The sequence below is a fragment of the Acinetobacter cumulans genome, assembly GCF_003024525.3.
Classification (GTDB): Bacteria; Pseudomonadota; Gammaproteobacteria; order Pseudomonadales; family Moraxellaceae; genus Acinetobacter; species Acinetobacter cumulans.
In genome coordinates this window covers 3,342,783-3,400,453 of record NZ_CP035934.2, presented here as the reverse complement: position 1 = coordinate 3,400,453, position 57,671 = coordinate 3,342,783, and the positions used below count along the sequence as shown (strand labels likewise).

General features: G+C 42.1%; 53 protein-coding genes, 1 tRNA gene and 2 rRNA genes (1 of these 56 only partly in view). 27 read left to right on the top strand and 29 right to left on the bottom strand.

Annotated elements, in window-relative coordinates; all coding sequences use genetic code 11:
• Positions 1-40 precede the first annotated feature (40 nt).
• The 7 genes from C9E88_RS15970 to C9E88_RS15940 all read left to right on the top strand — a co-directional run bounded on the left by C9E88_RS15970 (position 41) and on the right by C9E88_RS15940 (position 8,639).
• A tRNA-Ala gene (locus C9E88_RS15970) sits at positions 41-116 on the top strand.
• 449 nt (positions 117-565) lie between these two features.
• Positions 566-3,458, top strand: a 23S ribosomal RNA gene (locus C9E88_RS15965).
• Positions 3,459-3,654: 196 nt separating this feature from the next.
• Positions 3,655-3,769 (top strand): 5S ribosomal RNA (gene rrf / locus C9E88_RS15960).
• A gap of 389 nt (positions 3,770-4,158) precedes the next feature.
• Positions 4,159-5,523 carry an MFS transporter gene (locus C9E88_RS15955; RefSeq protein WP_106984108.1) on the top strand — a complete coding sequence of 455 codons (1,365 nt, stop codon included), beginning with the start codon at positions 4,159-4,161 and terminating at the stop codon, positions 5,521-5,523.
• Between the two features lie 314 nt (positions 5,524-5,837).
• Positions 5,838-7,178, top strand: coding sequence for an aromatic acid/H+ symport family MFS transporter (locus C9E88_RS15950; RefSeq protein WP_106984109.1), 1,341 nt, complete (start codon positions 5,838-5,840; stop codon positions 7,176-7,178).
• 88 nt (positions 7,179-7,266) lie between these two features.
• On the top strand, positions 7,267-8,253 hold the full coding sequence (locus tag C9E88_RS15945; protein WP_106984110.1) for a DUF3644 domain-containing protein: 987 nt from the start codon (positions 7,267-7,269) through the stop codon (positions 8,251-8,253).
• 74 nt (positions 8,254-8,327) lie between these two features.
• The gene (locus tag C9E88_RS15940) at positions 8,328-8,639 is read left to right on the top strand and encodes an ankyrin repeat domain-containing protein (RefSeq protein WP_106984111.1); all 312 of its coding nucleotides are present in this window, start codon (positions 8,328-8,330) and stop codon (positions 8,637-8,639) included.
• 264 nt (positions 8,640-8,903) lie between these two features.
• Here the strand turns inward: C9E88_RS15940 and C9E88_RS15935 are convergent, their stop codons facing one another.
• Positions 8,904-9,944 carry a TauD/TfdA family dioxygenase gene (locus C9E88_RS15935; RefSeq protein WP_106984112.1) on the bottom strand — a complete coding sequence of 347 codons (1,041 nt, stop codon included), beginning with the start codon at positions 9,942-9,944 and terminating at the stop codon, positions 8,904-8,906.
• A gap of 825 nt (positions 9,945-10,769) precedes the next feature.
• Between C9E88_RS15935 and C9E88_RS15930 the strand changes: the two genes are divergently transcribed.
• Entirely contained in the window at positions 10,770-11,165 is a 396-nt protein-coding gene (locus tag C9E88_RS15930) for a tautomerase family protein (RefSeq protein WP_106984113.1), read from the top strand.
• A gap of 256 nt (positions 11,166-11,421) precedes the next feature.
• On the opposite strand, the gene C9E88_RS15925 is transcribed toward C9E88_RS15930, so the two are convergent.
• The 5 genes from C9E88_RS15925 to ribF all read right to left on the bottom strand — a co-directional run bounded on the left by C9E88_RS15925 (position 11,422) and on the right by ribF (position 17,002).
• A complete protein-coding gene (locus tag C9E88_RS15925; protein WP_106984114.1) occupies positions 11,422-11,964 on the bottom strand; it encodes an NADPH-dependent FMN reductase in 543 nt (180 codons plus the stop codon).
• Between the two features lie 114 nt (positions 11,965-12,078).
• Complete coding sequence (locus tag C9E88_RS15920; RefSeq protein WP_106984115.1) at positions 12,079-12,561, bottom strand: FKBP-type peptidyl-prolyl cis-trans isomerase; 483 nt, start codon at positions 12,559-12,561, stop codon at positions 12,079-12,081.
• Positions 12,554-13,096, bottom strand: coding sequence for a signal peptidase II (lspA, locus tag C9E88_RS15915; protein ID WP_106984116.1), 543 nt, complete (start codon positions 13,094-13,096; stop codon positions 12,554-12,556). Before lspA ends, C9E88_RS15920 begins: the two co-directional genes overlap by 8 nt.
• Entirely contained in the window at positions 13,089-15,935 is a 2,847-nt protein-coding gene (gene ileS, locus C9E88_RS15910; protein WP_106984117.1) for an isoleucine--tRNA ligase, read from the bottom strand. The genes lspA and ileS overlap by 8 nt, the downstream gene beginning before the upstream one ends.
• A gap of 65 nt (positions 15,936-16,000) precedes the next feature.
• On the bottom strand, positions 16,001-17,002 hold the full coding sequence (ribF, locus tag C9E88_RS15905; RefSeq protein ID WP_106984118.1) for a riboflavin biosynthesis protein RibF: 1,002 nt from the start codon (positions 17,000-17,002) through the stop codon (positions 16,001-16,003).
• Positions 17,003-17,208: 206 nt separating this feature from the next.
• Here ribF and C9E88_RS15900 point away from each other — a divergent pair, with 206 nt between their 5' ends.
• The 3 genes from C9E88_RS15900 (at position 17,209) to C9E88_RS15890 (ending at position 20,429) form a co-directional block, all read left to right on the top strand.
• The gene (locus C9E88_RS15900; RefSeq protein ID WP_106984119.1) at positions 17,209-18,360 is read left to right on the top strand and encodes a TDT family transporter; all 1,152 of its coding nucleotides are present in this window, start codon (positions 17,209-17,211) and stop codon (positions 18,358-18,360) included.
• A gap of 307 nt (positions 18,361-18,667) precedes the next feature.
• Positions 18,668-19,744, top strand: coding sequence for an aromatic ring-hydroxylating oxygenase subunit alpha (locus C9E88_RS15895; RefSeq protein ID WP_106984120.1), 1,077 nt, complete (start codon positions 18,668-18,670; stop codon positions 19,742-19,744).
• Positions 19,745-19,859: 115 nt separating this feature from the next.
• On the top strand, positions 19,860-20,429 hold the full coding sequence (locus tag C9E88_RS15890; RefSeq protein ID WP_106984121.1) for a phosphorylase family protein: 570 nt from the start codon (positions 19,860-19,862) through the stop codon (positions 20,427-20,429).
• Positions 20,430-20,500: 71 nt separating this feature from the next.
• Here C9E88_RS15890 and C9E88_RS15885 read toward each other — a convergent pair whose 3' ends face one another.
• The 13 genes from C9E88_RS15885 to ubiG all read right to left on the bottom strand — a co-directional run bounded on the left by C9E88_RS15885 (position 20,501) and on the right by ubiG (position 31,676).
• Entirely contained in the window at positions 20,501-21,115 is a 615-nt protein-coding gene (locus C9E88_RS15885; protein WP_106984293.1) for a TetR/AcrR family transcriptional regulator, read from the bottom strand.
• A 345-nt stretch (positions 21,116-21,460) separates the two neighbouring features.
• The gene (locus C9E88_RS15880; protein ID WP_106984122.1) at positions 21,461-22,279 is read right to left on the bottom strand and encodes an ABC transporter ATP-binding protein; all 819 of its coding nucleotides are present in this window, start codon (positions 22,277-22,279) and stop codon (positions 21,461-21,463) included.
• Positions 22,280-22,294: 15 nt separating this feature from the next.
• Positions 22,295-23,110, bottom strand: a complete 816-nt coding sequence (gene ssuC, locus C9E88_RS15875; RefSeq protein WP_106984123.1) for an aliphatic sulfonate ABC transporter permease SsuC — start codon at positions 23,108-23,110, stop codon at positions 22,295-22,297.
• Between the two features lies 1 nt (position 23,111).
• The gene (gene ssuD / locus C9E88_RS15870; RefSeq protein ID WP_106984124.1) at positions 23,112-24,281 is read right to left on the bottom strand and encodes an FMNH2-dependent alkanesulfonate monooxygenase; all 1,170 of its coding nucleotides are present in this window, start codon (positions 24,279-24,281) and stop codon (positions 23,112-23,114) included.
• Positions 24,282-24,385: 104 nt separating this feature from the next.
• Positions 24,386-25,348, bottom strand: a complete 963-nt coding sequence (locus tag C9E88_RS15865; RefSeq protein ID WP_106984125.1) for a sulfonate ABC transporter substrate-binding protein — start codon at positions 25,346-25,348, stop codon at positions 24,386-24,388.
• A 331-nt stretch (positions 25,349-25,679) separates the two neighbouring features.
• Complete coding sequence (argA, locus tag C9E88_RS15860; protein WP_106984126.1) at positions 25,680-27,026, bottom strand: amino-acid N-acetyltransferase; 1,347 nt, start codon at positions 27,024-27,026, stop codon at positions 25,680-25,682.
• Between the two features lie 146 nt (positions 27,027-27,172).
• Complete coding sequence (locus C9E88_RS15855) at positions 27,173-27,565, bottom strand: RcnB family protein (RefSeq protein WP_106984127.1); 393 nt, start codon at positions 27,563-27,565, stop codon at positions 27,173-27,175.
• A 224-nt stretch (positions 27,566-27,789) separates the two neighbouring features.
• Positions 27,790-28,194, bottom strand: coding sequence for an RcnB family protein (locus C9E88_RS15850; RefSeq protein WP_106984128.1), 405 nt, complete (start codon positions 28,192-28,194; stop codon positions 27,790-27,792).
• A 264-nt stretch (positions 28,195-28,458) separates the two neighbouring features.
• Entirely contained in the window at positions 28,459-28,614 is a 156-nt protein-coding gene (locus tag C9E88_RS17640) for a hypothetical protein (protein WP_167514216.1), read from the bottom strand.
• A gap of 275 nt (positions 28,615-28,889) precedes the next feature.
• Complete coding sequence (locus C9E88_RS15845) at positions 28,890-29,309, bottom strand: hypothetical protein (protein ID WP_106984129.1); 420 nt, start codon at positions 29,307-29,309, stop codon at positions 28,890-28,892.
• 160 nt (positions 29,310-29,469) lie between these two features.
• On the bottom strand, positions 29,470-30,219 hold the full coding sequence (locus C9E88_RS15840) for a YciK family oxidoreductase (protein ID WP_106984130.1): 750 nt from the start codon (positions 30,217-30,219) through the stop codon (positions 29,470-29,472).
• 45 nt (positions 30,220-30,264) lie between these two features.
• Positions 30,265-30,963, bottom strand: coding sequence for an HAD family hydrolase (locus C9E88_RS15835; protein ID WP_106984131.1), 699 nt, complete (start codon positions 30,961-30,963; stop codon positions 30,265-30,267).
• Positions 30,960-31,676 carry a bifunctional 2-polyprenyl-6-hydroxyphenol methylase/3-demethylubiquinol 3-O-methyltransferase UbiG gene (gene ubiG / locus C9E88_RS15830; RefSeq protein WP_106984132.1) on the bottom strand — a complete coding sequence of 239 codons (717 nt, stop codon included), beginning with the start codon at positions 31,674-31,676 and terminating at the stop codon, positions 30,960-30,962. Before ubiG ends, C9E88_RS15835 begins: the two co-directional genes overlap by 4 nt.
• A 181-nt stretch (positions 31,677-31,857) precedes the next feature.
• Between ubiG and C9E88_RS15825 the strand changes: the two genes are divergently transcribed.
• Positions 31,858-32,475 carry a thiol:disulfide interchange protein DsbA/DsbL gene (locus tag C9E88_RS15825; protein ID WP_106984133.1) on the top strand — a complete coding sequence of 206 codons (618 nt, stop codon included), beginning with the start codon at positions 31,858-31,860 and terminating at the stop codon, positions 32,473-32,475.
• A 59-nt stretch (positions 32,476-32,534) separates the two neighbouring features.
• On the opposite strand, the gene C9E88_RS15820 is transcribed toward C9E88_RS15825, so the two are convergent.
• Positions 32,535-33,188, bottom strand: coding sequence for a TetR family transcriptional regulator (locus tag C9E88_RS15820; protein WP_106984134.1), 654 nt, complete (start codon positions 33,186-33,188; stop codon positions 32,535-32,537).
• A gap of 211 nt (positions 33,189-33,399) precedes the next feature.
• On the opposite strand from C9E88_RS15820, the gene rph reads away from it, so the two are divergent.
• The 3 genes from rph to C9E88_RS15810 all read left to right on the top strand — a co-directional run bounded on the left by rph (position 33,400) and on the right by C9E88_RS15810 (position 36,611).
• On the top strand, positions 33,400-34,116 hold the full coding sequence (gene rph / locus C9E88_RS15815; RefSeq protein ID WP_106984135.1) for a ribonuclease PH: 717 nt from the start codon (positions 33,400-33,402) through the stop codon (positions 34,114-34,116).
• A 128-nt stretch (positions 34,117-34,244) separates the two neighbouring features.
• Positions 34,245-34,376 carry a hypothetical protein gene (locus C9E88_RS17935; RefSeq protein ID WP_264766849.1) on the top strand — a complete coding sequence of 44 codons (132 nt, stop codon included), beginning with the start codon at positions 34,245-34,247 and terminating at the stop codon, positions 34,374-34,376.
• Between the two features lie 21 nt (positions 34,377-34,397).
• Positions 34,398-36,611 (top strand): phosphocholine-specific phospholipase C, encoded by a 2,214-nt coding sequence (locus tag C9E88_RS15810; RefSeq protein WP_106984136.1) that lies wholly within the window; start codon positions 34,398-34,400, stop codon positions 36,609-36,611.
• A 58-nt stretch (positions 36,612-36,669) separates the two neighbouring features.
• On the opposite strand, the gene nadC is transcribed toward C9E88_RS15810, so the two are convergent.
• The gene (nadC, locus tag C9E88_RS15805; RefSeq protein ID WP_106984137.1) at positions 36,670-37,515 is read right to left on the bottom strand and encodes a carboxylating nicotinate-nucleotide diphosphorylase; all 846 of its coding nucleotides are present in this window, start codon (positions 37,513-37,515) and stop codon (positions 36,670-36,672) included.
• 185 nt (positions 37,516-37,700) lie between these two features.
• Here nadC and ampD point away from each other — a divergent pair, with 185 nt between their 5' ends.
• Complete coding sequence (gene ampD / locus C9E88_RS15800; RefSeq protein ID WP_106984138.1) at positions 37,701-38,273, top strand: 1,6-anhydro-N-acetylmuramyl-L-alanine amidase AmpD; 573 nt, start codon at positions 37,701-37,703, stop codon at positions 38,271-38,273.
• Positions 38,274-38,350: 77 nt separating this feature from the next.
• Entirely contained in the window at positions 38,351-39,901 is a 1,551-nt protein-coding gene (gene murJ / locus C9E88_RS15795; RefSeq protein ID WP_171356294.1) for a murein biosynthesis integral membrane protein MurJ, read from the top strand.
• 108 nt (positions 39,902-40,009) lie between these two features.
• Here the strand turns inward: murJ and C9E88_RS15790 are convergent, their stop codons facing one another.
• A complete protein-coding gene (locus C9E88_RS15790) occupies positions 40,010-40,168 on the bottom strand; it encodes a DUF1328 domain-containing protein (RefSeq protein WP_005006601.1) in 159 nt (52 codons plus the stop codon).
• A 194-nt stretch (positions 40,169-40,362) separates the two neighbouring features.
• Between C9E88_RS15790 and C9E88_RS15785 the strand changes: the two genes are divergently transcribed.
• Positions 40,363-40,815 (top strand): YcgN family cysteine cluster protein, encoded by a 453-nt coding sequence (locus tag C9E88_RS15785; protein WP_106984294.1) that lies wholly within the window; start codon positions 40,363-40,365, stop codon positions 40,813-40,815.
• On the opposite strand, the gene C9E88_RS15780 is transcribed toward C9E88_RS15785, so the two are convergent.
• Together C9E88_RS15780 and C9E88_RS15775 are read right to left on the bottom strand one after the other, a co-directional pair.
• Positions 40,812-41,276 carry a 2-thiouracil desulfurase family protein gene (locus C9E88_RS15780; RefSeq protein WP_106984295.1) on the bottom strand — a complete coding sequence of 155 codons (465 nt, stop codon included), beginning with the start codon at positions 41,274-41,276 and terminating at the stop codon, positions 40,812-40,814. The two genes, C9E88_RS15785 and C9E88_RS15780, sit on opposite strands and share 4 nt — an antisense overlap.
• A gap of 69 nt (positions 41,277-41,345) precedes the next feature.
• Positions 41,346-43,478, bottom strand: coding sequence for a sensor domain-containing protein (locus C9E88_RS15775; protein WP_106984140.1), 2,133 nt, complete (start codon positions 43,476-43,478; stop codon positions 41,346-41,348).
• A 274-nt stretch (positions 43,479-43,752) separates the two neighbouring features.
• On the opposite strand from C9E88_RS15775, the gene C9E88_RS15770 reads away from it, so the two are divergent.
• Complete coding sequence (locus C9E88_RS15770) at positions 43,753-45,027, top strand: replication-associated recombination protein A (RefSeq protein ID WP_106984141.1); 1,275 nt, start codon at positions 43,753-43,755, stop codon at positions 45,025-45,027.
• A 415-nt stretch (positions 45,028-45,442) separates the two neighbouring features.
• On the opposite strand, the gene purC is transcribed toward C9E88_RS15770, so the two are convergent.
• From purC to dapA, 3 genes are read right to left on the bottom strand one after another with little or no spacing between them, the layout of a single operon-like run.
• Positions 45,443-46,162 (bottom strand): phosphoribosylaminoimidazolesuccinocarboxamide synthase, encoded by a 720-nt coding sequence (purC, locus tag C9E88_RS15765; RefSeq protein WP_106984142.1) that lies wholly within the window; start codon positions 46,160-46,162, stop codon positions 45,443-45,445.
• A 37-nt stretch (positions 46,163-46,199) separates the two neighbouring features.
• Positions 46,200-46,805: a lipoprotein-34 precursor (NlpB) gene (locus tag C9E88_RS15760; protein WP_106984143.1), complete on the bottom strand. Its 606-nt coding sequence runs from the start codon at positions 46,803-46,805 to the stop codon at positions 46,200-46,202.
• 14 nt (positions 46,806-46,819) lie between these two features.
• Positions 46,820-47,719, bottom strand: coding sequence for a 4-hydroxy-tetrahydrodipicolinate synthase (gene dapA, locus C9E88_RS15755; protein ID WP_106984144.1), 900 nt, complete (start codon positions 47,717-47,719; stop codon positions 46,820-46,822).
• Between the two features lie 728 nt (positions 47,720-48,447).
• Here dapA and mhpT point away from each other — a divergent pair.
• From mhpT to C9E88_RS15735, 4 genes are all read left to right on the top strand, one after another.
• The gene (gene mhpT / locus C9E88_RS15750; RefSeq protein ID WP_106984145.1) at positions 48,448-49,653 is read left to right on the top strand and encodes a 3-(3-hydroxy-phenyl)propionate transporter MhpT; all 1,206 of its coding nucleotides are present in this window, start codon (positions 48,448-48,450) and stop codon (positions 49,651-49,653) included.
• A 151-nt stretch (positions 49,654-49,804) separates the two neighbouring features.
• Positions 49,805-50,215 carry a hypothetical protein gene (locus C9E88_RS15745; RefSeq protein WP_106984146.1) on the top strand — a complete coding sequence of 137 codons (411 nt, stop codon included), beginning with the start codon at positions 49,805-49,807 and terminating at the stop codon, positions 50,213-50,215.
• 51 nt (positions 50,216-50,266) lie between these two features.
• Entirely contained in the window at positions 50,267-50,902 is a 636-nt protein-coding gene (gene pncA / locus C9E88_RS15740) for a bifunctional nicotinamidase/pyrazinamidase (protein ID WP_106984147.1), read from the top strand.
• Positions 50,903-51,022: 120 nt separating this feature from the next.
• A complete protein-coding gene (locus C9E88_RS15735) occupies positions 51,023-51,991 on the top strand; it encodes a bile acid:sodium symporter family protein (protein ID WP_106984148.1) in 969 nt (322 codons plus the stop codon).
• 67 nt (positions 51,992-52,058) lie between these two features.
• Here C9E88_RS15735 and C9E88_RS15730 read toward each other — a convergent pair whose 3' ends face one another.
• The gene (locus C9E88_RS15730; RefSeq protein WP_106984149.1) at positions 52,059-53,309 is read right to left on the bottom strand and encodes a hypothetical protein; all 1,251 of its coding nucleotides are present in this window, start codon (positions 53,307-53,309) and stop codon (positions 52,059-52,061) included.
• A 77-nt stretch (positions 53,310-53,386) separates the two neighbouring features.
• On the opposite strand from C9E88_RS15730, the gene serB reads away from it, so the two are divergent.
• The 3 genes from serB to C9E88_RS15715 all read left to right on the top strand — a co-directional run bounded on the left by serB (position 53,387) and on the right by C9E88_RS15715 (position 55,976).
• Positions 53,387-54,607, top strand: coding sequence for a phosphoserine phosphatase SerB (gene serB / locus C9E88_RS15725; RefSeq protein ID WP_106984150.1), 1,221 nt, complete (start codon positions 53,387-53,389; stop codon positions 54,605-54,607).
• A gap of 405 nt (positions 54,608-55,012) precedes the next feature.
• Positions 55,013-55,345, top strand: coding sequence for an AciT family ciprofloxacin tolerance protein (aciT, locus tag C9E88_RS15720; RefSeq protein ID WP_106984151.1), 333 nt, complete (start codon positions 55,013-55,015; stop codon positions 55,343-55,345).
• Between the two features lie 151 nt (positions 55,346-55,496).
• Positions 55,497-55,976 (top strand): SCP-2 sterol transfer family protein, encoded by a 480-nt coding sequence (locus tag C9E88_RS15715; RefSeq protein ID WP_106984152.1) that lies wholly within the window; start codon positions 55,497-55,499, stop codon positions 55,974-55,976.
• A gap of 91 nt (positions 55,977-56,067) precedes the next feature.
• Here C9E88_RS15715 and dtd read toward each other — a convergent pair whose 3' ends face one another.
• The gene (dtd, locus tag C9E88_RS15710) at positions 56,068-56,508 is read right to left on the bottom strand and encodes a D-aminoacyl-tRNA deacylase (protein ID WP_106984153.1); all 441 of its coding nucleotides are present in this window, start codon (positions 56,506-56,508) and stop codon (positions 56,068-56,070) included.
• Between the two features lie 230 nt (positions 56,509-56,738).
• Between dtd and C9E88_RS15705 the strand changes: the two genes are divergently transcribed.
• A protein-coding gene (locus tag C9E88_RS15705; protein WP_106984154.1) for a catalase crosses the window boundary here: on the top strand, positions 56,739-57,671 show its 5' portion. The gene runs 585 nt beyond the window's last position; 933 of the gene's 1,518 nt are visible here — the first part of the coding sequence; it begins with the start codon at positions 56,739-56,741; the stop codon falls past the right edge of the window.

The window sequence follows — 57,671 nt, the reverse complement described above, 5'->3', positions numbered from 1 at the left end:
AGCAAACAGAAAACAGAGACATTGACTTAATTGATAAGCTGGGGACTTAGCTTAGTTGGTAGAGCGCCTGCTTTGCACGCAGGAGGTCAGGAGTTCGACTCTCCTAGTCTCCACCATACATCGCAAAGCGATGTATAAAAGACAAGTTAATAAATGAACAGTCAGCTGACTGTTAGTTTAGTCTTTAAGCGATCAAGTGCTTAGGTTATAGAGCTTAGCAACAAACTAGCGTAGAATGCGCTTCATTGTTATTAAGCTCTGTGATTTATCACAGCAACATGACCTGACGAAGGCATGTTAAATCATTAACAGAATATATTTGAGTTGAAATAATTTGTTCATACTCATAACTGACATTAACACTAACAGTGATTTATTACTGTGATGTGAAGATAGAAGCTATGAGTTACTAGCGAAATTAACTGAATCAAGCGTTTTGGTATATGAATCTAATTGAAGCTGTACAGTGCTTAAATGCACAAGACGCCAACTGTATGAGTAAGTCGTAAGACAAACTCTGTTGCTTATCCTACTTGTAAGGATAAACGACTGTTTGGGGTTGTATAGTCAAGTAATTAAGTGCATGTGGTGGATGCCTTGGCAGTCAGAGGCGATGAAAGACGTAATAGCCTGCGATAAGCTTCGGGGAGGCGGCAAATATCCTATGATCCGGAGATTTCTGAATGGGGAAACCCACCTATCGTAAGGTAGGTATCGCAACATGAATACATAGTGTTGCGAGGCAAACGAGGGGAAGTGAAACATCTCAGTACCCTTAGGAAAAGAAATCAATTGAGATTCCCTCAGTAGCGGCGAGCGAACGGGGAACAGCCCATTAAGTCATATAAGTTCTAGTGGAATGCTCTGGGAAGTGCAACCATAGTGGGTGATAGTCCTGTACACGAAAGGGCTTATATGATGATGTCGAGTAGGGCGAGGCACGTGAAACCTTGTCTGAATATGGGGGGACCATCCTCCAAGGCTAAATACTCCTGACTGACCGATAGTGAACCAGTACCGTGAGGGAAAGGCGAAAAGAACCCCTGTGAGGGGAGTGAAATAGATCCTGAAACCGCATGCATACAAGCAGTGGGAGCCGACTTGTTCGGTGACTGCGTACCTTTTGTATAATGGGTCAGCGACTTACATTCAGTAGCAAGGTTAACCGTATAGGGGAGCCGTAGGGAAACCGAGTCTTAATAGGGCGTTTAGTTGCTGGGTGTAGACCCGAAACCAGGTGATCTATCCATGAGCAGGTTGAAGGTTGGGTAACACTAACTGGAGGACCGAACCCACTGTCGTTGAAAAGCCAGGGGATGACTTGTGGATAGGGGTGAAAGGCTAATCAAACTTGGTGATAGCTGGTTCTCCCCGAAAGCTATTTAGGTAGCGCCTCGGACGAATACCATTGGGGGTAGAGCACTGTTTCGGCTAGGGGGTCATCCCGACTTACCAAACCGATGCAAACTCCGAATACCAATGAGTACTATCCGGGAGACAGACTGCGGGTGCTAACGTCCGTAGTCAAGAGGAAAACAATCCAGACCGCCAGCTAAGGCCCCTAAATTATAGTTAAGTGGGAAACGATGTGGGAAGGCATAGACAGCTAGGAGGTTGGCTTAGAAGCAGCCACCCTTTAAAGAAAGCGTAATAGCTCACTAGTCGAGTCGGCCTGCGCGGAAGATGTAACGGGGCTAAAACTATATGCCGAAGCTGCGGATTTGCAATTTATTGCAAGTGGTAGGGGAGCGTTCTGTAAGCCGATGAAGGTGGATTGAGAAGTCTGCTGGAGGTATCAGAAGTGCGAATGCTGACGTGAGTAACGACAAAACGGGTGAAAAACCCGTTCGCTGAAAGACCAAGGGTTCCAGTCCAACGTTAATCGGGGCTGGGTGAGTCGACCCCTAAGGCGAGGCCGAGAGGCGTAGTCGATGGGAAATTGGTTAATATTCCAATACTTCTGTGTAATGCGATGAGAGGACGGAGTAAGTTAAGTCAGCCTGGCGTTGGTTGTCCAGGTGAAAGGATGTAGGCATGTATCTTAGGCAAATCCGGGGTACTCTATGCTGAGATCTGATAGCAAGCTGTACTTGTACAGTGAAGTGGCTGATACTATGCTTCCAGGAAAAGTCTCTAAGCTTCAGTTACACAGGAATCGTACCCGAAACCGACACAGGTGGTCAGGTCGAGTAGACCAAAGCGCTTGAGAGAACTCTGCTGAAGGAACTAGGCAAAATGGTACCGTAACTTCGGGAGAAGGTACGCTGCTGACGGTGATGGAACTTGCTTCCTGAGCTATCGGCAGCCACAGAAACCAGGCCCCTGCAACTGTTTATTAAAAACATAGCACTCTGCAAACACGAAAGTGGACGTATAGGGTGTGATGCCTGCCCGGTGCTGGAAGGTTAATTGATGGGGTTAGCGTAAGCGAAGCTCTTGATCGAAGCCCCAGTAAACGGCGGCCGTAACTATAACGGTCCTAAGGTAGCGAAATTCCTTGTCGGGTAAGTTCCGACCTGCACGAATGGCATAATGATGGGGGCGCTGTCTCCAGCAGAGGCTCAGTGAAATCGAAATCGCCGTGAAGATGCGGTGTACCCGCGGCTAGACGGAAAGACCCCGTGAACCTTTACTGCAGCTTGACATTGAACTTTGATCTTACTTGTGTAGGATAGGTGGGAGGCTTTGAAGCAGCGACGCTAGTTGCTGTGGAGCCAATCTTGAAATACCACCCTGGTAATATTGAGGTTCTAACTCTGCTCCATTATCTGGAGCGAGGACCATGTCTGGTGGGTAGTTTGACTGGGGCGGTCTCCTCCTAAAGAGTAACGGAGGAGTACGAAGGTGCGCTCAGCGTGGTCGGAAATCACGCGTAGAGTATAAAGGCAAAAGCGCGCTTAACTGCGAGACCCACAAGTCGAGCAGGTACGAAAGTAGGTCTTAGTGATCCGGTGGTTCTGTATGGAAGGGCCATCGCTCAACGGATAAAAGGTACTCTGGGGATAACAGGCTGATACCGCCCAAGAGTTCATATCGACGGCGGTGTTTGGCACCTCGATGTCGGCTCATCTCATCCTGGGGCTGAAGCAGGTCCCAAGGGTATGGCTGTTCGCCATTTAAAGAGGTACGCGAGCTGGGTTTAGAACGTCGTGAGACAGTTCGGTCCCTATCTACCGTGGGCGCTGGAAATTTGAGAGGATCTGCTCCTAGTACGAGAGGACCAGAGTGGACGAACCTCTGGTGTACCGGTTGTGACGCCAGTCGCATCGCCGGGTAGCTATGTTCGGAAGGGATAACCGCTGAAAGCATCTAAGCGGGAAGCCTACCTCAAGATAAGATTTCCCTAGGAATTTATTCCTCTAAAGAGCCGTTGAAGACTACGACGTTGATAGGTTGGATGTGGAAGTGCGGTGACGCATGAAGCTGACCAATACTAATTGCTCGTGAGGCTTGACTATACAACACCCAAACAGTTGTTGTACGAACTGCGCAAGCAGTGAGCAGAGATTGATTCATTAAAGACCAAACGGTCTTGAAATACTTGATTCAGCTAACGCTAGAACATACAATTCGACTCAGATATGATCTGTTAATAACTCATTTGACGAAAGTTCGGCATCCAAGTAAGACCAAACGAGTAAGCATCCAAGTTGTGCTGGCGACAATAGCAAGAGTGAACCACCTGATCCCTTCCCGAACTCAGAAGTGAAACCTCTTAGCGCTGATGGTAGTGTGGGGTTACCCATGTGAGAGTAAGTCATCGCCAGCTCATTATTCGAAACACCCCCTGACTAGTGCAGGGGGTGTTTTTTTATGTGTGAAAAATATTTTAAATAAGGCTAAAGCTTATTTAGAAACAGGTTTGAATTCGTGACTTTCAATAAAAAAGAATAAATAGGATAAAAAATAAGCGTATTTAGCATAAATCATTAAAAAATATAAGATCAAAATTGCTCAAATTTTCCATTCTAAGCATAAATAACTGTACCTATAGGTGCAGTTATTTGTCTATTTTTTAGACTTTTGTCGTGTGTCTCGTCAAATATCGCTGTGCTCAAATAATGCTCTTGTATTGGGCTGAGCTAAATCTGTAAAACAATAAAAGCTTCCCGATGTGATCACTACAACAATGATATGTAATCTCACAGGAGGTGAGCTATGGCAACGAATGCAATAAATGTGAATCAAGTGATTGATCAGGCTAAATTTACACCTTTTCATTTTAAGGTGGTGTTTTGGTGTCTATTGATTATTTTATTTGATGGCTATGACTTAGCCATTAATGGTGTGGCACTTCCTCTACTGATGCAACAATGGTCATTAACGGCTGTGCAGGCAGGGATGTTGGCCAGTACTGCTTTAGCGGGCATGATGTTTGGCGCCATGCTGTTTGGTACCTTGGCCGACAAAATAGGCCGTAAAAAAGTCATTATGATTTGTGTGGTACTGTTTAGTGGCTTTACCTTTGCTGGCGGTTTTGCATCAAATCCGACCGAATTTGGTCTACTACGTTTTTTAGCGGGCTTAGGAATTGGTGGTGTATTGCCTAATTTAGTAGCCTTAACTTCGGAATATGCGCCACAACGTTTACGTGCGACCTTAGTAACAACCATGTTTAGTGGTTATGCTGTGGGTGGTGTGATGGCTGCTTTATTTGGCGCATGGTTTACCCCAAGCTACGGCTGGCAAATCATGTTCTTTATTGCTGGTGTACCGCTGTTGTTTTTACCTTTTGTTTGGAAGTTCTTGCCTGAATCATTAACCTTTTTGGTGAAAGCACAAAAAGATCAGCAAGCATGCCAAATTTTACAGCGTTTAGATGCTGAGGTTGATTTACCAAAACAGGTGAAACTCGTTCTGAGCGAAGCAAAAGTGTCAGAGCCTGCTTTTGTTAGCAGCTTGTTTAAACAAGGGCGTTCAAGCAATACTTTGCTGTTCTGGTTAGCTTTTTTTATGTGTTTATTAACACTGTATGCTTTAGGCAGTTGGTTACCAAAGCTGATGATGGCTGCGGGCTATTCGATGAGCAGTAGCTTAATGTTCTTATTAGCCATGAATATAGGCGCAGTCATTGGTACTGTTGGCGGTGGTATTTTGGCTGATAAGTTTCATATGAAACCCGTGATTATTAGCTTATGTTTGGCAGGCGCAGTTGCATTATCTTTATTAGGATTTAAGTCTCCACAGCCCGTTATTTATTTATTGGTGGCTGTTGCTGGTGCATCTGCAATTGGTTCACAAATCTTGCTGTATAGCTATGTAGCACAGTTTTATCCAGTGACTGTACGCTCAACAGGTATTGGCTGGGCTTCTGCTGTGGGCCGTACAGGTGCGATTGTGGGCCCAATTTTAATTGGTATGCTGTTGGGTATGGAATTGCCTCACCAAATCAACTTTATGGCAGTAGGTTTACCCGTCATTATTGTTGCGATTGCTGTGGCATTCATTAGCACTAAAACGTCGAAGGAAGAAGTGGATGCAGAAGTCAAATTGCAGAAACGTTTGAGCAGTGTGAAAGCCTAGTTGAATTTTGGCTTAAAGTATCTCTAAAAAAGCCTTCATCTTTGATGAAGGCTTTTTCTTTGGCGATGTAAAAATAATCAAATTTGAATTAAAAGTATTTAAATGGTTTAAAAATCACTCAAGAAAATGAATTTAAGTCACTGAAAATGTGATTGATTAGACTAATGTTGAATTTTTATGGTGGTATAAATTATGTGAATATTAGGCAAAACTACTTTAGTAAATGGCTTCAGCTTTGTTCTAAAAAACAAAATTTTAAACTGAAGGGCGCTAGTTAAAGTGCAATGCAAATAAAGATTTACAGGAGGTGAGTAATGTCAAAAGCAGTGAATGTGAATGATATTATTGATCACGCAAAATTTTCCAAATTCCATTTTAAAGTTTTAGCTTGGTGTTTGCTTATTATCTTATTTGATGGCTATGATCTAGCGATTAATGGTGTTGTTTTACCCTTGCTTATGGAAGAGTGGGGCTTAAGTGCAATGCAGGCAGGTATGCTTGCGAGTACAGCACTTGCAGGGATGATGTTTGGTGCCATGCTATTTGGTTCCTTGGCCGATAAAATTGGCCGTAAAAAAGTCATTATGATCTGTATTGTTTTATTCAGTGGTTTAACCTTTGCTGGTGGCTTTGCTTCAAACCCGACAGAATTTGCTATTTTGCGTTTCTTGGCGGGTTTAGGCATTGGTGGTGTAATGCCTAACCTTGTGGCTTTAACCTCTGAATACGCCCCACAGAAGATGCGTAGCACCTTGGTTACAGGTATGTTTAGTGGCTATGCGGTCGGTGGTGTTATGGCTGCTTTATTGGGTGCATGGTTTACCCCAAGTTTTGGCTGGGAAATCATGTTCTTTATTGCTGGCATTCCGCTGTTTTTACTGCCTGTTATTTGGAAATTTTTACCAGAATCTTTAACGTTTATTGTGCAAAAGAACCGTCAAGCCGAAGCTCGTACTATTGTGCGTCAATTGGCTCCACAAGTATCTGTGCAAGAAACAACAACTTTTGAATTGCATCAAGTTGATACGCCTGAATCTGCAAGCGTGATGAGTTTGTTCCGTCGTGGCCGTGCAACAAATACAATTTTGTTCTGGATCGCGTTTTTCACTTGCTTACTCACCATGTATGCATTGAGCAGTTGGTTACCAAAATTGATGATGGCGGCAGGCTATTCGATGGATAACAGCCTCATGTTTATGATGGTTATGAACGTTGGTGCAGTTGTTGGAATCGTAGGCGGTGGTATTTTGGCGGACCGTTTCCATTTGAAACCAGTATTGATGTGCTTGGGTCTAATGGGTGCGATTGTGATGAGCTTAATGGGCTTCCAGTCTAACCAGTTCTTGCTTTACATTTTGGTGTTCTTGGCTGGTGCGGCGTCTATTGGTTCGCAAATGTTGCTATACAGCTATGTAGCGCAGTTCTATCCATTGGCAGTACGTTCGACGGGTATTGGCTGGGCATCTGCGATTGGCCGTATGGGTGCAATTATTGGTCCTATCCTCATTGGTGGCTTATTAGGGATGAGCCTTCCTGCACACTTTAACTTTATTGCAGTGGGTTTACCTGTATTGATCTGTGCGATTGCAGTTGCATTGATTATGCAAGATACAGATTCTGACAAGATTGAAGTGGCGCAGCCAGCAAAAGCTTAAGCAGATTTAAAATGAATAAGCCTCCGTATGGGGGCTTTTTTATATTTATTAAAATAAATATACTAAAAAAAAATTAAATTAGTAAATTATGAAATCACGCTCAAGATTGATGCTAGAAAAATCGATAGCAGCTATGCTGTCAGCTATCGAGATTTATAACAAACCAGATTTTAAATACAGAGAAGAAACTTTTTCTGTCTTGTGTATAAATTCTTGGGAGTTATTATTAAAAGCCCAAGTACTGCATCTTTCTAGCAATAAATTAAGTTCAATATATAAGACTGAATTAAAAACTTTGAAAAGTGGTAATAAATCAACATCTAAAAGCATTAAAAAAAATAGAAGTGGTAACGCGATGTCTATTAATTTGTTTGAAGCATACAATGTTATTACAAATGATTTTGGATTAAAAATAAATAAAGTAGTCTATGAAAATTTATTAGCTCTTACTGAAATTAGAGATAACTCTATTCACTTTATTAATGATGATTTTACTATTGCAATCAAAATACAAGAATTAGGTACAGCGGCATTACAAAACTATCTGCATTTAGTAAATGAGTGGTTTGGTAATGTTTTAGCAAAATATAATTTTTATCTTATGCCTATCTCATTTTTTAGAGATTTTCAGAATGCGTCAGGAACGATATTAAATAATAGTGAGAAAAATGTGCTCGACTATATAAAGAAAAGTGAACAAAAATATGATGATAATGATTTTAGTGATTACAATCTAACATTAAGAATTGATCTTAAATTTCAAAAAGTTAAAAGTACATCGGGCTTACCAGTTATCATTACAAATGATCCTGCTGCTACGGTAGTACAGTTATCCGAAGAAGATATTAGCGATAAATATCCTTGGAATTATGATGTTCTCAGCACAAGATGTATAAAGAGGTATGTAGAGTTTAAAGTTAATAAGAAATACCATGATTTAAGGAAACAATTTGAGTCTGATCAAAGATATGCGTATCAAAGACTTCTTGATCCTTCAAATCCTAATAGCAGTAAAAAAACTTTTTACAATGCAAATATATTTAAAGAATTTGATAAATACTATGAAAAGAAATGATCATAATTTACATAAATTGTGGTGCGAGAGTTATGTTAGTCTGTTCATAATCCTATAAAGTTGAAGGTCTAGGAATGCAATTTAATTCTATCTCCCCAATCCCTGAAGACGATGACGAACTGCACCTACCAGAATTAGTGTATTGGGCATCTTTAGGTGATGTAGCAGAAGTTGAAAAACGTTTAGCCAATGGTGTAGATGTAAACCAAGCAGATGAAGAAGGCTACAGCGCACTACAAGCAGCTGCAGAAAACGGCTATTTGGATGTGGTTCAGTTCTTGGTCAGCAAAGGTGCGGATGTACAGCATAAAGCGCCTTATACGGCTTTAGAGCTTGCAGAAATGGCAGAGCAGACAGAAATCGTAAACTACCTAAAAAGCCTATAAAAAATCACGATCGCGCAGATACGAAAAAGCCCCATCTTCCTGATAGGGCTTTTCGATATTTCGTAAGTTTAGATATGACTCCTGTCGTATCTCACGTCCTGGTGTACAAACCTTTTATTCTTGTTGTTAAGTTTGGAAACTTCCTGTTTCCTGATAACTATAGATTATGCTGAATGAGCACTATTGCCTAGAGGCAGAATTCTGCAAGCGATGTAAGCTGTAGCGTACACGAACGGATGAAGAATCATCACTGAGGCCATGTCGCTAAGCTGCATAATGGTCATCTGCATTAAACACATTGGCCTGAATTTGAATGAGCTTACGGTTACCTTGTTCGCCATTCATACGCCAGTGTGCAATTTTCACATTATCAACCAGTGCAACATCACCTTTATGCCATTCTAATAACAAAGCATCCTTATACATGGCATTGAAGAACTGTTGTTTTTCTTCATCCGTCCATTCAATTTTGTCGCCTTGTTGGTTGTAAATTTCCCATGTGAGTTGCATGCCATCTGCTGTGGAATCAATTTCAATCTCTCCACGGTTATCAAAGCAGTTTTGTGCGGCTTGATGTGCAAAAGGATTGGTATTGTTGGCAAATGCCCACGGTTGTAAGGCCAGTTTTTTGGTATCTGGATGGTGAATCACTAAAGGTGAGCGCTGTAGGGTCAGTTTGGCTTTTTTGTCCTTACGCATTTCAATGCTAAACGGACTCTTTTGTAATAACAGCCGATCCAATACACTCAGTTTGCGTGCAGAGACATAAGAAAAATGATTCCAAGCACCAAGGTATTTTTCTTGTAAGGTTTTTGGGAGTTTATTCCAAATCAGTTCTAAATTATTAAAGCCAGTTTCGGCCAAATAAGTCGAAGGCTCCTGACAAAAAAGAGCGATATAACGTGAACGCTCTGAACGTACACCCCCTTCAACATGCGGGCCTTGTACTGAATTTTCGACGGGGCCAAGTTGTACCGTATTACGGTCGATATAGCGACGATAATCGCCAGCACCTAAAATGCTTTCACTGTATTTACGCATCCATGACGCTGCCCAGCCTGGCATATTGGGATTAAATGCATTCCAAGGTTGAAGTTGAAAATATTGCTCAATCAGCATTTGAAACTGTTCAGGTTGCTCAATTTGATAGCCTCGAAAGACTAAAATGCCGTAATCATGCAGTTGTTGCATCAGTTCATTACGGTGTGAGCCAATATACTGTGCCAAGGCCATACTGGAGTTATTTTCAGTTGTTGCTGAAAATACTTTGGTGTATTCGTTTAAAAAGTGCTGCTGAGGCTGCATAGCTGATTCTCTCATTTCATTTTTTTTATAGTTGCTGCCTGATCCTTTGGCAGTTCTTATACGCGAGCAAATCATAGCGCAAGTTGCGTAAAGAATATGCAAATTATATGTAGAGTTTTACTGAAACGCTTTAACTTTTGTGAAGCAGTTTTATATTTACGACCAAATGCAAGGCGAGAGGATGGTGGTTGAAAATTTAGCTACCCGAAATGAAAAAAGCCTCAACATTGCTGTTGAGGCTTTTCTAATCTATTACTCGGGCTATTGCCTGATTCTTATTGCTGTGTCTATTTTTTCTTTTATGTTATGCGCTTAAGCATATTTTTTATGTTGAGCAGTCCTGCTGTATTGTTTTTGCTTTTATTCTTTTCCAAACTTCCTGTTTGGTATGAACTTAATATAATTGTGTTTCCTTAGGTAAAGAAGACGCTAAATTCTGCATCTCGTGTAAGTCATAGCGTACAAAGCCACAAAATCTTGAGACAAGTCAGTTAAATGGATACAGCATAAAATCAGAGCCAGGGCAAAATGCAAAATATGTATGCCTTGATGAGGAAGATAAAAAAAGCCCCAACATCCTGTCGGGGCTTTTTTTGATTCGTTGCAAAGGTATGTTTCCTTTCATACCATTCAGCATCCTGCTGTTGTGACATTTTTTTATTTTTCTTATCAGACATCCTGTCTGGCTATGAACTTAATATAGTTTGAAAGATGAAACTGAGATAGCTGTTAATTTCTGCAAATGGTGTAGGAAAATGCTTACAGCGATATCGCAAAGAAATGTTCATAATGTTTGGCTGATAACAAGAGCAAAGAATAAGTTTTATGCCGATCATTCAAATTGATATTCGTACCCAGTATAACGACGTGCAAGAACAAGCATTATTAAATACGGTTTTGGATGCCGTACAGCAAAGTTTTCAGCTTCCTCAAACAGATCGTAATATTCGCTTGTGTGTACATGCGCCACATCGTTTTCAAGTGTTTGATGGTTTAGCACAGCCCGTGCTGTTTACACAGATTAGTATTGATTGTTTTGCTGGACGCTCTTTAACGGCAAAGCGCCGTTTGTATCAAAGTTTAGTACAGAATTTAATCACATTCGGTATTCCTGCTGACCATATTTTAATTTTGCTTCGAGAAAGCCCATTACAGAATTGGGGGATTCGTGGTGGTCAAGCAGCATGTGATATTGATTTGGGTTTTCAATTGGATGTGTAAAGTCGTTGAACGTAAAGTTGAATGACACTGCATAGAACGAAAAAAGCCTCAACATCCTGTTGAGGCTTTTTCGGATTCATTCTAGCGGTATAACTCCTGTCGTACCGTACGCTTCCTGCGTCTGTCCTGCTTATCATTATTGTTTTAGGCTTTGGAGACTTCCTGTCTCTCTATGAATCCAATATTAGACTGGCTGCGAATAAGTGAAAAGTGGTCAATTTCCGCAGTTGTTGTAAGCAAAAGCTTACAAGGTGGTTTATGCGTTGACGTATTGCACCAATTTATCAAAAGCTGCTTTCAGTGCTTTGTCATCAAACTCATTGCCTTCAAATGTTTCTGCGCGGTTGCGAGCAAAAATATCACGGATTTCAACCACGGCATTGGTGTCTACCAGTCCAAGCTGCGTTGCTACCTGACGGATTTGATCAATTGAACGTGAACCGTTGCTCCCACCATAGCTGACGTAGGCAGCTGGTTTTGCATTCCATTCTTTGCCTAAATAATCTAAGGCATTTTTGAGTGCTGGACTGTAGCCGTGGTTGTATTCGGGGCTAATGAAAATAAATGCATCGCCTTTGGCAATTTGTGCAGCCCATTCTTGTTGTTTGGGCTGATCATAAATACCCGTCATAGGCGGGTTGGCACCAGCAAAAAATGGCAGATCCCATGCTTTTAGATCAACAATTTCGGTTTGAACCGTGCTGAATTCATAACTGTTGATTTGTGATTGGATCCATGCTGCAACTTTAATTGCTGTACGGCCTTCACGTACGCTACCCACAATAATTTGAATATTCATAAGTTTCTCAAGTGCTATTTTCTGTTTAAATTAATCTATGGTGATTGGGCTGTATAGTATTGATCTGTAAATAATAAAAAAGCACCCGAAGGTGCTTTTTATGACTTGCGTCACTTACATAATTTTAATGCCTTGCTGGCCAGCAGGCGTTACTTTAAAAATTTCTACTTCAAAAGTAATGTTTTTACCTGCCAATGGGTGGTTAAAGTCGACTTCTGTAATGTCTTCACCCACTGTTTTTACCACGCCGTATAGGCTTTGTTTGGCTTTGTCTTCAAACTCGATCATGTGACCTTCAGTTGGACGCTGTTCAAATTTTACAGTGTCAAACTTTTGTACATTTTCAGGGTTCCAAGGGCCAAACGCATCCTCTGGTGGCAAGCTTACAGTGCGGCGGTCGCCAGCACGTAAACCAAATAATGCTTTTTCAAAACCAGGTAATAAACTGCCATCACCCATCACTAAGCTCACAGGTTCAGCACGGCTACGGGTGTTATCAATTTCTACGCCATTTTCAATCGCGACAGAAAAGTGAAGATCGACTTTAGAGCCGTTTTCAATACGAATTTCTTCGTTAGGATGAATCAAATCAGTCATTTTTTTGCGCTTCCGCACGTTGAATACGCTGCTTCTCAAGGAAGAAGGTATCAATCAACAATAAGATGGTACCCAGCGTAATGGCACTATCTGCAAGATTAAATGCAGGGAAGTGGCTGTTGTTGTAATACACATGAATGAAGTCGACCACATAACCTAAAGATACGCGGTCGATTAAATTACCAATTGCGCCACCTAAAATAAGGGCAATCGCAATGGGTAAAATTTTCACGGTTTTTGGCATACGCATCAGCCAAAATACAAAAATAACAGACACTAAACCTGCAAGTGAGGTAAAGAAGTAACGTTGCCATCCACCGGCATCGGACAAGAAACTAAAAGCAGCGCCATAGTTATGTAGTAATGTCCAATTTAAAAAGGGTAGGACTGGGACAGGGTCTGCATAATTCAGACTCGTGCTGGCAATCCATTTGGTCCATTGATCCAAAAGAATGGCAACAATGGATAAGCCTACCCACACTAAATTGTGTGGATAGAATTGAAATAAACCCTTTTTTTGTTGTGGATTAGGCATATTTTCTCTCTTCGCCTTGACCTGTAGGAAGGTTAATAATACAACGAGAACAAAGACCTGGATGTTCGTGATGTGTATTCACATCTGGTAGAACATGCCAGCAACGCGCGCATTTTTCACCGTCAGCTGCTGATACGTTTACACGTAAACCTTCAAGGTCAGATTCGTTGCCTTGCGCTGCATCAAATGCATTTACAACCACTTGAGATGTGATGAGGACAAAACGTAGCTCATCACCTAGACGGTCAAGTACAGTTTTGAGTTCTTCAGATGCCCAAAGCTCTACTTTGGCAGATAAGTTAGAACCTACTGCTTTTGCATTACGTGCTGCTTCAATGTGTTTATTTACTGCAGATTTTACAGCAATGAGCGTTTGCCATTCTGCTTCAGAAACAAGGTTAGCGGCTGATGCAGTTGGAATGTCATACCATTCAGCAGTGAAGACATATTTCTCAGATTGCTCTGGAATTAAAGGCCATGCTTCTTGCGCGGTAAAGCTTAAGATTGGTGACATCCAGCGAACAAATGCTTGTACCAAGTGATACAACGCAGTTTGTGCAGAATGACGTGCTGCAGAGTCTGCTTTAGTGGTGTATTGACGGTCTTTGATGATGTCTAAGTAGAAACCACCCAAGTCGTTAATACAGAAGTTGGTCAACGCATTCGTTACGATATGGAAGTTCATATCTTCGTATGCTTGTTGAATGGTTTTTTGAACATCGCTTGCACGTTGCAAGATGTATTGATCAAGCGCGATCAATTGATCTACAGGCAATGCATCCGTCGATGGTTTGAAACCATTCAAGTTGGCAAGCAAGAAACGTAAAGTGTTACGAATACGACGGTAACCATCAGATGCACGGCTAAAGATTTCTTTACCCGCAGTCATTTCATAACGGTAATCTGCAGATGCGATCCAGAAACGTAGACCATCAGCACCCATATCTTTAATGATGTCTTGTGGTGTGATCACGTTACCGATTGATTTTGACATCTTACGGCCTTTCTCATCGACCACGAAACCGTGCGTCAATAAGCCTTTGTAAGGTGCGCGTTCATTGATTGCAATCGATGTTAACAATGAAGATTGGAACCAACCGCGGTGTTGATCTGAGCCTTCAAGGTATAAGTCTGCTGGATCTTGCAGTTCTTCACGTTCACGAAGCACTGCAAAGTGTGTTGTTCCAGAGTCGAACCATACATCTAAAGTGTCACGTACAGCATTGTACTGCTCTGCATCTGCACCGATAAATTCTGCTGCGTCACGGTTATACCAACCATCAATCCCTTCTTGCTCGATCAGTTTTGCAACTTCTTCAATCAATTCAGGTGTGCGTGGGTGTAATTCGTTAGTATCTTTGTGTACGAAGAATGGAATTGGCACGCCCCATGTACGTTGACGTGAGATACACCAGTCTGGACGACCTTCGATCATCGCTTCAATACGGTTTTTACCCCAATCCGGTACAAAGCCAATGTCATTTTCAATCGCATTGAGTGCTTTGGCACGTAAACCTTGTGCATCCATGCTAATGAACCATTGTGGTGTCGCACGGAAGATAATTGGAGTTTTGTGGCGCCAGCAATGCGGGTAGCTATGCTTAATCACCACATGCGCCCAAAGCTTAGTCGCTTCAGTTAAAGCAGCAATAATTTTTGGATTGGCTTTATAGATGTGCTCACCAGCAAACAGTGGAGATGTTGGTAAATACACACCATTACCGCCAACTGGATTTTCAACTTTTAAGTTGTACTGTAAGCCAACTTTATAGTCGTCTACACCATGGCCGGGTGCTGTATGTACTGCACCTGTACCGCTACCGTCTGTGACGTGCTCGCCCAAGATGACTGGGACTTGGCGTTCAGCAATTAACGGATGTTGTAGTACTAAGTTTTCAAGTTTAGCGCCAACAAATTCAGCAATCACTTCAAATGCTGTAAAGCCATAACGCTGTGTTGCAGACTCAACCAATGATTTTGCAAGAATGAAGTTTTGTGGTGCTTTGTCTTCGCCAGTTGCTTTCACCAATTGGTATTCAAGCTCAGCATGCAGTGCAACCGCTTGGTTGGCAGGCATGGTCCAAGGCGTAGTGGTCCAAATCACGATGTCTGTACGATCCGCGATTTGTACGCCTAAACGTGCCGATAAATCTGCTAAATCAACAACAGTGAAACCAACGTCAATTGCGTCAGATTTTTTATCTTCATATTCAACTTCAGCTTCAGCCAAAGACGAACCACAGTCCAAACACCAGTTGACTGGTTTAAGACCCGGCTCAATATGACCCGCTTTGGCAATTGCGCCAAGTGAACGCACGATGTCGGCTTCTTGTTTGAAGTTCATGGTGAGGTAAGGGTTGTCCCAATCACCAAACACGCCCATACGCACAAAGTCTTTCTTTTGCAGTTCAACTTGTGTGTATGCATATTCACGGCAGGCTTTACGGAAAGTAGAGGCGTCTACTTTCACGCCAACTTTACCCACTTTTTCTTCTACTTTGAGTTCAATTGGAAGGCCGTGGCAGTCCCAACCTGGTACGTATGGTGCATCAAAGCCATCCATCACACGGCTTTTGATGATGATGTCTTTTAAAACCTTGTTAACGGCATGACCCAAATGAATTTGACCATTTGCGTATGGAGGGCCGTCATGAAGCACATATTTTTTCTTGCCAATACGCGATGCACGAATCTGCTGATAAATGTCATCGGCATACCACTCTTCTAACCATTTCGCTTCACGTACTGCGAGATTTGCTTTCATTGCAAATTCAGTACCTGGGAGGTTTAGCGTGGCTTTGTAATCCACTGCATTTTCAGGAGTTTGCTTATCGCTCATGCAAGTTGTCATCCAATTTCATCCGTCTAGGACGGACACGTTTTATCAATAAAAATTAAGTCGAATTAGAATGGAAATGTTGGGGTATTTTGTCGAAACTCAAGGAGTTTTTCGACATCATCATCAATTCCAGCTTTTAGGGCTTCAAGCGACGGATAGTCCTTTTCACCATGTAAATAGTTGAGGAACGTTACCCGCATTAACAGGCCATACAGATTAGCAGAAACATTCGGAAAATGTACTTCTAAACGCCACTCTGGATGAACATGTTTAATGGCAGGACGTGTACCGACATGACCCGCACCGAATAGGGCAGTGGGTTCATAGCCCGCAATGCCAAGTTGCTCAGGGTTGTCCTGTTGCACTTTGGCACGTAGGGACTCAGTTTCACACAGAACTTCTACACCATAAATGCCATTTAGGCAGGGTTTATGACGGTTGAGCCTTACGTTAATGGTCGGAAAATTAATGGTACGACCAATTTGATCGCCGTATTGCACACGACCGGTGATGCTATAAGGACGACCGAGTAATTTTGCTGCATGGGCTAAGTCGCCAGCTTGCAGAGTTTGCCGAACGAGGGTTGAACTAACACGTTCACCATTGACTTCAACATTTTGTAAATCGGTCACATGAAAACCGCGTTGGCGTAAAAATTCACTATTGCCTTGACGGTTTTTACCGAAGTGATGATCTTCACCTAAGACTAAACTTTGTGTATTGAGTTTGTATTTTAAAATGTCGCAAAAAGCGTCAGCGCTGAGGTTGCGGAAGTCATTATCAAATTTTGCCACCACAATATAGTCTACGCCGAGCGCTGTTAAATATTCGACTTTTTCACGTAGCGAAGAAATGCGGGGTGGTGCTTCATAAGATTTAAAGAATTCAAGCGGTTGTGGCTCAAAAATCATCACTGCAGTTTTTAAATTTTGTTGTTCTGCAATCTCTTTAAGTTGGCTGAGCATCGCCTGATGACCCAAATGTACCCCATCAAAATTGCCGATCGTTAAGGCCGTTTGAGGAAATTCTAAGTTGGGCGCTAAAGCATTCAGACGGAGCAGCTGCATGGGCGAATCAAATCGTTGAAAATGTTTGTGGGCTATATATTGCCATATTCTTCAGCATTCGTCTTGTTGTTGTGTTTTTACGCAAAAGAAATCCGCAGTTTAAGTTCGTATATAGGAAAAATTGATTCATTTAATAAATATTAATCAATTTTTCTTATTTGTTGGGTTGGTTAAGATAAGACCAGCTTCTAGATGAGGACAACAATATGCAAAACACGGTGCTTTTACAGACACGGCTTGAGACGATGATCCGTCAGTTCACTCCGAACTGGTTTACGGTGTGTATGGGGACGGGCGTGGTTGCACTGATTGTATCAGAGTTCCCTATCTTTCAAGCATTCACATGGTCATTCGGCGCGATGCTTTGGCATTTGAATATGCTGCTCTTTGTGTTGTTTAGTGCTTTATATGTGTTGCGTTGGCTGTATTACCCTGTCGAAGCCAAACAAATTTTTAAGCATCCCATGATGTGTTTGTTTTTGGGAGCTATCCCGATGGCGCTGGCGACCATTTTAAATGGCTTTTTAAAATATGGTCAGCCAATTTATGGCGAAAGCGCCTTGGTTTGGGCCGAGCTACTTTGGTATGTCGATGTGGTCTTGGCTGTAGCAATTGCTTGGCTGGTCCCTTTTGTGATGTACCAACGACAACAACACGAACTCAAAAGCATGACTGCAGTTTGGCTACTGCCGATTGTGGCCTGTGAGGTTGCAGCCACAAGTGGAGGCTTATTACTGGGTCATCTTGTTGTGACGGAGCATGCTGTTGGTATCTTGCTAGCCAGTTATGTGCTGTTGGGAATGTCTGTACTGCCAGCTTTTGCGATTTTAACTATCCTCATGCTCCGTTTGGCGCTACATCAGTTACCTGCCAAAGAATTAGCCATTAGTAATTGGTTGGCTTTGGGGCCAATTGGTACAGGTGCTTTTGCTCTGTTGGTACTGGGTGCTCAGGCGCCTAGCGTATTGGCCAGTATTGGACTCGCACATGTAGGGCAGATCCTACATGGTGCAGGTATTGTGGGTAGTTTAATCTTATTGGGCTTTGGCCTGTGGTGGTTGGGCTTGGCGATCTTGACCACATTACATCACAGACGTGTGTTGCCATTTAATTTGGGTTGGTGGGCCTTAACTTTTCCGTTGGGGGTGTATAGCTTTGCGATCTTAAATCTAGCTGAGCAACTACAAATGGCATGGATTTATGGCTTTGCTTATGGTTTGAGTACGGCTTTGCTCGTGCTGTGGTTATGGGTGGCTGGCAAAACCGCACACGGTTTTTATCACGGGCATTTATTTTTTTCACCGTGTTTAAAAAGCTATTTGGAGGCAAAGCAACAGTGCGCTAAAAAAGCCGTGTAATGGGGTGAGGCTTGATTGAATGCGTATGCAGACCCGTGGTGAGCATGTTCATGGATGACAGCATACGCTGAGGATTGCTCGATAAACAAGGTGACTCACCATACTGCATATACGGGATACATCACATTGCACAGTTTGCCACTTGACCATACTGATACGATTTATCTGTACGATGCTATTTTGCAAAAAAATTAAACTGTTAGAATATGCCCCTGAGATGGGCATATTCTGTGCACTCAATCAATTAAAACAACACGCAATAAAAATTAAATAGATAAAAATTCTATATGGAAATCAGGATTTTAAAATGTGCGAAAAAACTCAATTTTGGGATCAGGCCAAGGGTTTATTGGAAGAGTGGTACGTTGCTTGTACTGCGAAAGAATTAAAAAAAGATCAACCTTTACAAACCACCATTTACGGTAAAAATTTTGTGGTGTTTCGTCAAAAGAATGGGCAGGCAGCCGTTCTACTCGATCAATGTGTACATCGTGGTGTTCCTCTTTCCGCAGGCAAAATGACCAATGGTTGTGTGACTTGTCCTTATCATGGCTGGTCTTATCAAGGCGATGGTCAGGTGGCGCATATTCCCAGTGTGAATGGCAAATTTTTTCCAGAGAAAGCTCATGCATTTAAACAGCGGAGTTATGACGTCTGTGAGCAAGATGGATTGATCTGGGTCTATTTAGGCGATAAAGCGCCTGAAGCACGCCCTGAAGTATTTAAACTGCCTTTTTATGATGCACCAGGTTGGCAAAGTTATTATATGGTGGGCAAATATGATGGTGAGATGGGCACTGTCGCACAAAACATTATGGATGTTACCCACACGATATTTGTGCACGAAGGCTGGTTTCGCTCTGAGTCGGGCAAAGCGGTAGATGCCACGATTGAGGTGAGTCCACGTAAGGTGGTGGTGGAATATCATGACCATGAGGCAGATGTAGGCATGATGCCGTGGCTGACCAATCCACATGGTGCACAGCAGGTTCATCGTGATAGCTTTATTGCACCCAATATTACCTTGGTGGAATACCACTGGGGTGAACCTTCAGGCATGGTCTTTAACAGCCTGATTACGCCTGTTGGGCCTTATGAATCACGGGTATATACCTGTGTAAGCTATAAATTTCCAATTCCACGTGTGTTGGCAAAAGCAATTCAACCTGCGGTGAACGTATACACGTGGGTGGTGAATAACCAAGACATTAAAATTTTGGCGGCACGCCGTAAAGGTTTGGAAAGTATGCCGATGACGCATTCACATAGTGTACGTGGTGATATGGCGCATATCGCATTGGAAAAGATTTTAGAATCCTTACGTCATGATCAGTCTTTAACCCCATCTATTTTGGGCAAGCGTCCTATGCAGTTTCAAATTTAAGATAGCAAAGGGGGAAGTGCATTGCTGACCCCAAGCAAGGTGTTTCACACGAAGGTCTTTATGGTTTTGTGCCAATCTATGTTATATCGGTAGCCATGAATATGAGGAATGGCACATGAAACAAGATTTAGCCCTAATGATGGCCTTAGCCAATGAGTCTAAAGGTTTGTTTGAGTCTGCGGGAATTGATGTTCACTATAGTGGCATTGGTAAAGTCAACGCAGCATTTAAAGCCTATGAAGTAATTCAAAAAACAGGTTGCAAAACCTTGCTGAACTTAGGGACGGCTGGGAGCTCCCATTTTGATGCACATGCATTGGTTGAGGTTACACAGTTTGTGCAACGTGATATGGATGTGTCGCCATTGGGCTTTGCAGTAGGGGTTACGCCACTAGATGATGAGTATCCTGCGGGGATTGAGCTGGTACCTTATTTTGATCATCTTGCACAAGGAATTTGCGGTACTGGCGACAGCTTTGAAACTGGGCTACCGAAAGTACCGTGTAATTTAGTGGACATGGAAGGCTACGCAATCGCAAAAGTATGTAAAAAACTGGGCGTTCGCTTAATCTCGGTAAAATATATTACCGATGGTGCAAATGACACAGCACATCTGGATTGGGAAGAAAACTTATTGTTAGGCGCGCAAAAATTATTATCGTTATATCAAAGTTTAAAAGTATAAAAAATAAGGTTGGCGGCCATATCGAGTTATGGCCGAATGCCAATCATTGCCACGAAAGACAATAGAGAGAATTAATTACGAGGTAATACACCATAGAGCATCATGTGCACCGTGTGTTGGATCACACGTTGGTTCATGCTACGGTTACGCAAGGTTTTGCCTGTCACCATTTCAATTTGCGTAGCAAAGTCAGCATAGTTCTGTGTAACAGCCCAGATATTCAAAATCAAAATTTCAGGATCAATATCCTTTGAAATTTTGCCTTGTTCTTGCCAGTTACTAATCACTTTAGCTTTACGTTTTACCAGCTTCTTTAAAGGTCCTTTGAGGATATCAAGAATATGTGGCGCACCTTGAATCACTTCAAGCGCAAATAAACGAGACGCTTTAGGCTGCGTACGCGATACTTCAATTTTTTGCATCAAATAATTGGTAATCGCTTCAGCAGGTTCTAAATCTGCTTCTAAAGTTTGCAAAGGCGCTAACCATTTTTGTAACACTGTGGTTAACACTTCGACATAAAGCGCTTCTTTATTTTCATAGTAATAGAAAATATTCGATTTATGCATTTCTGCAATTTGCGCGATTTCATCCAGACTGGCCCCATTGAAACCATATAGGGAAAATACGTCCAGTGCAGCGCTAAGCAACTGGTTACGTTTTTGAGTACTCTTTTTTTGTTCCATTAGCATTTTAACAATGAAAAGGGGGATCGGGGATTGTACGGCAAATCAGCAGCCTTGTGCACAACCAAACTTTGTAATTTTATGAATAATGGCGATTTATTTTATAGATCGATGATTAAATTATCCTGACAGCCCCACTAAAATCAAATAAAAAATAGTATGCATAAATAAAAAAATGATTATTTTTATTCATTAATGTTATGGAAGTTGTTGATTTTAAGTTGGGGCACCTATTCATGCACCTTTTAGGTGCTTTATACCGCATATAAATCGACGATTTAATCGATATATATGCCCCACACTCATCACTTGCTACATGATGAGTATGAGACAAATTAAAAATATTTAAGTCGCGAGCACAGCATTGAGCACCTGTTGTTCAAGTGTGCTAAAAGCCAGATTTTTTTGTCGTGGACGGGGCAGATCGACCTGAAATTGTGAGGCAATATGGCCCTTATCGAGCAGAATAATACGATCTGCAAGTTGTACCGCTTCGCTCACATCATGGGTTACCAAGATGGCCGTAAAGCCTTGCTCGGTCCAGAGTTTTTCAATCAGATTTTGCATGTCTAAGCGGGTTAATGCATCTAAAGCGCCGAGTGGCTCATCTAACAGTAAGATTCGCGGTTGGTGAGATAATGCGCGTGCAAGCGCCGTTCTTTGACGCTGTCCACCTGAAAGTTGGGACGGCCATAATGAGGCTTTTTCTTTCAGGCCAACTTTTTCTAGCATGGCTGAGGCATTGGCATGTCGCTCTTTTTCTAAACCGAGCTGTACGTTTTGTTCAATACTTCGCCAAGGCAAAAGTCGTGGATCTTGGAACATCACACGAATGTCATCGGAGGTAATACCTTCACGAATATGACGCGCAGATTTAAATTTGATTTCACCGTAGCTTGGTTTTTCTAAATCGGCAATTAAGCGAAGTAGGGTACTTTTACCACAGCCACTACGGCCCACAATGGCAAGGAATTCACCGGGCTGAATATGCAGGTCGAGGTCTTCGAGTACTTTTACACTGCCATAGAACTTATGCAGTTGCTCAATGTGAATTTCGGCACCAAGCACAGCATTGGGGTTAATGTCGTTGGTGTGCGTGTTTGAGCTTGATGTATTTGCATTTGAGGTATCTTGGGCATGGCGGCCAATACTTAAATCAGTCATGTCATGTGTCCTTTTTTATTTTTGATAGCCAGCGTGCCAGCGGAGGAGATAACGCTCTAAAGCCACGGCTAAAACGTCAGCTAATTTACCCAGTAGGGCATACAGTAAAATCCCTACCAACACGATATCGGTTTGTAAAAACTCACGTGCGTTCATGGTCATATAACCAATACCTGCTTGTGCAGAAATGGTTTCGGCCACAATTAACAGCACCCACACCAAACCTAAGGAAAAACGCAGTCCGACCAAAATTGAAGGCATTGCACCCGGCAAAATAATGTCTTTATAGAGCTGCCAGCGTGTGAGGCCATAACTTTTGCCCATTTCAATGAGCTGTGGGTCGACAGAACGAATACCATGATAGGTATTAATATAAATAGGGAAAAATACCCCGATCGCCACTAAAAATAGCTTGGCACTTTCATCAATACCAAACCATAAAATCACCAATGGAATGAGTGCAAGCGCTGGAATGTTACGGATCATTTGAATGGTGGTGTCGAGCAAGTTTGAAGCGACTTTAGATGAGCCATTGAGCAGGCCTAGTAATAAGCCCAAACCACCACCGACCAATAAGCCTAAAAGTGCACGGCCCGCACTGACTTGCACGTGTTTCCATAGTTCACCACTTAAAAGCAAGCTCCAAAATGCACTAACAACGGCGCTTGGTGCAGGTAAAATACGGCTTTGTAATAGGCCAGTGACTGAGGCAACTTGCCAAAGCAAAATCAGAACAATAGGAAGAAGCCAAGGCAGCAAACGCTGCCCGAGCTGTGTTCCACGTGAAACCTTCTTTTCTGCGAAGGCTTCAACCGAAACAGATTTAGACATTTTAAGCTGGCTCCTGAATCGGTTTTTTATTTTCATCTGGTGTGTAATTGTTCGCGACAATTTCGCCAAATGGGCCAGTCAAATTGGGTTGAGTTAGCTTTTGTTGGGTTTCGAGTGGCAGTAGCGGGAACACCAATTCTGCAAAACGAATCGATTCTTCTAAATGCGGGTAGCCCGAGAAAATAAAGGTATTAATACCGAGGTCTGCATATTCTTGAATACGTGCAGCCACTGTTTCAGGATCACCGACTAAAGCTGTACCTGCACCGCCACGGACTAGACCTACACCAGCCCAAAGGTTAGGGGATACTTCGAGTTTAGTACGGTCTCCATTGTGCAGTTCAGCCATACGGCGTTGTCCGATTGAATCCATGCTTTTGAATTTGGCTTGCGCGGCTTGAATGGTTGCATCATCAACATATTGGATGAGCTCTTCAGCCGCTTGCCATGCTTCAGCATTGGTTTCACGTACAATTACGTGTAAACGAATACCGTAGTTCAGTTCACGACCTTTGGCCTCTGCGCGGGCTTTGACCACGGCAATTTTCTCTTTCACTGCAGCAGGTGGTTCACCCCAAGTGAGATAGGTGTCGACTTGTGATGCCGCTAACTCAATTGCATCATCTGAAGAGCCACCAAACCAAAGCGGTGGATACGGTTGTTGTACAGGTGGATATAAAAGTTTGGCATCATCTACGCTTAAGCGTTCACCATGGAAGGTATAGCTTTCACCGGTATGTGAGCGGGTTAAAATTTCACGCCAAATGGTGGTGTATTCGTTTGCAGTTTTGTAGCGAGTCGCATGGTCTTCATATACACCATCACCTTTGAGTTCTTGCTCGTCACCACCTGTAACTAAGTTAAGCAATACACGGCCACCCGATAAACGGTCAAATGTTGCTGCCATACGTGCAGCTAAAGCAGGTGTAGTCACCCCAGGGCGAAGTGCAACAAGGAACTTTAATTTTTTGGTTGCATCAATCAAGCTGGTAGCTGTTAACCATGGATCTTCACATGAACGGCCTGTTGGAATCAGTACGCCTTCGTAGCCAAGGTTGTCTACCGCCACCGCAATTTGTTTCATATATGCATGATCAACAACACGAGCACCTTTGCTGGTACCGAGGTAGCGACTGTCACCATGCGTCGGGATAAACCAAAAAATTTTCATATCTGTTCCTTAATTTTGAATGTGCTCGGTCATCCAACAGGCTGCATCTGGTTCTGATTTGGTCGATGTCAGTCCTGCGGGAAATAAAATGAAAGTGAAAAAACTTATTTAATAATGGCAGCGTCAATATTGAGTTTGTTTGGAATGAGCTTTTGCGCATAGAAGGCATCTGCAACACGTTGTTGCTCGCTAATTACTGCAGGGCTAATGGGTTGCACGCCAAAACCCATCCGTGAAATCGAACTTTTTAAAATGTTAAAATCGAGGCTAGTTGGCTTTTCGAGTAACTTGGCGGCTTCATCTTGATGGCTCGCTACCCACTGTGTAGACAGGTTCAATTCTTTCACCACGGCTTGAATCACTTTTGGATTGGCTTCAGCAAATTTACGGTCAGCCAAATAAAACTGATGGTTGCTCACGAGGTTTTCACCTGTGGCCAAAACGCGCGCGCCAATTTGTTGTTCAGCTGCAGCAAAGAACGGATCCCAAATCACCCAAGCATCGACTGCACCTTTTTCAAAGGCTGCACGTGCATCGGAAGGGGGTAAATAAATGACATTGATGTCATTCAGTGTTAAATGATTGGCTTCTAAAACTTTCAACAATAAATAATGAACATTTGAGCCTTTGTTTAAGGCAACGCGTTTGCCTTTTAAGTCAGCAATGCTGTTGATGGCAGAATCTTTAGGCACCAGTAAGGCTTCTGCTTTGGGTGCAGCAGGTTGGTTGGCCACATAGACTAAATTTGAGTTGGCTGCTTGTGCAAAAATTGGCGGGGCTTCACCTGCTTCGCCTAACACAACGCTACCGACATTTAAGCCTTCTAATAGCTGTGGCCCAGCCGGGAATTCCACCCATTTCACCTGAACGCCTTGCGCTTCTAGCGCTTTTTCTAAATTGCCGCGTTCTTTGACAATCGGCAAAATGCCATATTTTTGAAAGCCGATATTTAAAGTAATGGTCTCTTGGGCTTGATCTTTAGAGCAACCCGTCAGCATCATGACAGCAACAGTCGCAGCAGAAAGAGCGAGTGATTTTGTCCAAAATTGAGAAGGGATGATGCGCATGGCAGGTTGCTCCTGAACCTAAAATAAGAACGACATGGAATGCACATACGCTAATGAATTTTCTTTTTCGGAAAAAATAAAAAAACTTAAAGTTCTAATGAAGAAAAAAGATAAATAAAAAACAGCAAACCTTATGCAAATTTATGCTGAATAAAATAATGAGAGATATGCTGTTTAATGATTTTAATTTATTGAAATTTAATACTTATTTTTTAATATACGATCTATGCATAAGTTTATCTCTTTATGCGCATAAGTCCAAAGCATGGACTGCGCAAATTTAGAGATAAACTTAGTCAAAATTGAGCTAAGCAGGGCGCTCTAAACCTACTTAAAGGGTTTTGATACAGACCAAGGAGTTACGCTGGTAGTTGTATAAAGCCTGACGTGCATTCGGGAGATCATCGACACTGGCAGATGCAAAGCCTTGCTCGATAAACCAGTGTGCCGTACGTGTGGTTAAAATAAACAATTGCTCGATTCCCAAAGCTTTGGCTTTTTCTTCTAAATAATGCAGGATTTGACTGCCACGATTCGATTTACGGTAGCTCGGATGTACAGCAACACAGGCAATTTCAGCCGAACGCAATTCGCCTTCAGCGGTAGGAATTGGGTAAAGCGCTGCACAGGCTAAAATCGTACCATCGCGTTCAATTACGGCAAATTGTTCGATTTCATTTTCTAAACGTTCACGCGAGCGATAGACCAAAATCCCTTCTTCTTCTAACGGACGAAGTAGATTAATTAAACCACCGACATCTTGAATATTCGCCGTGCGGACTTCTTCATAATGTGCATCAGTAATCATGGTGCCAGAACCATCACGCGTGAAGAGTTCTTCTAGCATGGCACCATCGGTTGCATACGAAATTAAATGCACCCGATGTACGCCTTGTAGCGAGGCTGTTTTTGCACCATGCAAATGTAAGAAAATGTCGGGATTGGCATCTTGGTATTGTAAAAGGTGTTCTTCTAGTTGGTGTGGTAAGACTTCTCGAATTAATTGGCCATGTTCATCCATGAGGCCTGCTGATTGGCCAAGGAAAATCAATTTATCTGCTTTTAAGCTAATTGCAGTTTTGGTTGCCACTTCTTCCGCCAACAAATTAAATACTTCACCTGTAGTGGAATAGCCCGTTGGCCCAAGCAAGATAATATTTTGACTGAGTAAATGGCGCTGAATGGCATCAGTGTCGATACTACGCACTTCACCAGACAACTGAAAATCAACACCATCCCGAATACCATAAGGCTTTGCAGTAACTAAATTGCCCGATACCACATCAATACGTGCGCCGTACATCGGTGAGTTGGCCAATCCCATCGAGAGCAACGCTTCAATTTGTAAACGAATAGAACCTGATGCATTCATCACTGCGCTTAAAGACTCACGTGTGGTCACGCGACGATGATGATGAAATGGCGTTGTGAGTCCGCTGGCTTTGAGGTTCTGATTAATTTGCGGGCGTGCGCCGTAAACCAAAATTAAACGAATACCTAAAGAATGCAACAGGGCAATGTCATGAATAATGTGTTGAAAATTCGCATGTAAGACGGCTTCACCATCAAACATGATGACAAAGGTTTTGCCACGGTGGGCATTAATATAGGGTGCAGAATGCCGAAACCAATGCACGTATTGTAAAGTTGTGCTTTGAGAAACGTCCATTGAAGTCATGTGCAGGCCTATGCCGAGATTACGGTTTATTGATTCTAATCAAAAAAACCATGGAGAGAAAAGGGAAAGCCTCTGTGCAGACAAAAAAACACCCGTATAAGTTGAATTATACAGGTGCGAAAGGGATATTCACCGAGGCTTAGGAATTAGCCAATGATTCGGATGATTCGGTCGTTACGTTCGTTGATGAGTACATAGTCGCCATTCACTTTGTACCATTGTTGGTAGCGCCCAGTGTTGGGTAATTTACGTGCTTCACGGTCACTCACTTTATAGCGTGTTGACTGAAACGCGCGTGGTAAGGTTTGACCACTACGCCATTCACGGCTTGGGTTTACACGTTGTTGATTCCACTGATTGTTGTTATTCCATTGTTGTGGATGTTTGTTGTCCCAACGTGAATCATGGGGTTGAACATGGCTTGGCGGTGGTGGTGGATTACCACGACGGTCATCAAAACGATGATCAGGCGCTGCCATTGCCGATGTTGCGATTAAACCTGAAAGTGCAAGGGTCGCAAAAGAGATCAGTTTTTTCATTTCATTCACCTAAATTGCTGTAATGCTGTTCTGTTTCGATAACTTTAAATTACCGACAAAGTTCAGAGAAAGCGTGAGGGATATAGAGTGGAATTGTGAAATGTATGAAGAAAAATAGCAGATTGCGTGCAGGTGAATGCTCTATCAATTGCTTAAGCTACTGGCAGGCAAAAGTGCTGGCATAAAAAAAGCCCAAACAATGTTGGGCTATGCAGTGTAAGGGGCTAAAGACCTAAAATACGCATAATGCTGTTGGTCTCTGAGTTGACTAAAATGTAGTCATTGTTAATTTTGTACCATTGTTGATTACGATCTGGTCTTGGTAAGTTTTGGTCTCGATAATCGACTTTATAACCATTACCACGATAATGTTGTGGAAGCACATAACCCGCTTGCCATTTATGTTGTTGTAAGCGTTTTACACCACGCTCTTCACGCATACGACGCATCTCCATGCGTTCACCATCATTATCTTCACGGAATTCGCGATTTTTTTTCGCTTGCCCGCGGTTGAAGTCACGTGGCTGATCATAACCATCGCGTTGGTCAAAATGAGGACCAGCAATCGAAATGCTGCTTGCTGTCAAAGCACTGAAAGATATTGCTAATGCAGTCAAAATCTTTTTCATGTTAAGTCCTCATCTAAATGATTCATAATGTATGGGATTACTCTACGCAAAAAATGCAGAGAAACTGTGAAGATAGTGCGATAATTCTTTAAATAAAGCAGAGATAATAAGGATATTATGCGTTAAAAATGCAGATCTATAAATGATCAAATCTGTTTATGGTGACGAAAGTAAATTGTGGATTGAATATAGTGGGATGTTTTTATTCAATCCTATTTTGGCAACTGAGTAAATGAAATCGTATGAGCACATGAAGATTTGCCTTTAGTTCCACTGCTCACTTAGACCAGACAATGAATATACCGCTTCAGCGACTGCTTCCGCTGAACTTGCATGATCCAGTGCCATAATTAGAGTTGTAGACAATTGTAGTTGTTCAATTGAACGAATAATTTCAGTTTTACGTTGTTGATCGGCCATGATCTATCTCCAGAGTGTTGAGACTACAAAATCAATGCAGTCAGCATAGAGAAGATCTGTTTATTTTAAAAACCGAATAAAATTATAAAAATAATTTAAAAATACGATTGATGGCATAAAGTCATCAATTGAGGATTTGTACAGAATGAATGGATATTAAACTGACCCGTTAGCGTAAATCACACAAGGCACACGGGGTTGCCTTGTGATCGTGCGATCTATGGGTGTAAACCTATGACAGGATTTAAAAGCAAAGCCTAATCCGAAATATAGGCTTAGTAAGCAAATTGAAGGTCAGTGTAGTCGGTCAGCGATTTTTGTAAATGTGCTTGTATAAATTCACGTACATCTTGCTCAGTCATTGGAGCACCTTGCTTGGTAATCACGTGTTCAACAGGCGGTTGGCCTTCTGCAGTAATACGATAAACAAAACTTTTTGCAGTCTCATAGCGGTCATTTTGTTTCACAATACATAGCACGTACTGATAACGATGTTCGAAGTTTAAGTCAGTATGTGAAAATACAAACTGCTCAAATAGCTTCACATTTTGGCCATTTTCTAAGGCTTTGAGATCATCCAAAATACTTGGATCAAACTTCATACCATATTTTTCAGAAATCGCTTTGCCATCAATCAATAGATTGAGCATGCCATCTTCGGTTGGTGTTACAGTAATATTGCTAAAGTCAGACATGTCGGACACTCATTGCTTAAAATGTTTGGCATAAGTATCCGCATATTGTCTGGAATTACAAGCCAATGTGGCATGAATGTACTCAGCATAAAAAATGTATGTGCCGAAAAAAAGGAGGCCAAAGCCTCCTTTTATTTAATGCATTGATACCGTTATGCGTTTAGGCATCTTGTGCATCTATACTGGCACCATTGAGGGATAAGCTATCATCGCCCATCAAATATAAATAGGCCGGCATAATTTGCTCGGGTGTCGGTAAGATTTTTGGATCTTCATCTGGATAGGCTTTTGCGCGCATCGCAGTCCGTGTTGCACCGGGATTGATACAGTTGAAGCGAATATTAGGGTGCTGATTTTCTTTGGCAAACAAAGTGCTTACAGCCTCAATGGCAATTTTAGACACAGAATATGCACCCCAGTTTTCACGCGCTTCACGGCCTACACCTGAACTGGCAAACACCACAGAGGCATGTTCTGATTTTTGCAATAGCGGTAATAATTCTTGCGTGAGTACGAAAGGCGCACGTAAGTTTACGGCCATCACATCATCCCACACATCGGCAGGATAATGTGCTAAGGGTGTACGCTCGCCCAAAATGCCTGCATTATGCAAAATACCATCTAAACGGCCAAATTGGCGCTCAAGTGTATCAACCAATAACTCATAATCACGCGGAGAAGCACTCGACAATTGAAGCGGTAAAATTGCAGGTTGTGGTGCGCCCAATCCTTCAATTTCATCGTAAATTACTTCAAGTTTGTTCAGTGTACGGCCATGCAAAACCACTGTTGCGCCATGAAGAGCATAAGTGATTGCAGCTGCACGACCGATACCATCGCCCGCACCTGTAATTAGGATAATGCGATCTTTGAGTAGATCGGGGCGAGGTTGATATTCTGAATATTTCATTGTCTATCTCCTCGTTTTATTGTGTTTTTTCAGTCTTTATTTTGGCTAGGTTTGAGCAGGGTAGATGCTATTTGTACCTATGACGTGCTGACGAATGACATCGTGTAATTCTACAACAGTATTCACTATACAATCTGCATGCCAGGCTGTTAAGTCATCTTTATATTGAAGGGGTAAATAGCCATAGGCTGCTAAAATGGTGTGCATACCTGCACTGCGCCCAGCATCAATATCACGTGGATGGTCGCCCACATAAATACAGTCTTTGGCGTCAATTTGGATCTGATCAGCAGCCAAATACATTGGCTCTGGATCTGGTTTGGTTTTACTCACATCTTCAGGGCAGACCAGCACTGAACAGCGCGCTGTCAAATTCAGTGCTTGCAATAAAGACTCGCTCAGCCAGCGGGGTTTATTGGTCACAATACCCCAAGGAATCTGATGCTGTTCAAGTTCGGCTAACAGCGCTTGCATGCCTGTAAATAAGTCGGTATCGACCGCAATATCGGCGCCGTATCGGTCCAAAAAGTCTTGGCGATGCGCCAAAAAGATCGGATCTTCTACATCGAGTTCAGGATAAACCAATTTAACCATCGCACGTGCGCCTTCCGACACTTGCGTACGGATCAGGTCTGTATCGACGACAGGACAGCCTTTTTCGCGACACATGTCTTGCAAAATACGAATAAAGTCGGCTGCAGTGTCGATCAGTGTCCCATCTAAATCAAACAGTACCGCTTTCATTGTGCGCCTTCATTCACGGTATGAACCATGTAGTTGACGTCTACATTGGGTGCGAGCCAGTAGCGTTTGGTCAGCGGGTTGTAATGTAGCCCGGTCATATTTTTGAGCTTTAAATGAGCGCCACGAATGTCATGTGCTAATTCTGAAGGCTTAATAAATTTGTGATAATCGTGAGTCCCTTTGGCCAGCATACGTAGCACATATTCGGCACCAATAATGGCAAATAAATATGATTTAGGGTTACGGTTAATAGTTGAGAAAAACACATGACCACCTGGCTTAACTAACTTTTTGCAGGCTGCAATAATTGAAGCTGGATCTGGCACATGTTCGAGCATTTCCATACATGTCACCACATCATATTGGCCAGCGTGTTCTTCGGCCAATTGCTCTACGGGTACTTGACGGTACTCGATATTGTCGACGCCTTCTTGTTCTGCGTGTAGGCGTGCAACATTGAGCGGTGCAAGGCCCATATCAATACCCAAGACTTGAGCGCCACGACGTGCCATGCTTTCTGCCAAAATGCCACCGCCACAGCCGACATCAAGAACTTTTTTACCTGCGATGCCACCTGAATGCTCATCAATCCAATTTAAACGGAGTGGATTAATCATGTGTAATGGACGGAATTCAGAGTTCTGGTCCCACCAGATGGCAGCGAATGCTTCAAACTTAGCAATTTCTTGTGGATCAACATTCAACTGCGACATGGGTTCACCTCAGGCAAGGGTTATATTTTAAAATAAAGTCAGAGGCTTATTAGTGTAGCGCTTATTCTAAAAAAAGCGATAAAAGCGCTAAAAAAGTTCACAGAATGGAAACGAAATTTGCATAAATGATTTATAGTGATCGCATAAGCTAATCATAATGAGTTAGAGGACTATAATCTCAATGAAAAAATTCCTTTTCGGCAGTTTGGTCGCTGCTGTTTTTGCCGTTTCTGGTAGCGCGATGGCCGCTGACTTTGTTGCAGGAAAAGACTATACAGTGCTCGCAAACCCTGTACAAGTTGAGGTTCCGGGGAAAATTGAAGTTCGTGAATTCTTTTGGTATGGCTGCCCACACTGTTTTAAACTTGAACCGCACATGCAAACGTGGTTAAAAAACATGCCTAAAGATGTACGTTTTGTACGTACGCCGGCAGCCATGAATCCAGTATGGGAACAAGGTGCGCGCGCATATTATGTTTCGGAAGCACTTGGGGTACGCCAAAAAACACATTTAATGTTGTTCCATGCGATTCATGAAGGCCAAAAACCAATTTTAGAAAAAGCTGCTTTTGCCAAATACTTTACGCAGTTTGGTATTCCAGAAGCTAAATTTAATAGCACTTACGATTCTTTCCCAATCGCATCTAAAATTGCGCAAGCTCAAGATCTTGCAAAACGTTATCAATTGACAGGTGTACCTGCGGTAACGGTGAATGGTAAATACGTCATTCAAGGTGAAGATGGAAAAGTCACTCAAGTGTTAAATTACTTAATTGAAAAAGAACGTTCAGGCAAATAAGCCGACCTTAAATAAAAACCCGCAAGTTGCGGGTTTTTTTTATGCTTAAAGATCGCGTGTTAGACCGATGGCTGATTGCGATCCCAATGCAAAATACCGCGGAAGAGCAGTTGAACTTGAGTAATTGCACTGAGCTTGAGGTGTTCTTGTTGTGCGCCAAGTTCTGCAGCGGCCACAGAGCGTTGTAAGTCCATCCAGTTCATGGCCCAATTAAAGGCTAAGCTCATCAAAATTTGTGACAAGACCTGTAAATCATGCTGTAGATGAATATGATTCAGCGTTTGGGTACGCCCCAAATCTGCGCTTAAATCGGCAGTTAAATATTGAATCTCACGTTGGATGGCATAACGCAAATGTGCAGAACCGCCCCAGCGTTCCGCAATAAAAAAAATCCATGGCTCTGGATGCATTTGAATATGCTGAAACAGTAAATGGATACAGTTTTGGATACGTGTGTCGGGCTGATGTTGAAAGACTTGCCCCATTTGATATTGCATTTGTTTGAGCTGTAAGGCGGTTTGATCCACCAGTTCTAAACCCAGCTCATCCATATCACTAAAGTGCCGATAAAACGCGGTCGGCACTAAGTTGGCGGCTTTGGCAATTTCACGTAGGCTCATACTGCTAAAGGCACGTCCTTGGCCACTTAATGCTAAGGCTGCATCTAAAAGTGCTTGTCGACTTTGTTGTTTACGTTCATCGCGTATCGACATGTTGTGTTCCGAAAATCCTTTGTTTGCAGTCTAGCAAAAATTGTATGCAGCACCTAGAGATGATCTGGCATGGAAAATAGCGCATGGAGAAAGTACGCAAATACGGCTTGAATTCATGCATTTTGTAAAAGGCTGAGTGTGGTGGTCAAACTCGAAGCGGGCTTCTGCTATACTGAAGCGCATTGTAATTTAGTAAAATGAAGGACCCTTTATGCGTATCGACCAGCGAGCATTAGATCAATTACGTGATGTCAAAATTACCCGTAACTACACACGTTATGCCGAAGGTTCGGTATTGGTTGAATTTGGTCATACAAAAGTCTTGTGTACTGCCAGTATTGATCATTCAGTGCCACGTTTCTTAAAAGGTCAAGGTCAAGGTTGGGTAACAGCAGAATATGGTATGTTGCCACGTTCGACACATACACGTTCTGATCGTGAAGCGGCACGTGGTAAACAAAGTGGTCGTACGCAAGAAATTCAACGCTTAATTGGCCGTAGCTTACGTGCCATGGTGGATTTGAAAAAACTGGGTGAAAACACCATTACGATCGACTGTGATGTGATTCAAGCTGATGGTGGTACGCGTACTGCATCAATTACAGGTGCTGCGGTTGCATTGATTGATGCCATGAATGTATTGCTTGAAAAGAAAAAAATTAAGCATGATCCGCTAAAAGGTTTAGTGGCTGCGATTTCAGTGGGTATGTATCAAGACGAAGCTTTGCTTGATCTTTGCTATGAAGAAGACTCAAACTGCCAAACAGATTTAAACGTGGTGATGACGCAAGCAGGCGAATTCATTGAAATTCAAGGCACAGCAGAAGACAAACCATTTACACGTGCGCAGTGTAACGAAATGCTTGAATTGGCTGAAAAAGGCATTCAAGAATTGATTAAAAAGCAACAAGAGGCATTGGGTTGGTAAGACCTGATTGGCCAGACTAAACGCACCTTTGGGTGCGTTTTTTTTTCATCTGCCTGACATCAAAGCATCATGTTTTGGTCATGCCTATGCGTTATTCCTATGAGGGTATTTACAGATAGGAAATGCAAATGCGTGTTTTTTTTGTCGGGCTCATGATGAGTTCAGTCTTGCTTTTGAGTGCATGTAAAGACGATCAGGCGCAAGGTGATGCGCAAGCACCAACCCCTGAACCCAATTGTAAAATGCATTGTGCACCTTAAGAATAACAACAGGATATAGGTATGAACCGTCGTGATTTTTTAGTTCAGTCGTCTAAAACACTTTTGGGGGCGACTGCTTTAGCGAGCTTGCCACTGAGTATTCAAAAAGCCTTGGCCATAGATGCCAAAGTTGAAACAGGCACGATTCAAGATATTAAGCATGTGATTATTTTGACCCAAGAAAATCGCTCCTTTGATAACTATTTTGGCATGCTCAAAGGTGTGCGTGGATTTGGTGATCGCTTTGCGATTCCTTTAAGCGAAGGGCGAAAAGTTTGGGCACAGTACGATAAAAATAAAACAGTCTATTTCCCTTATCATTTAGACAGCAGACTAGGCAATGCGCAGCGGGTGAGTGGCACGCCACATTCATGGAAAGATGGTCAAGCGGCTTGGGACTGTGGCCGTATGGGCAATTGGGTGGAGCATAAAAAGCCACAATCGATGGGCTATTTTAAAAAAGCAGAAGTTGAATTTCAGTATGCATTGGCAGATGCGTTTACACTTTGCGATGCTTATCACTGTGCGATGCATGCCGGGACCAACCCCAATCGTCAGTTTATTTGGACAGGAAGCAATGGACCAACAGGGACTGGAGTCGCCAGCGTAGTCAATGAGTTTGATGAAATTGGTAGCTCGGCAGTTGGCTATGATTGGATGACCTATCCAGAGCGTTTACAGCAAGCAGGGGTGAGCTGGAAAATTTATCAAAATATGCCCGATAATTTTACCGATAATCCCTTGGCAGGCTTTAAGCAATACCGAGCAGCCAATGAACGTTCAGGGCAACCTGTGAGCCATGCATTAGCGGTTTGCCCTGCTTATGATGAAGCTATTGATGCAAAAGAGCCTTTATATAAAGGCATTGCCAATACGATGCCCAATGACGGTGGCTTATTGGGGCAATTTAAGCAGGATTTGTTGCAAAATAAATTACCGCAAGTGAGCTGGATTGTTGCACCCGCCACCTATAGTGAGCATCCTGGTCCATCGAGTCCAGTGCAAGGCGCTTGGTATATTCAGGAGCTTCTGAATGCACTGACCGATCATCCTGAGCTTTGGAGCCAAACTGCACTTTTGGTCAATTTTGATGAAAATGATGGCTTCTTCGATCATGTGCCATCACCTTCAGCACCTTCGCGTGAGATTAATGCACAAGGCGATATTTTAAAAGTACACGGTAAAACGACTTTATCGGATCAAGCACTTTCCTATGAATATTTTAATCATCCTGCGGTGGCAGGTTCGGTCAGCCAACCACGCCCTGAGTTTGTAAATGGGCAAAATAGCAATTTTTGGCATGGGGTGTATGGCCCAGGCGTTCGTGTACCCATGTATGTGATTTCACCTTGGAGTCGTGGTGGATGGGTCAATTCACAAGTATTTGATCATACTTCGATTATTCAATTTTTAGAGCAACGCTTTGGTGTACACGAGCCGAATATTAGCCCTTATCGACGTGCCGTCTGTGGCGATTTAAGCTCAGCTTTTGATTTTAAAACGCCAAATACGCAAGTATTGCCCACTTTAGACGGCAGTCGAACAAAGGCACAGGCCGATATGATTCGTAGCAATCAAGAAAAACTCAGCCAAGTTCAGGTGCCAAGCCAGCAAGCAAAACCGATGCAGGACACGGGGGTACGCCCATCGCGTGCTTTGCCTTATATTCTGCATTGCAGTGCCAAGTTAAATGAGGCGAGCAATCAAGTGAAGTTACTGTTTTCTAATACGGGCACACAGGCGGGTGTTTTCCATGTGTATAACCAGTTAGATTTAAATGCTGTACCACGTCGTTATATGGTTGAAGCGGGTAAGCAATTGGATGATGACTGGATACTACAAGATGGAAAATATGATCTGTGGGTGCTCGGCCCTAATGGTTTTCATCGTAGTTTTAAGGGCGATATTCGAGATAAAAACCAACAGGCAGTTTTGCCTGAAATTCGGGTGTGCATGGAAGAATGTGCAGCGCGCATATTTTTGAAAGTCCGCCAAGATGGCACACAAAGTGCAGAGCTCACGGTAAAAGCCAATGCGTATTTAGATGGCAAAACATGGACTATAAAAACCACTTCAGGCAGTGAAACTGAATTGGTGCTAGACATGAGTAGCGTGCATGGTTGGTATGACTTTAGTGTCAGCTTGGGTGCCTCATCAAGTTTTGAACGTCGTTTTGCAGGACGTGTTGAAACAGGTGAACATGGCTATTCAGACCCATTTATGGGTGCTGTTTAAGTACAAGATTTCCCATAAAAAAGCGCAGTCGATGCTGCGCTTTTTTATACCGTGTTGCCTAGGCATTAAAACGCATAGATAAATCTACAGCGGTGACATCCTTAGTGAGAACGCCCATAGAGATATAATCGACACCTGTGGTTGCAACTTCACGTAAATTTGCAATGGTAATATTACCTGATGCTTCTAATTTGCAACGTCCTGCCACATGCTTCACAGCATCAATCATTTGTTGTTGGCTAAAGTTATCCAACATCACAATGTCTGCTTTGGCTTCAAGGGCTTGGTTAAGCTCATCCCAAGTTTCAACTTCAACTTCTACAGCTTTGCCTGGTGCAATACTATGTGCTTTGGCAATGGCTTGTGCAATACCACCCGCTGCCATAATGTGGTTTTCTTTAATTAAAAAGGCATCAAATAACCCTAAACGATGGTTTTGACCGCCACCCACTGCTACGGCATATTTTTGTGCAATACGTAGGCCGGGTAAGGTTTTACGCGTATCCAAAAGTTTGGTGTGTAAGCCTTCAAGTTGTTGCACGTACTGAGCAGTTTTGGTGGCAACAGCAGACAAGGTCTGTACAAAGTTTAAGGCAGGGCGTTCTACGGTTAACAAGCTCCGTGCAGAACCGGCTAATTTTAAAAAGGCTTCATTGGCTTCGACACGATCACCGTCATTTTTGAGCCATGTGATTTGTACATTCGGATCATAAGCTTGAATAAGTGCATTGACCCAAGGCTGGCCTGCAAGAATCATGCTTTCACGGCTAATGATGGTTGCGGTTGCTTGTTCTTCCTCAGGGGTGAGTAGCGCGGTAATGTCACCTTCGCCAATATCTTCATGCAGCGCCTGCTGAATATTGATTTGAATAGTTTGTTCAAGCAAGGTTTGAGATATGCTCATAGAAGTTCCGTCTCTTTTTACCCGAGGAAATTTTGCGCGTTATATTAGCATTGTTCATTAAAAAATGAGCGATATTTCCGAAGGGGGATCATCACCTTGAATTGAGATTTTAGATTGAAAGTTTTAGCATGGCTTCAGGTAGTGTGTTGCATACTGCATGACATCAGATGAATTAGGATTGATTTATGCCAAGAGAGGCAAATTTTCGGGTCTGTGAGGGCCAATTGTTGGGGGCACGCCAAGTGCCATCACCTAATTATAATCAGCGCCCTGAACAGACCGAGATTCAGTTGCTCGTGGTCCATAACATTAGCTTGCCTCCGTCGCAATTTGGCGGTGGCTATATCGAGCAGTTTTTTCAAAATCAATTGGATTGGTCAGTACATCCGTATTTTCAAACTATTGAAGGGATGCAGGTTTCGGCGCATCTTTTGATTTTACGCAGTGGTGAAGTACTGCAATTTGTCAATTTTAATGATCGGGCATGGCATGCAGGTCGTTCGAGTTATTTGGGCAAAAAAGAATGTAACGATTATTCCATAGGCATTGAGCTTGAAGGCAGTGATGATTTGGCGTTTACAGCTGATCAGTATCAAGCACTGACCGAAGTCACCGCGTGTTTACAAGAGGCTTATCCTAAGCTTCAACAGCACTTGGCAGGGCATTCAGATATTGCACCGGGACGTAAAACCGATCCAGGGCCGTTTTTTGACTGGGCATTGTTTAGAAAACAATTACATCATTTTAAAAACAAATAAATAACCAAACTAGCGCTAATTTAACCAATGAAATGTTGGCCTAAGTTTCATTACAATAGCGCCAATTTAAAAATTAGGTGAAGACGATGGCACTTTGGCGGTCAACCGTTATAGTCAGCGCAATGACCATGTTGTCACGGGTATTGGGTTTAGTCCGAGATATTGTGCTACTCAATGTATTTGGTGCAGGGAAGGACTTTGACACCTTTGTAGTGGCATTTCGTATTCCGAACTTTTTTCGGCGTTTATTTGCCGAAGGGGCATTTTCCCAAGCCTTTATTCCTGTACTGACCGAATATAAAACCAGTCGTACACATGCCGAAGTACAAATTCTGATTAGTCGGGTATTTGGCTGTTTGGCAACTTTTATGAGTGCGCTGACGTTTGTCGCAATGATTGCCGCACCTGCAATTTTATATATTTATGCACCAGGCTTTCATAATGATCCTGAAAAGTTTGCCTTGGCTACGGAGATGTTTCGCTTAACGATTCCGTATTTACTGTTTATGTCCTTAACGGCTTTTGCCAGCAGTATTTTAAACAGTTATGGCTCATTTTTTTCACCCGCATTTTCGCCTGTATTGCTTAACTTAGCGATGATTGCTGGGGCATGGTGGCTTACGCCGTATATGGCAGAGCCGATTATGGCCTTGGGTTGGGCGGTATTTATTGCAGGTATTTTACAGTTAGTGATTCAGATTCCAGAGCTGTGGAAGAAAAAATTACTCATTCCACCTAAAGTTGATTTTAAACACGAAGGTGTAGATCGCATCATGAAATTGATGTTACCTGCACTCTTTGGTGTATCGGTCACACAAATTAACCTCTTGCTCAATACCATTTGGGCATCGTTCATGCAAGATGGCTCAGTATCATGGTTATATAGTGCAGAACGTATGACCGAGTTACCTTTGGGCTTAATTGGGGTGGCGATTGGTACAGTCATTTTACCGTCGTTGTCAGCACGTCATGCTGAGCAAGATCAAGCCAAATTCCGTGGCATGATTGATTGGGCGGCCAAAGTGATTATTTTGGTGGGTATCCCTGCCAGTATTGCTTTGTTCATGCTGTCTACGCCAATTATTCAAGCCTTATTCCAACGTGGTGCATTTAGTTTAGAAGACACACAAATGACCGCTTTGGCACTGCAATGTATGAGTGCTGGGGTAATTTCATTTATGCTGATTAAGGTTTTTGCACCAGGTTTTTATGCACAACAAGACACCAAAACACCTGTACGTGTTGGCTTGATGGCGGTTGCAGCCAATGCGATTTTAAACGTGGTATTTATTGGCTTCTTTAAACTGATTGACTGGCATGCAGAGCACATGGCTTTGGCTTTAGCATCTTCTGGTTCGGCATTGGTCAATGCAGGGATGTTGTATTTCTATCTGCATAAACGCAATATTTTCCGTTTTGGTGCGCATTGGAAAAAGCTTGCAGTGCAATTTGCAGTGGCCAATATCGTGATGATTGGTGCCCTATGGTATGCCTTAACCTGGTACAACGGCGAAGTATCACAATGGATACGTGTTGCAGAAGTCATTGGTCTATGCGTTGTTGGGGTTGTTGCTTACCTGATTGCTTTAATCGCGATGGGTTTTAGACCGCGTCATTTAAAACCCTAATGCAGTATAGGTGTGGATATAACCTAGATATTGGATCTAAAAAAACAGCACATGAGGTGCTGTTTTTTTTGTGCCATAGACATGACATTTGAGAATTTAACGTAGCTTTTAGACTTTGCCTCGAGAGAGAAAGCCTACAATGGCTAGAATCACTGCGATTACCAATAAAATCACAGCAAAGTCTTTAGAAAGACCAGCAACACCACCAAATCCTAATAAACTGGCAATGAGTGCAATCACAGCAAATATAATCGCCCAACGGAACATTGTTATTCTCCAAGTGTTTTTCTTTTCATATTCAGTATAGTGTGATGCAGTTCAAGCTAATGTTGATCTTTCGTTGGCAATATGTTGATTAAGTTTTAATCTATTTGTGCGGGTGTATGACCCAATGGGATCCGCAAAGTTTGTGGATGTACTGGTATACTGATTCAGCTTTTTTAGACTGATATGACACGATGATGACGGAAACCTTACGCCCTCAATTTTGGAAGAACTACACGCTTGCAGAGTTAAATTCTGCTGAGTGGGAAGCCTTATGTGATGGTTGTGGTTTATGTTGTCTGATCAAGCTCGAAGATGATGAAACTCAGGAAGTGGCTTATACCAACGTTGCTTGCCAGTTATTGGACTGTAAAACTGGTCAATGCTCGGATTATGTCCATCGAAAAGACTCGGTGCCTGATTGTATTCAACTCACACCCGCACAAGTTGATACCATTCGCTGGTTGCCTTCAAGCTGCGCATATAAGCGAGTGCAAGAAGGTAAAAAATTGCCTTCATGGCATTATTTAATTTCGGGTAGTCGCCAAACGGTGATGACCGTAAAGAAAACAGCCGCGGGTCGTTGCATTAGTGAATTAGATGTCGACCCAGAAGAGATTGAAGAATACATCGTGCGCTGGGTGCGTTAAGCTTCTGGCCACGCGCTGATAAAATCATGTTCTGAGCATACCTGAATACCTTCTTGCTGGAGTAAGGTCGCAGTGAGACCCATACCCGTGATGAGTTGCCCAGTAAACTGTCCATCATAAATCCAATGTCGCCCGCAGGATGGGCTTTTCTCTTTAAGAATTGCCACGCTAACATGGTGTTTCTGAGCCAATCTGAGTGTCTGATAAGCACCGTTTAAAAATGCTTGTGTGACATCTAAACCAGTATTGTCGAGAATGTGCGCACGCGATTGGAGCACATCGAGTGCTGTACCACCATGAATTTCTGCGGGTGCACGCGGACATGCCAAACCACCTAACATTTCAGGGCAGGCTATGATAGCTTGGCCTGAGTCTACAAGTTGCTGCAGTATAGGATAGGTATAGCTTTTTGCATCGTAGCGAACAGTCTGCCCAACGAGGCAAGCACTAATCAAATACATTGCTGAATGGAGCTCATGATGTTGTAAAAATAAAGCATGACTAAAATCAAAGCACAAACAAGAAGGGTATTAGCGTACCTCTAACAGTGCGCTAATATGTTCAAAGCTCATTGGGCGATAAAAATAAAAGCCTTGGCCTTTTTGGCATTCACAATCTTTGAGTACATTGAGTTGCTCTGTATTTTCAATTCCTTCAACCAAAATATCCATAGAAATACTCGAGCCTAGCTGTGTAATGGCTTTGACGATTGCAAGTGCCGAGGAGTCTTTGGTCATACGTTCTACAAAGTTACGATCAATTTTAATACAGTCAATTGGGTAGTCGCTGAGGCGTGTCAGTGATGAATGTCCTGTACCAAAATCGTCTAAAGAAATACTCAAGCCTTCTTTTTTCAGCAGATGCAAAGCACGAATCACATAATGAGAACCTCGTTCAGACAAACTTTGCTCGGTAATTTCAACTTCTACTTTATCATGCGGAATTTTGTACTTTTGTAGGCGCTGAAGCATTTTCTCTGCATAGTCGTCTCGTAAAAATTCGACGGGTGCTGCATTAATTGAAATCGGTAAGAGTTCTAAGCCTTGATCCTGCCATTCATTCATATCTTGGAAGATTTTATTTTGCATGGTTTCGCTAATGCGCGAAGCCAAGTCATAATCTTGGAAAGCAGCATAAATATGTGAAGGCAGTTGTAGTACACCGTGTTGATCTTTCCAACGGAGTAGGGCCTCAAAGCCAATCACACGACTATCTTGGAGCTGAACTTTGGGTTGGTAGAAAGGCTCAATTTGATCATTTTTAATGATACTACGTGCCAAAGTGAGCTGGCGTGTAGTGGCTTCAAGTGCTTTAAACATGTCTAGATTAAACATGCGTATGCCACCGCGTCCGCTAATTTTTAAATCATTCAGCGCAATATCGGCACATTTCATTAAGTTTGATGAACTCTGCGCATCACGGGGATAGATCGAACAACCGATACTCATACCACCATTAATAAATTGCCCTGTGTAGCTAATGGGCATATCCAGTTGTAACCAAGCTTGGTGAGCCACATCCATCAGCTGTTGCTCATCGACAAGCTCGGGTACCAAGATTGCAAACTCATCACCACCAAGGCGTGAAACAATAATATCTTCAGAAAAACAGCTTTTAAAACGTTGGCCAAGGGTGTGTAATAAATGATCGCCTGCAACATGACCGAGCGTATCGTTAACGTGCTTAAAATAGTCGAGGTCAATCAGCATTAGGCCAATTTGATGATCATAATTGAGCGCATATTGCAGGTGCTTTTTAAAAATTCGAGTAAAGGCACGACGGTTAAATAAGCCAGTCAGCTCATCATGTTCTATGATTTGTTGTAAGCGACTTTCGGCTGCTTTTTGTTGGGTCACATCACGTGACACACATAAAATACTTTCAGTTACCCCATTTTCGTCCACAATGGGCGTCAAAATATTGTCCCAAAACTGGTGCGTTTGTCCGTCAAGGGTACTCTTGCTTGCAAATCGGGTATTTTTGCCTTGGCAGGCTTGAGCTAAGGCTGCTGAACCTGCTTTGCGAATGTCTTCAGGTAATAAATTTAACCAAGGCATCCCAAATTTTTTTTCAGTAACCGATACGCCTAAAGCCAAACATCCTGAACGATTCATGTGTGTTAAGTTGCCATCGGGTGCCAAAATTTTAATGCAATCGATACTGGCATTGAGCATTTTATTTTGTGCTGATACTTGATGGCTGAGCGCTTGTTGTTTTTCATAACTGTCATGAATGTCGATAAAACTGACTGAACATTCAAATAATGAGTTGGGTGCTTGTGGAAATTCGATGTGAACGGCACACATGCGATAGCCAAGTTGATGATGTTTAAGGCGACATTCTTTTTTAAAATTTTGTTTGGTTTGTTGTGCTTTTTGCCATAGAACAATGAAATGTTCGAAGTCTTCTGGATGAATATAGTTTAACCATTTTTCTGGTAGATGTTGGTTCAGGTCGACATCGATAAACTGGCAAAGTTTACTGTTGCTAAAAGCAGGACCTTGAGCAGTTTGTAGCCAAAGTGGCAACGGTATATTATTGGCAAATTGTTGTAACATGACATCATCGGCAACACTGCGCTGTGCTTTATTTAAAGTTGTTCTAAGCTCAGTATCATACTGAGCGTGTGGCACGGCTGGTTTGTTCTTCGATGATGATTTCATGGGGTCACCAATGTGGCTATGGCGGCAGAAGCAATCCTTGTTTCTGTACGTGTTATCCTTCCAAGCATAGCTTGAAGCATTGCTTTCAGGAAGTGTTTTACAAACAACTAATCATATTTATTTTAAACTTTCCACAAAATTCAGACCATCCAACAATTAGCCGATGAATACCCAAAAAACTTCTATAAACGGCACAGAATATTCCTGCTTAAATTAAAAAAGCTAGTGTTAGAATAGAGCCCGATGTATTTTTAAGCAGCCGTGAATTTAGACAATGTCAGACAGCAATATTCCGCTTCCAGAACGAATTAGACCCCGCGACCTTTCTGAGATTACTGGGCAGGATCACCTGCTGGGAGAGGAAGCGCCATTGCGTCAGATGATTGATCAAGGGCATTTACCCTCTATTATATTTTGGGGGCCACCTGGTGTTGGTAAAACCACAATTGCCTTGCTATTGGCTCAAGCTGTTGATCGGCCTTTTGTGAGTTTATCGGCTTTAAATACGGGTGTTAAAGAGCTACGTGAAGTGATTGCAGACAGCGGTGATTTACTCACGCCTGTGGTGTTTATTGATGAGATTCATCGTTTTAATAAGTCTCAGCAAGATGCATTATTAAATGCAGTTGAAAAAGGCAAAATCACTTTAATTGGTGCGACCACGGAGAATCCATCTTTTGAAGTGAATAGCGCACTACTATCCCGCTGTCAGGTCTATACCTTAAATGCTTTAGATGAAGCTTCTATACAAAAATTATTAAAGCATGCAATTGAGCAAGATCAATTTTTAAAAGACCGTTATATTCAAATAGAAGAATATGAAGCTTTGATCCAATTTGCTGCTGGAGATGCTCGAAAGGCACTCAATTTGTTGGATTTAGTGGCCAGCACGTTTGAAGCAGATTTAGAAAATATTATTACGAATGCAGTCGTAGTGAAAGTTGCACAGCAAAATATTGCCCGTTATGACAAATCTGGTGAGCAACATTATGACTTAGTGTCTGCCATGATTAAATCGATTCGTGGCAGTGACCCAGATGCAGCTTTGTACTGGCTGGCACGTATGCTCAAAGGCGGTGAAGATCCTGTATTTTTAGCACGCCGTATGCTGATTGCAGCATCCGAAGATATTGGTAATTCGAATCCGAATGCCTTATTGCTGGCGGGTGAATGCTTCCGTTCGGTACAAGCGATTGGCATGCCTGAAGCACGCATTATATTGGGCCAATGCGTTGTATATTTAGCTACCAGTGCAAAAAGCAACAGTACCTATTTAGCGATTAACAAAGCCATGGATTTGGCCGAGAAAACTGCGAATTTGCCTGTGCCTTTACATTTACGTAATGCACCTACCAAATTGATGAAAGAACAAGGCTACGGTGCCCACTATTTATACCCACACAATTATCCAGAGCATTTTGTTCGTCAAGATTACCTTCCACCTGAATTAAAAGGCACGAAGTTGTATGAGTCGGCACGTAATAAGCGTGAGGTTGAGGGGGAGCGTTTGCAACAACGCCGTTGGCAGGAACAACAACAGCAACAATAAAGTACAAAGCGAGCATGTCTGGACAAAAAAAAGCCCAGTATCTTGGGGGAGAACTGGGCCGAAAAAGAAAGCTTTTGTGTCAGACATCTATGCAGACAATAACAAATTTGGTCGACAGCACAGATATGATTGGTTTGAGATCACTCTGGCTGTCTAATCTGTTTTGTATGATAAGAGGCTTTGCCTTGTTTGTAAAAACGGGCATTTTTATAAGTTTGATTTGTTTTTTAGATTAAGTTAAAAGTATTTGAATTTATTATTAAGAATATAACTAAAAATTTTACGACTGGTAAAATATTATTTATGACTCTGCTATTTCTCTTCAAGAAACTGTCTGCGCCATAGTGAAGTACTCAGGCGATAAAAACAAAAAACCGAGCAAGGCTCGGTTTTTTGTGTGAAGTTTCAGAATCAATTAGATGTCTGAAAGGTCGATGCCAATACGTGCAGCAACTTCTTCGTATGCTTCAACAACACCGCCTAGGCCTTGACGGAAACGGTCTTTGTCGAGTTTTTTCTTGGTGTCTTTGTCCCATAGACGGCAACCATCTGGAGAGAATTCATCACCCAGTACGATACGGTCATGGAAAACACCAAATTCAAGTTTGAAATCAACAAGAAGCATGTTACCTGTAGCAAAAAGTTCTTTCAGTACGTCATTTACTTTGTATGTAAGGTCTTTCATTTGAGCCAATTGCTCAGCAGTCGCCCAACCCAAAGAAATAGCTTGCGATTCATTTACCATTGGATCGCCAAGTGCATCGTCTTTAAAGAAAAGTTCGAATGTTGGTGGAACCAATTCTTTACCTTCTTCAACACCTAAACGACGGCATAAAGAACCAGCTGCATAGTTACGTACTACACATTCCACAGGAATCATGTGTAATTTTTTTACTAAAACTTCAGTTGGAGAAAGAAGTTTCTCAAAGTGAGTTTCAATACCAGCGGCTGCCAATTTTTCCATGATAAAGGCGTTAAAACGGTTGTTCACCTTACCTTTACGATCTAGTTGTTCGATTTTCTCGCCATTGAATGCAGAGGCATCGTCACGGAAGACTAGGATGAGGTGATCTGCACTGTCTGTTTCATAAACAGATTTCGCTTTACCAGTATAGAGCAAGGTTTGTTTTAACATGGAGGGAACCTTTTTCAAAAAAAATGCCTAGAAATGTCTAGGCTGGCCAATTTTGGTAAATCTGAGCTAACAATTCTGCAGCGACTTCTTTATCTGCAAAAGTGTTATCGGCATTGAATACAGCTAGGTTATTGCTAGTACCCACAGAAGAAAGTCTTAACACATACGTTTTTTGGTCGACTTTAACAGTTACTTCATAACGGTTTTTGCTTTGACCAACGATGGTGTGATTGAGGCTACTGAGGGTAGCAAGTGTGTACTGCCAAATTGTAGCAGAATTTCCATCAATTTTGAGTAAAGGATTTTGATTTCCATCACTTAAAAGCTGAGGATGTCCTAGCATAGCTGTGCTATTTGAGTCGTCTGCAGAGGATTGTTCCTGAGCTGCATCTGGGCGTGGTAAAGCAAAACGGTTGCCACGTTTGTTTTCAAGTTTTGGTGCATGCTCAATTGCAAGCGCGTCAACCGTTGGAGCAGGGTACAATGGCGCCACAGGTCGCACCATTGAACCTTCAGGATATTTTAACGGTTCTAAAGTTGTGGTTTCTTTATAATCTAAGGTGCCATTTTTAAAGGCCAAAGAACTACAACCTGCTAAACTGAATACTGAAAGTGCAAGGGTGAGACCTAAACGTAATTGCATAATTTTACTGCTCTTTATTTGATTACGCCCGCTTGATTAAGTGCTTCGTGTAGCGGTGCGCGGTATTGTTCTGCAAGCGGTGTCAACGGCAGGCGGATACCTGTGCTGATTAAGCCCATATCATGAAGTGCCCATTTCACAGGAATTGGGTTAGATTCACAAAATAAAATATTGTGTAGATTTGCAACTGTTGCATTAATTTCAGTAGCTTTAGCATGATCACCGGCAAGAGCTGCTGCACATACGTTGCTCATTGCTTTTGGTGCAACATTGGCAGTAACAGAGATATTGCCTTTTGCGCCATGTTCCATCAGTTGATATGCCGTAGCATCGTCACCTGAATAAACAGTCATGCTTTTGCCTTCAAGGCCTTTGATTAATTCAATACCACGTGGCACATCACCTGTTGCATCTTTAATGCCCACAATTTGTGGAATGTCAGCTAAACGAATAACCGTGTCATTGAGCATATCGACACCAGTACGACCTGGTACGTTATACAAAATCATGGGTAAATCAGCAGCTTCAGCAATGGCTTTGTAGTGTTGGAACAGGCCTTCTTGAGTTGGCTTATTATAATAAGGCGTTACGAGTAGCGCGGCGTCTGCACCAAGTTCTTTTGCTTCTTTGGTCAGTTCAATCGCTTCGTGGGTTGAGTTTGCACCCGTACCAGCAATAATTGGAATACGTTTGTTGGCAACACGAATGATTTCTTTGATCACTTGAGTGTGTTCTGCCATGCTTAAAGTCGATGCTTCGCCTGTCGTACCTACAGCAACAATACTGTTTGTGCCTTCTTGGATATGCCACTCAACGAGCTTTTCGAGTCCCTTCCAATCTACGCTGCCATCTTCGAACATTGGGGTGACGATTGCGACAATTGAGCCTTGGATCGGCTGTGCTTGCTGAGTCATTTTTAAAACAATCCTATTTTTCTATCCAAACGACTAAATTGAGTATGAATTTGGACAGGTTCGTATTTTTGATAGACAGCAAATCAATCCGTTTGCATGGAATTGGGTAATGCTTATGCAAATTATGACTGATCATGCGTCTAAGAACAATATGCTTTAGTCAAAGCGGTAAAAAACTTTATACAAAGCTTAATTAAAACAATCAAGCACTTGCTTTTAACAAATGAGATTGGTTTTTACGCGTATGGCTATACTGTATAGATAAACAACAAAATATAGGCTAAAAAGCGCCAAAATCTATGGTTAAAATAGAATGAGATTAGCTTAAGAGCGTGTCTAGTGTGCTATTCCGTCTATTTTGATCAGAATTTAAGATAAAAAAAAGATGAACATAGACTTGAAAGTTATAGAAAATTGCGATGTATTTGTTGCAAATGATCTTTAAAAATTATGTTAATAATCTGTTTTAAATATAATGATTTTTTTTGTTACATACCAAACCGTAAAGAATAGTAGTTGATCTATCTGTTGAAATGTCACATTTAATGAATCAGAGTGAAATGTATTTATCGCTTTTAAGACTTTATATCTACCTGCTTAACTAAAAGAAAAATCAACAAATATAAGCCCTATTCGCCTTTGGACTAACACTTATTGTCAGTATGTTCATTTAAGTTGCTCATAGATGATGCATTTTTTTGAACACTGATTGACACAAGGATTCTCCAATGGAAAAGTCAGATAATAAACATGCTATTGTCACGGTAGCGATCTGTTTTCTAATTGCCGTAATCGAAGGCTTAGATATTCAGGCAGCAGGTATTGCAGCTGCTGGTATTCGTGAAAGTTTCGGTCTAGATAGTTCGCAACTGGGGGTGTTTTTTAGTGCAGGGATTTTAGGCTTACTGCCTGGTGCACTAGTTGGTGGTCGAATTGCGGATCGGATTGGTCGTAAAACGGTATTAATTTGGTCGGTTGCCATTTTTGCAGTTTTCACATTATGTACAGTATGGGTGAATAGTTTTAATTCATTACTTGCAGTACGTTTCTTGGCTGGTGCAGGACTTGGTGCTGCTATGCCAATCTTAATTACATTGGCTTCTGAAGCGGTAACACCTGCAAACCGTGGTCGTGCTGTAGGTCTAATGTACTGCGGTATGCCTGTTGGTGCTGCAATTTTATCGTTGGTGGCAAGTACTGAGTTTGGTTCAAACTGGAAAAACATTTTCTATTTAGGTGGCTTGTTACCGATCATCGTGATTCCAATCATGATGCTATTGCTTCCTGAGTCTAAAGAATATTTAAAAGCAAAAGAGCAAACTGCGACTGCAAGCACTGAAGCAGTTCCACAAGGTTCTTTTAAAGACCTATTTAACTCTGAAAACTTATTGCGTACGGTCTTCCTTTGGACGAGCTATTTCTTCACATTGATGGTGGTTTACATAATGTTAAGTTGGTTACCGTCGTTGTTCCAAGAATTAGGCTTTACACGTAAAGAAGGCGCGACTGCACAGTTCTACTTCATGGTGAGTGCAACTGTAGGTACGGTGGTGCTAGGTGTATTGACGGATCGTTGGAAAAAAACCTTCGTAATCTTGTTGATGTACGGCGGTATTTTAGCAGGCCTATTGGCATTAAATGCAGCAGGTTCATTAACGCAAATGTACTTGGCTTCTGCATTGGTTGGTGCATTTGTGATTGGTTGCCAAGGCGTATTGTATGCGTTCGGTGGTATTGTTTACCCAACAACTGTACGTGGTACAGGTATTGGTGTTGCATCGGCAGTGGGTCGTGTAGGAGCAATGCTTGGGCCCGCAATTGCTGGTGCATTGTTAACTGCTGGCTTTGGTGCTGCAGGTGTAATTTCAGCAGCCATTCCATGTATTATTATTTCTGCGATTGTGATGTTATTACTGACACGTCGTCTGGCTTAATCGCCAATAAAAGTAAAAAAGCCCGTCATCGACGGGCTTTTTTATTGTGGGATATAAATGTTTTGATGTTTAAATATTTGCTGAAATTTTAAGTTAGACTGCTGATTTATATGTGATAATAAAATTAAATAAAAAAGAATACGGGGGCCAAATGAGTCAAAATCATTGGATGGCACAATTTAAAGTTGATGGTCAGCTTTTTACACTTTCATTTAAGCAAAATGAATTTAACTTAACGCTCAAACGTGATGTTAAAAAAATGAATTTCGCTCGAAGCAAAGGTATGAATGCTTGGCTGGCTTTTGCCGATGACCCTGTACAAGATGATGTTAATATGGGGATTAATGCCTTTGAAGTCATGCGTTTGGCGCGTGAGCATATTGTAAATTTTGTCTATAAATATCAACCTTTGTATTTTTGTTTTCATGCCTCCACTGAACGTAAATCCAAAATTTATCCACGTTTTGCGCGGTCTTTACAACAGGATTTGCCGAGATATAACTTGAATTCGCTAGGCGGGTCATTTTATTTTTATCGTCAAGACGAAATACTACAACCGTGAACCGAATGCGCCCAAGCGCAGATTGAATTGAATGAAAATGGATTGAGTGATATGCAAAAGAATTGTGCCTTAATTGTGGTCGATGTTCAGAATGGGTTTACACCAGGTGGCAACCTTGCTGTGGCAAATGCAGATCAGATTATTCCTGCAATTAATCAATTGGCGCAATATTTTGAAAATGTAGTATTAACGCAAGATTGGCATCCGGCGAATCATATTTCATTTGCGGCCAATCATGAGGGTGCGAAGCCCTATGACAGCATTAAATTGGCCTATGGCCCACAAGTGCTTTGGCCTACACATTGCGTCCAAGGCACACATGATGCTGCTTTACATCCAGACTTGTCTATTCCACATGCCCAATTGGTGATTCGTAAAGGAATGCATAGCAACATTGATAGTTATTCTGCATTTATGGAAGCTGATCATCAAACCTCAACAGGTCTTGCTGGTTATTTAAAAGAACGTGGGATTGATAGCGTTTTTATTGTGGGTATTGCTACAGATTTTTGTGTGGCGTGGACAGCAATGGATGCAAGTCGTTTAGGTTTTCGTACCTTTGTGGTGGCAGATGCATGCAAGGGGATTGATCTACAAGGGTCATTGCAGCAGGCATGGCAGGACATGCTATCTAATGGTGTGAAACGGATTTATATGAAAGACATAAAAGCAATAACAGAGGCATAAAGCAGAAATAGAAATATTATGAATATGTAGGCATTTTATACTTTTTAGTCCAAAGGTGAATTGTGACGTGCTAGCGACTTATGGCAGGGTATAAGCATGTACATTGAGATGGGCAGAGTTATGTCAGGATTCTTGCGCTTTACACAATTGATTCAAAAAACGTTCGCATTATGGGTAATATTCTTTGCAGGGATTGCGCTTTTAGCACCTGAAATGTTTGTGTGGCTCAAAGCCTATATTCCATGGTTGCTGGGTATTGTTATGCTGGGTATGGGCATGACAATGACCTTAGATGATTTTAAAGGGGTATTGCAAAGTCCTAAAGCGGTCTTCATAGGAGTCGTTGCACAGTTTTTTGTGATGCCGGGATTGGCATTTGTATTATGTAAATTGATGAATTTGCCTTCTGAGATTGCCATTGGTGTGATTCTGGTTGGGTGTTGTCCAGGTGGGACAGCTTCAAATGTCATCACTTATATGGCCAAAGGCAATACTGCGCTTTCAGTTGCATGTACTTCGGTATCTACTTTACTCGCTCCGTTATTAACACCCGCTATTTTCTATTTATTGGCTAGCCAGTGGATTGAAATTAATGCAGGCTCAATGTTCATCTCTATTTTACAAGTTGTGTTATTCCCAATAGTTTTGGGCTTAATTATTCGTACATTGTTACAGTCTAAGGCTGAATCATATATTCAGGTGATGCCCTTGGTTTCTGTCGTGGCCATTGTGGCTATTGTGGCAGCCATTATGGCGGGCAGTAAAACACAAATTTTAGAATCTGGCTTGCTCATTCTAGGTGTAGTTGCCCTACATAATGGTTTGGGGTATTTACTTGGTTTTTGGGTGAGTCGCTTCTTTAAGCTACCTTATGCAGATGCCAAGGCTGTAGCAATTGAAGTGGGCATGCAAAACTCAGGTTTGGGTGTGGCCTTAGCAGCAACGCATTTTGCAGCATCGCCTTTAACAGCATTACCAAGCGCAATTTTTAGTTTATGGCACAATATTTCTGGTCCTGCACTGGCAACCTATTGGGCGTCAAAAGCACAGTCTGAAGCTATGCCAAAGACAAGCCATGAACCCAATTGATGAGAACAAATGCATATAAAAAAGCCTGAATGTGTTCAGGCTTTTTTTATAGTAAACAGGGCAGTGTTTAAGAGGCTTTAGACTGCTTTGATTTTAAGATTTCAGTACGGAAAGACTGCGCCAATTCAGCGGCATCAGCATCCATTCCATTAATCATAAAGGCATGTCGAGTCAGTACATTGGTTGGGTTTGGCAAACTTACCAATTGGAAATGATCCGAAATTTCTTTAAGTAAGTGGTTAGGTACCTGCACGGCACTTTCTTTAGCAGAGAGTTGCTGTACTAGACGCTCTGCAGCTTGGACTGAGCTGAGTTGCATCGCCTCTACAGCACTTGAAATCGCGCTACGCGTTTGTAAAACAAAACGACGTTCTTCACGGTAGCGTTTATAGAGCACATCTGAAAGCAATTGGAACACTGCGCTAATCATGGTTAAACACTGTAAGCCATTTGGCGTGTCTGCTGAGATGCTAATAATTGCACCCTGATCATCAAATTTATGCACAGTACAAATGTCTGAGCTATTTAATTTATAGTGCTGTACGCAGAGTTCAGTGGCTTTATTTAAAAACAACTGACATAAATTAAAATACGGCCCAGACACTGTTTTATTGACAGTATCGAGCAATTGTTTTGGGTCATAGTATTGAATATTGAGCGCTAAGCTACTGCTGTCAATAACGACGGGTTTATGTTCTTTTTTCGCTTTGTTTTGCGCATTTTGCTGTGCTTGTGCTATTGCAACTGCGGCAGCATGTTTCTCTTGCTCAAATGCTTGGGTCAAGCTTTGAATTTCGTGTTTTAAGCGTGATTCATTATTAATGCGTGCCAAATATTCGGTACGACTTGGGCGAGCAATACCACGGTAAGCTAACCACAATAAACCATGAATAATAAGCGAAACCAAAATAGCCAGCCACTGGGTGCGTAAAATTTCACCTATGCTCGGCTGAATTAGTGTGATTTCAACTGTACCGACTTTTTTCTCATTCAGTAGTGCATCACGTACAAATACTTCGCCTTCACGGGTTTTGGTTTGACCACCCGTTGCAAGGACTTGCTTTGCCGAATTTAAAATTCGAATAGACGCCACGCTAGGATTGGTCGCGTAACGATCGGCAAGTAATGCCAATGATACGGTATTGGCGGGTTCCATTTCCGAAATACTGTCGGTGACCAATTGGCTGGTCATCAGTTGACCTTGGCTGGCACGGTTTTCGTTCAGCTGATGTGTGGTCGCCAATACCAGTAAAAAGGTATGAAAAGCGAAACTTACTATTAGTAGGCTAGCAAATAGCCCTTGTCTAGGCGCATTCAACGTAAACTTCCAAGGCAAAACTGTTTATTTTCGATTATGATTCTAACAATAGTTGTAGCTCAGACCCGAGTCAATTCATGCGAGAAATCATCCTTATTTCATTTCTGGGGCCAGACCAGCCTAATCAATTTACACGATTAATGCAGGCCCTGTCCGTTCATTCCTTACAAATCTTAGATGTAGGTCAAGCCGTCATACATAACCAACTGACTTTAGGTATTGTTGTTTCGTCAGATGACCAAACTGCTACAGCATTAGCCATGAAGGAAATTCTGATTTTAGCACATGAAATTGGCTTAACAGTTCGTTTTAAACCAATCTCTGCTGCAGATTATGATCAATGGGTAAGTGAAGGTGGCCGTACACGTTATATCGTGACTGCTTTAGCGCCAGAGTTGACGCCATCGCATTTACAGGCTGTAACAAAAATTGTGTCGAGCCAAGGCTTCAATATTGAAACTGTGACGCGTTTATCTGGTCGTCCGCAGCTTGATGGAGGCAGTATTGGGCCTAAACGTGCCTGCGTACAATTTGGTTTAAGTGGCCAAATGTTAGATGCTCAAGCAATGCGTGCAGCCTGCTTGAGCTTATCTGCAGAGCTGAGCGTAGACGTTGCAGTACAAGAAGATAATGCTTACCGTCGTAACCGCCGTTTGGTGTGTTTTGATATGGATTCGACGCTGATTGAGCAAGAAGTCATTGACGAGCTGGCAAAAGAAGCAGGTGTTGGTCAGCAAGTTGCAGAAATTACTGAACGTGCGATGCAAGGTGAATTGGACTTCCAAGAAAGCTTCCGTGCCCGTGTTGCTTTACTCAAAGGTATGGATGCATCTGTGCTGGCGAGTATTGCAGAGCGCTTAACAGTCACTGAAGGTGCTGAACGCCTAATTTCAACATTGAAATCTTTGGGTTACCGTACTGCGATTTTATCGGGTGGCTTCCAGTATTTTGCAGAATATCTACAGGCGAAACTCGGTATTGATGAAGTTCATGCCAATATTTTAGATGTACAAGACGGCGTGGTCACGGGTGAAGTCAAAGGTCATATTGTTGACGGCGCACGTAAAGCACTCTTGTTGACGCAAATTGCTGAAGAAATGGGCATTTCCTTAGAACAAGCGATTGCCGTGGGCGATGGTGCAAATGACTTACCAATGCTCTCGATTGCAGGTCTAGGTGTCGCATTCCGTGCTAAACCATTGGTACGTCAAAATGCCAATCAAGCAATTTCAAGTGTAGGACTTGACGGCGTGTTATATCTTTTAGGTGTACATGATAAAGATTTAAATCGTGCCTAATATGTGACCGTTGTATGAAAAACGCAGTCAAATGACTGCGTTTTTTTATGGATTTCAGTCTAGAGGCGACCAACGGTAAATATAAAATTGTTGATAAAAACAACGATTAACATGATCTGAAAAATAAATTTTTCACTGCAAAAAAGCAGGTTTTTTTTTGTAATGACACGCCAAGCAAGGCATGGTCTTTGTTCTAAGAAAACTCAAAAATAAAAAAATGTAATGACAAAATAATGTTGCGACAATGTGTGTCGCTTAGGCCGAAGACAAGACTTTTTTTATCAAAAAAACTGCGCATAATGCATGCATAGAGTTTGAAGTTGATACATTCCATTGATTGATTACACGGTAATTTTAAATGAAACCTAGCCATAGCAATGGTTTCATTAAATGACGGAGGTTTATATGGTAACAGCGAATTTTGCCACCATTCTAGGCATGAGCTTAGTCGCGGCTGCTGTCATTGCTGTTTTCTTCTCGCCGTATCGTCGCTGGTTAAACTATATGCTGGCTGGGATGCTGGTATGGGGCATGGTTGAAGTCATTCGTTTTGGCACACAAGCTGTATTTGAGCTCACCATGATTTCCAGCTACTTTGTGGCATTAATGACGACGATGACGGTATTTATTCTGATGCTATTGCTTGAAGACCGCCGTGCGGAGCGTGCGTCAGCAAAACGTCAATATATCGAACATACACCTGTCTATGAGGATGATCAGCAGTATTCAAGTCGCTGATAGTCAATTTTTAAGGTGAAAAAAGGCATGTTTCATACATGCCTTTTTTATGTCGAGCACAAATTTAAACGCTAAAGGCATGCCTTAAAAAAACGAAGTTATGTTAGGATGAGGCAGTCAATTTTCCAACAATTACAATAGGCTTAAAGTCATGAAATTATCATCAATTCCTGTCGTAAAATTACCACTGGTTGATGTCAGCACGGATCCGCTGGATTTACTGGTTGCTGGTTTAGCATTGCGCATGAAGCAACTTGCACGCACCAGCCCTAAATTTATTGAGTTGGTTCATGAGCGTCAATTTCGTATTCAAATTGGCACAGACTTAGGCCTTGCGCGTCAAATTATTGTAAATAATGGCCACATTGATACCGTTGCAGGTAATGCAGAAAAAGCAGATTTTATTTTGCAATTTGCAGACAGCGAACAAGGTGTAAAAACCTTGATGAAAGGTGACCCGACTGCATTTATGACGGGCATGCAAAATGGCAGTATTAAAATGGAAGGTGACTTTGGGCTTTTAGTTTGGTTTAACCAAGTGGCGAAGTTGATTCCACCGAAGCTACCAAAACCGATGAAAGAAAAATTCAAAATTGCCCGTGCATTTATTAAAGAAAAAACAGGTAAGTAAGATGTACTCCTTTTTCCCCTCCTTTTTTAAAGGAGGGGCTAGGGGAGGATTTAAAAAGCCCTCTATGGAGGGCTTTTTTATCGTTCAGGATTTATTCGATTTCTAAATTGAACGTCACTGGGCCGTCATTGACCAAATGCACTTTCATGTCGGCGCCAAAAATCCCTGTTTGCACATTTTCAAACTGTGACTTTGCATAGTTTACAAGTTCTTCATACAGCGCTTTGGCTTCGCTTGGTGGCATGGCTGGGCCAAAGTCAGGGCGTAAGCCTTTTTGCGTTTGAGCCATTAAGGTGAATTGCGAGACCAAGAGTAAGCCGCCACCTGCTTGGCTGATATTCCAGCCCATTTTGCCTTGTTCATCATCAAAAAAACGATATTTCAAGATCTTATCAATCAGTTTTTTGCCTTTGACCAAATCATCCTCTTTGCCAATGCCTAAAAAAACTAAAATGCCGTGCTGAATTTCACCTGTAGTTTCGCCATCCACGACTACTTTAGCTTCTAGAACACGTTGTAATAAGGCGCGCATTTGGGACTATTTTCCATCAAATCAAATCAGAACAAATTGTAGCAAAAATGCATTTAAAATGGAGTTTTTGATTAAATTTAAAGCATTAAGTTGTTGAAAAATATTAGATAAAAAAATAATCAATCTAACAAAGCGATTAAAATTATAAAAATAATCTGTTTTAACAATTTAAAGAAAATAGGTATCTTCTCTCGTGCAGGAAAGGTATTAATTTTAGTGAGATGAAGACGATGTTTAAGCGTTCTTTACTGGTTGCTATGTTAGCAACTGCAACAGCGGCGACTCAAGCAGCGCCATTAACAAAAGACAATGGTGCACCAGTAGGCGATAACCAAAACTCGATTACTGCGGGTCCAAATGGTTCAGTTCTACTTCAAGACGTACAATTGGTTCAAAAATTACAACGTTTTGGTCGTGAGCGTATTCCTGAGCGTGTAGTGCATGCACGTGGTACAGGTGCTTATGGTGAGTTTGTTGCAACTAAAGATTTATCTGATCTAACAATTGCTTCATTATTCAAAGCGGGTACTAAAACTCCAGTATTCTTACGCTTCTCTACTGTAATTCACGGTAAACATTCTCCAGAAACTTTACGTGACCCGCACGGTTTCGCGATCAAGTTCTACACGCAAGAAGGTAACTGGGATTTAGTGGGTAACCAATCTCCAGTATTCTTCATCCGTGATGCAATCAAATTCCCTGACTTCATTCACGCAATGAAGCCAAGCCCAATTGACAACATGCAAGACGCAAACCGCGTATTTGACTTCTTGTCTAGCCAGCCTTGGGCAACCAACATGATCACTCATGTATATGGTAAAGAAGGTGTTCCGACGAGCTACCGCGAACAAGACGGTTTTGGCGTACATGCATTCAAACTTTATAACGATAAAGGCGAATACAAATACGTGAAATTCAACTTCCGTTCTAAACAAGGCGTGAAGGGTCTTAACGTTAAAGAAGCGAGTGAGTTACAAGGTAAAGACTTCAACCACTTAACGAACGATCTTTACAAGAACATCAACGCAGGTAACTTCCCTAAATGGGATCTTTACATCCAAGTTATGGATCCTAAAGACCTAAACAGCTTCGAGTTCGATCCACTAGATCCAACTAAAATCTGGCCGACGAACCTCGTTCCAGAAACTAAAGTCGGTACGTTA

Excerpts from the sequence above, each read along its gene's own strand:
- C9E88_RS15955 (WP_106984108.1), top strand. The coding sequence starts at position 4,159 with ATGGCAACGAATGCAATAAATGTGAATCAAGTGATTGATCAGGCTAAA.
- C9E88_RS15950 (WP_106984109.1), top strand. The coding sequence starts at position 5,838 with ATGTCAAAAGCAGTGAATGTGAATGATATTATTGATCACGCAAAATTT.
- C9E88_RS15945 (WP_106984110.1), top strand. The coding sequence starts at position 7,267 with ATGAAATCACGCTCAAGATTGATGCTAGAAAAATCGATAGCAGCTATG.
- C9E88_RS15940 (WP_106984111.1), top strand. The coding sequence starts at position 8,328 with ATGCAATTTAATTCTATCTCCCCAATCCCTGAAGACGATGACGAACTG.
- C9E88_RS15935 (WP_106984112.1), bottom strand. The coding sequence starts at position 9,944 with ATGCAGCCTCAGCAGCACTTTTTAAACGAATACACCAAAGTATTTTCA.
- C9E88_RS15930 (WP_106984113.1), top strand. The coding sequence starts at position 10,770 with ATGCCGATCATTCAAATTGATATTCGTACCCAGTATAACGACGTGCAA.
- C9E88_RS15925 (WP_106984114.1), bottom strand. The coding sequence starts at position 11,964 with ATGAATATTCAAATTATTGTGGGTAGCGTACGTGAAGGCCGTACAGCA.
- C9E88_RS15920 (WP_106984115.1), bottom strand. The coding sequence starts at position 12,561 with ATGACTGATTTGATTCATCCTAACGAAGAAATTCGTATTGAAAACGGC.
- lspA (WP_106984116.1), bottom strand. The coding sequence starts at position 13,096 with ATGCCTAATCCACAACAAAAAAAGGGTTTATTTCAATTCTATCCACAC.
- ileS (WP_106984117.1), bottom strand. The coding sequence starts at position 15,935 with ATGAGCGATAAGCAAACTCCTGAAAATGCAGTGGATTACAAAGCCACG.
- ribF (WP_106984118.1), bottom strand. The coding sequence starts at position 17,002 with ATGCAGCTGCTCCGTCTGAATGCTTTAGCGCCCAACTTAGAATTTCCT.
- C9E88_RS15900 (WP_106984119.1), top strand. The coding sequence starts at position 17,209 with ATGCAAAACACGGTGCTTTTACAGACACGGCTTGAGACGATGATCCGT.
- C9E88_RS15895 (WP_106984120.1), top strand. The coding sequence starts at position 18,668 with ATGTGCGAAAAAACTCAATTTTGGGATCAGGCCAAGGGTTTATTGGAA.
- C9E88_RS15890 (WP_106984121.1), top strand. The coding sequence starts at position 19,860 with ATGAAACAAGATTTAGCCCTAATGATGGCCTTAGCCAATGAGTCTAAA.
- C9E88_RS15885 (WP_106984293.1), bottom strand. The coding sequence starts at position 21,115 with ATGGAACAAAAAAAGAGTACTCAAAAACGTAACCAGTTGCTTAGCGCT.
- C9E88_RS15880 (WP_106984122.1), bottom strand. The coding sequence starts at position 22,279 with ATGACTGATTTAAGTATTGGCCGCCATGCCCAAGATACCTCAAATGCA.
- ssuC (WP_106984123.1), bottom strand. The coding sequence starts at position 23,110 with ATGTCTAAATCTGTTTCGGTTGAAGCCTTCGCAGAAAAGAAGGTTTCA.
- ssuD (WP_106984124.1), bottom strand. The coding sequence starts at position 24,281 with ATGAAAATTTTTTGGTTTATCCCGACGCATGGTGACAGTCGCTACCTC.
- C9E88_RS15865 (WP_106984125.1), bottom strand. The coding sequence starts at position 25,348 with ATGCGCATCATCCCTTCTCAATTTTGGACAAAATCACTCGCTCTTTCT.
- argA (WP_106984126.1), bottom strand. The coding sequence starts at position 27,026 with ATGACTTCAATGGACGTTTCTCAAAGCACAACTTTACAATACGTGCAT.
- C9E88_RS15855 (WP_106984127.1), bottom strand. The coding sequence starts at position 27,565 with ATGAAAAAACTGATCTCTTTTGCGACCCTTGCACTTTCAGGTTTAATC.
- C9E88_RS15850 (WP_106984128.1), bottom strand. The coding sequence starts at position 28,194 with ATGAAAAAGATTTTGACTGCATTAGCAATATCTTTCAGTGCTTTGACA.
- C9E88_RS17640 (WP_167514216.1), bottom strand. The coding sequence starts at position 28,614 with ATGGCCGATCAACAACGTAAAACTGAAATTATTCGTTCAATTGAACAA.
- C9E88_RS15845 (WP_106984129.1), bottom strand. The coding sequence starts at position 29,309 with ATGTCTGACTTTAGCAATATTACTGTAACACCAACCGAAGATGGCATG.
- C9E88_RS15840 (WP_106984130.1), bottom strand. The coding sequence starts at position 30,219 with ATGAAATATTCAGAATATCAACCTCGCCCCGATCTACTCAAAGATCGC.
- C9E88_RS15835 (WP_106984131.1), bottom strand. The coding sequence starts at position 30,963 with ATGAAAGCGGTACTGTTTGATTTAGATGGGACACTGATCGACACTGCA.
- ubiG (WP_106984132.1), bottom strand. The coding sequence starts at position 31,676 with ATGTCGCAGTTGAATGTTGATCCACAAGAAATTGCTAAGTTTGAAGCA.
- C9E88_RS15825 (WP_106984133.1), top strand. The coding sequence starts at position 31,858 with ATGAAAAAATTCCTTTTCGGCAGTTTGGTCGCTGCTGTTTTTGCCGTT.
- C9E88_RS15820 (WP_106984134.1), bottom strand. The coding sequence starts at position 33,188 with ATGTCGATACGCGATGAACGTAAACAACAAAGTCGACAAGCACTTTTA.
- rph (WP_106984135.1), top strand. The coding sequence starts at position 33,400 with ATGCGTATCGACCAGCGAGCATTAGATCAATTACGTGATGTCAAAATT.
- C9E88_RS17935 (WP_264766849.1), top strand. The coding sequence starts at position 34,245 with ATGCGTGTTTTTTTTGTCGGGCTCATGATGAGTTCAGTCTTGCTTTTG.
- C9E88_RS15810 (WP_106984136.1), top strand. The coding sequence starts at position 34,398 with ATGAACCGTCGTGATTTTTTAGTTCAGTCGTCTAAAACACTTTTGGGG.
- nadC (WP_106984137.1), bottom strand. The coding sequence starts at position 37,515 with ATGAGCATATCTCAAACCTTGCTTGAACAAACTATTCAAATCAATATT.
- ampD (WP_106984138.1), top strand. The coding sequence starts at position 37,701 with ATGCCAAGAGAGGCAAATTTTCGGGTCTGTGAGGGCCAATTGTTGGGG.
- C9E88_RS15790 (WP_005006601.1), bottom strand. The coding sequence starts at position 40,168 with ATGTTCCGTTGGGCGATTATATTTGCTGTGATTGCACTCATTGCCAGT.
- C9E88_RS15785 (WP_106984294.1), top strand. The coding sequence starts at position 40,363 with ATGACGGAAACCTTACGCCCTCAATTTTGGAAGAACTACACGCTTGCA.
- C9E88_RS15780 (WP_106984295.1), bottom strand. The coding sequence starts at position 41,276 with ATGTATTTGATTAGTGCTTGCCTCGTTGGGCAGACTGTTCGCTACGAT.
- C9E88_RS15775 (WP_106984140.1), bottom strand. The coding sequence starts at position 43,478 with ATGAAATCATCATCGAAGAACAAACCAGCCGTGCCACACGCTCAGTAT.
- C9E88_RS15770 (WP_106984141.1), top strand. The coding sequence starts at position 43,753 with ATGTCAGACAGCAATATTCCGCTTCCAGAACGAATTAGACCCCGCGAC.
- purC (WP_106984142.1), bottom strand. The coding sequence starts at position 46,162 with ATGTTAAAACAAACCTTGCTCTATACTGGTAAAGCGAAATCTGTTTAT.
- C9E88_RS15760 (WP_106984143.1), bottom strand. The coding sequence starts at position 46,805 with ATGCAATTACGTTTAGGTCTCACCCTTGCACTTTCAGTATTCAGTTTA.
- dapA (WP_106984144.1), bottom strand. The coding sequence starts at position 47,719 with ATGACTCAGCAAGCACAGCCGATCCAAGGCTCAATTGTCGCAATCGTC.
- mhpT (WP_106984145.1), top strand. The coding sequence starts at position 48,448 with ATGGAAAAGTCAGATAATAAACATGCTATTGTCACGGTAGCGATCTGT.
- C9E88_RS15745 (WP_106984146.1), top strand. The coding sequence starts at position 49,805 with ATGAGTCAAAATCATTGGATGGCACAATTTAAAGTTGATGGTCAGCTT.
- pncA (WP_106984147.1), top strand. The coding sequence starts at position 50,267 with ATGCAAAAGAATTGTGCCTTAATTGTGGTCGATGTTCAGAATGGGTTT.
- C9E88_RS15735 (WP_106984148.1), top strand. The coding sequence starts at position 51,023 with ATGTCAGGATTCTTGCGCTTTACACAATTGATTCAAAAAACGTTCGCA.
- serB (WP_106984150.1), top strand. The coding sequence starts at position 53,387 with ATGCGAGAAATCATCCTTATTTCATTTCTGGGGCCAGACCAGCCTAAT.
- aciT (WP_106984151.1), top strand. The coding sequence starts at position 55,013 with ATGGTAACAGCGAATTTTGCCACCATTCTAGGCATGAGCTTAGTCGCG.
- C9E88_RS15715 (WP_106984152.1), top strand. The coding sequence starts at position 55,497 with ATGAAATTATCATCAATTCCTGTCGTAAAATTACCACTGGTTGATGTC.
- dtd (WP_106984153.1), bottom strand. The coding sequence starts at position 56,508 with ATGCGCGCCTTATTACAACGTGTTCTAGAAGCTAAAGTAGTCGTGGAT.